At 59.6% G+C, this 57,671-nt stretch carries 46 protein-coding genes and 8 pseudogenes (1 of these 54 running past the window's edge); 14 read left to right on the forward strand and 40 right to left on the reverse strand.

The window, feature by feature from the left end; all coding sequences use genetic code 11:
• The coding region (locus EN818_RS28635; RefSeq protein ID WP_135906561.1) for an acetyl-CoA carboxylase biotin carboxylase subunit family protein at positions 1–1,206 on the forward strand (1,206 nt) is incomplete at its 5' end.
• 65 nt (positions 1,207–1,271) lie between these two features.
• On the opposite strand, the gene EN818_RS33895 is transcribed toward EN818_RS28635, so the two are convergent.
• From EN818_RS33895 to EN818_RS28680, 9 genes and pseudogenes are all read right to left on the reverse strand, one after another.
• The gene (locus EN818_RS33895) at positions 1,272–1,511 is read right to left on the reverse strand and encodes an acyl-homoserine-lactone synthase (protein WP_245518886.1); all 240 of its coding nucleotides are present in this window, start codon (positions 1,509–1,511) and stop codon (positions 1,272–1,274) included.
• A 608-nt stretch (positions 1,512–2,119) separates the two neighbouring features.
• Complete coding sequence (locus tag EN818_RS28645; RefSeq protein WP_236379399.1) at positions 2,120–2,890, reverse strand: LuxR family transcriptional regulator; 771 nt, start codon at positions 2,888–2,890, stop codon at positions 2,120–2,122.
• Between the two features lie 642 nt (positions 2,891–3,532).
• Positions 3,533–4,888: a Glu/Leu/Phe/Val dehydrogenase gene (locus tag EN818_RS28650; protein ID WP_095521210.1), complete on the reverse strand. Its 1,356-nt coding sequence runs from the start codon at positions 4,886–4,888 to the stop codon at positions 3,533–3,535.
• Positions 4,889–5,092: 204 nt separating this feature from the next.
• Positions 5,093–6,496 (reverse strand): aspartate aminotransferase family protein, encoded by a 1,404-nt coding sequence (locus EN818_RS28655; RefSeq protein WP_128362397.1) that lies wholly within the window; start codon positions 6,494–6,496, stop codon positions 5,093–5,095.
• A 14-nt stretch (positions 6,497–6,510) separates the two neighbouring features.
• Positions 6,511–7,989 (reverse strand): NAD-dependent succinate-semialdehyde dehydrogenase, encoded by a 1,479-nt coding sequence (locus EN818_RS28660; RefSeq protein ID WP_095521208.1) that lies wholly within the window; start codon positions 7,987–7,989, stop codon positions 6,511–6,513.
• Between the two features lie 306 nt (positions 7,990–8,295).
• Positions 8,296–8,475, reverse strand: a pseudogene (locus EN818_RS28665) (acyl-homoserine-lactone synthase); the annotation flags it as partial.
• A gap of 29 nt (positions 8,476–8,504) precedes the next feature.
• A complete protein-coding gene (locus EN818_RS28670; protein WP_095521207.1) occupies positions 8,505–9,935 on the reverse strand; it encodes an amidohydrolase family protein in 1,431 nt (476 codons plus the stop codon).
• A gap of 102 nt (positions 9,936–10,037) precedes the next feature.
• On the reverse strand, positions 10,038–10,223 hold the full coding sequence (locus tag EN818_RS28675; protein ID WP_128362396.1) for a hypothetical protein: 186 nt from the start codon (positions 10,221–10,223) through the stop codon (positions 10,038–10,040).
• A 237-nt stretch (positions 10,224–10,460) separates the two neighbouring features.
• Positions 10,461–11,627 carry a M20 aminoacylase family protein gene (locus EN818_RS28680; protein ID WP_095521205.1) on the reverse strand — a complete coding sequence of 389 codons (1,167 nt, stop codon included), beginning with the start codon at positions 11,625–11,627 and terminating at the stop codon, positions 10,461–10,463.
• 1,286 nt (positions 11,628–12,913) lie between these two features.
• Here EN818_RS28680 and EN818_RS28685 point away from each other — a divergent pair.
• A complete protein-coding gene (locus EN818_RS28685; RefSeq protein WP_095521203.1) occupies positions 12,914–14,572 on the forward strand; it encodes an MFS transporter in 1,659 nt (552 codons plus the stop codon).
• A gap of 100 nt (positions 14,573–14,672) precedes the next feature.
• Positions 14,673–15,447 (forward strand): annotated as a pseudogene (locus EN818_RS28690) (transposase); the annotation flags it as partial.
• Positions 15,448–15,633: 186 nt separating this feature from the next.
• Here EN818_RS28690 and EN818_RS28695 read toward each other — a convergent pair.
• Complete coding sequence (locus EN818_RS28695; RefSeq protein ID WP_095521201.1) at positions 15,634–15,951, reverse strand: hypothetical protein; 318 nt, start codon at positions 15,949–15,951, stop codon at positions 15,634–15,636.
• Between EN818_RS28695 and EN818_RS33900 the strand changes: the two are divergent.
• Positions 15,944–16,226: pseudogene (locus EN818_RS33900) on the forward strand (integrase core domain-containing protein); the annotation flags it as partial. The gene EN818_RS28695 and the pseudogene EN818_RS33900 overlap by 8 nt on opposite strands.
• A gap of 105 nt (positions 16,227–16,331) precedes the next feature.
• Entirely contained in the window at positions 16,332–17,441 is a 1,110-nt protein-coding gene (locus EN818_RS28700) for an IS110 family transposase (protein WP_095521200.1), read from the forward strand.
• 408 nt (positions 17,442–17,849) lie between these two features.
• Here EN818_RS28700 and EN818_RS33905 read toward each other — a convergent pair.
• The 3 genes and pseudogenes from EN818_RS33905 to EN818_RS28720 all read right to left on the reverse strand — a co-directional run.
• Positions 17,850–18,555, reverse strand: a pseudogene (locus EN818_RS33905) (DDE-type integrase/transposase/recombinase); the annotation flags it as partial.
• Positions 18,556–18,579: 24 nt separating this feature from the next.
• Positions 18,580–19,917: a CapA family protein gene (locus EN818_RS28715; protein ID WP_128362394.1), complete on the reverse strand. Its 1,338-nt coding sequence runs from the start codon at positions 19,915–19,917 to the stop codon at positions 18,580–18,582.
• A gap of 35 nt (positions 19,918–19,952) precedes the next feature.
• Positions 19,953–20,525: pseudogene (locus tag EN818_RS28720) on the reverse strand (aminotransferase class III-fold pyridoxal phosphate-dependent enzyme); the annotation flags it as partial.
• Positions 20,526–20,543: 18 nt separating this feature from the next.
• On the opposite strand from EN818_RS28720, the gene EN818_RS28725 reads away from it, so the two are divergent.
• The 7 genes and pseudogenes from EN818_RS28725 to EN818_RS28755 all read left to right on the forward strand — a co-directional run bounded on the left by EN818_RS28725 (position 20,544) and on the right by EN818_RS28755 (position 27,729).
• The gene (locus EN818_RS28725) at positions 20,544–20,813 is read left to right on the forward strand and encodes a hypothetical protein (RefSeq protein WP_095521197.1); all 270 of its coding nucleotides are present in this window, start codon (positions 20,544–20,546) and stop codon (positions 20,811–20,813) included.
• An 872-nt stretch (positions 20,814–21,685) separates the two neighbouring features.
• Positions 21,686–21,996, forward strand: a pseudogene (locus EN818_RS28730) (transposase); the annotation flags it as partial.
• Between the two features lie 246 nt (positions 21,997–22,242).
• Positions 22,243–23,826 (forward strand): ABC transporter substrate-binding protein, encoded by a 1,584-nt coding sequence (locus EN818_RS28735; protein ID WP_095521274.1) that lies wholly within the window; start codon positions 22,243–22,245, stop codon positions 23,824–23,826.
• A gap of 19 nt (positions 23,827–23,845) precedes the next feature.
• A complete protein-coding gene (locus tag EN818_RS28740; RefSeq protein WP_095521196.1) occupies positions 23,846–24,784 on the forward strand; it encodes an ABC transporter permease in 939 nt (312 codons plus the stop codon).
• Position 24,785: 1 nt separating this feature from the next.
• Positions 24,786–25,679: an ABC transporter permease gene (locus EN818_RS28745; RefSeq protein WP_095521195.1), complete on the forward strand. Its 894-nt coding sequence runs from the start codon at positions 24,786–24,788 to the stop codon at positions 25,677–25,679.
• On the forward strand, positions 25,676–26,695 hold the full coding sequence (locus EN818_RS28750; protein WP_095521194.1) for an ABC transporter ATP-binding protein: 1,020 nt from the start codon (positions 25,676–25,678) through the stop codon (positions 26,693–26,695). The genes EN818_RS28745 and EN818_RS28750 overlap by 4 nt, the downstream gene beginning before the upstream one ends.
• A complete protein-coding gene (locus tag EN818_RS28755) occupies positions 26,692–27,729 on the forward strand; it encodes an ABC transporter ATP-binding protein (RefSeq protein WP_095521193.1) in 1,038 nt (345 codons plus the stop codon). Before EN818_RS28750 ends, EN818_RS28755 begins: the two co-directional genes overlap by 4 nt.
• 49 nt (positions 27,730–27,778) lie before the next feature.
• Here EN818_RS28755 and EN818_RS32925 read toward each other — a convergent pair whose 3' ends face one another.
• The 18 genes and pseudogenes from EN818_RS32925 to EN818_RS28830 form a co-directional block, all read right to left on the reverse strand.
• On the reverse strand, positions 27,779–27,937 hold the full coding sequence (locus tag EN818_RS32925) for a hypothetical protein (protein ID WP_165778572.1): 159 nt from the start codon (positions 27,935–27,937) through the stop codon (positions 27,779–27,781).
• Between the two features lie 616 nt (positions 27,938–28,553).
• Complete coding sequence (locus EN818_RS28760) at positions 28,554–29,051, reverse strand: Lrp/AsnC family transcriptional regulator (protein WP_095521191.1); 498 nt, start codon at positions 29,049–29,051, stop codon at positions 28,554–28,556.
• Positions 29,052–29,228: 177 nt separating this feature from the next.
• Positions 29,229–30,617, reverse strand: a complete 1,389-nt coding sequence (locus tag EN818_RS28765; protein WP_128362393.1) for a CapA family protein — start codon at positions 30,615–30,617, stop codon at positions 29,229–29,231.
• A 111-nt stretch (positions 30,618–30,728) separates the two neighbouring features.
• The gene (locus EN818_RS28770) at positions 30,729–31,745 is read right to left on the reverse strand and encodes a dipeptide ABC transporter ATP-binding protein (RefSeq protein ID WP_095521189.1); all 1,017 of its coding nucleotides are present in this window, start codon (positions 31,743–31,745) and stop codon (positions 30,729–30,731) included.
• Positions 31,742–32,749 (reverse strand): ABC transporter ATP-binding protein, encoded by a 1,008-nt coding sequence (locus EN818_RS28775; RefSeq protein ID WP_095521188.1) that lies wholly within the window; start codon positions 32,747–32,749, stop codon positions 31,742–31,744. The genes EN818_RS28770 and EN818_RS28775 overlap by 4 nt, the downstream gene beginning before the upstream one ends.
• Position 32,750: 1 nt before the next feature.
• Positions 32,751–33,632: an ABC transporter permease gene (locus EN818_RS28780; protein ID WP_095521187.1), complete on the reverse strand. Its 882-nt coding sequence runs from the start codon at positions 33,630–33,632 to the stop codon at positions 32,751–32,753.
• A gap of 1 nt (position 33,633) precedes the next feature.
• The gene (locus tag EN818_RS28785) at positions 33,634–34,575 is read right to left on the reverse strand and encodes an ABC transporter permease (RefSeq protein WP_095521186.1); all 942 of its coding nucleotides are present in this window, start codon (positions 34,573–34,575) and stop codon (positions 33,634–33,636) included.
• A 6-nt stretch (positions 34,576–34,581) separates the two neighbouring features.
• On the reverse strand, positions 34,582–36,183 hold the full coding sequence (locus EN818_RS28790) for an ABC transporter substrate-binding protein (RefSeq protein ID WP_095521185.1): 1,602 nt from the start codon (positions 36,181–36,183) through the stop codon (positions 34,582–34,584).
• A gap of 1,186 nt (positions 36,184–37,369) precedes the next feature.
• Positions 37,370–37,519, reverse strand: a complete 150-nt coding sequence (locus EN818_RS32930; RefSeq protein WP_165778570.1) for a hypothetical protein — start codon at positions 37,517–37,519, stop codon at positions 37,370–37,372.
• A 58-nt stretch (positions 37,520–37,577) separates the two neighbouring features.
• Positions 37,578–40,580, reverse strand: coding sequence for a sialidase family protein (locus EN818_RS28795; RefSeq protein ID WP_210237131.1), 3,003 nt, complete (start codon positions 40,578–40,580; stop codon positions 37,578–37,580).
• Between the two features lie 268 nt (positions 40,581–40,848).
• Positions 40,849–41,835, reverse strand: a complete 987-nt coding sequence (locus EN818_RS28800; RefSeq protein WP_095521183.1) for an ABC transporter permease — start codon at positions 41,833–41,835, stop codon at positions 40,849–40,851.
• Complete coding sequence (locus EN818_RS28805) at positions 41,828–42,835, reverse strand: ABC transporter permease (protein WP_095521182.1); 1,008 nt, start codon at positions 42,833–42,835, stop codon at positions 41,828–41,830. Before EN818_RS28805 ends, EN818_RS28800 begins: the two co-directional genes overlap by 8 nt.
• A 92-nt stretch (positions 42,836–42,927) precedes the next feature.
• Entirely contained in the window at positions 42,928–44,622 is a 1,695-nt protein-coding gene (locus EN818_RS28810; protein WP_095521273.1) for a peptide ABC transporter substrate-binding protein, read from the reverse strand.
• A 136-nt stretch (positions 44,623–44,758) separates the two neighbouring features.
• The gene (locus EN818_RS28815) at positions 44,759–45,778 is read right to left on the reverse strand and encodes an ABC transporter ATP-binding protein (protein WP_280950416.1); all 1,020 of its coding nucleotides are present in this window, start codon (positions 45,776–45,778) and stop codon (positions 44,759–44,761) included.
• The gene (locus tag EN818_RS28820; protein WP_236379412.1) at positions 45,768–46,850 is read right to left on the reverse strand and encodes an ABC transporter ATP-binding protein; all 1,083 of its coding nucleotides are present in this window, start codon (positions 46,848–46,850) and stop codon (positions 45,768–45,770) included. The genes EN818_RS28815 and EN818_RS28820 overlap by 11 nt, the downstream gene beginning before the upstream one ends.
• A gap of 144 nt (positions 46,851–46,994) precedes the next feature.
• Complete coding sequence (locus tag EN818_RS33910) at positions 46,995–47,303, reverse strand: acyl-homoserine-lactone synthase (RefSeq protein WP_245491215.1); 309 nt, start codon at positions 47,301–47,303, stop codon at positions 46,995–46,997.
• Between the two features lie 2 nt (positions 47,304–47,305).
• Entirely contained in the window at positions 47,306–47,464 is a 159-nt protein-coding gene (locus tag EN818_RS33915; RefSeq protein ID WP_245521428.1) for a hypothetical protein, read from the reverse strand.
• A 118-nt stretch (positions 47,465–47,582) separates the two neighbouring features.
• Positions 47,583–47,812, reverse strand: a pseudogene (locus EN818_RS28830) (helix-turn-helix transcriptional regulator); the annotation flags it as partial.
• A 79-nt stretch (positions 47,813–47,891) separates the two neighbouring features.
• Between EN818_RS28830 and EN818_RS33920 the strand changes: the two are divergent.
• A pseudogene (locus EN818_RS33920) lies at positions 47,892–48,591 on the forward strand (transposase); the annotation flags it as partial.
• Here the strand turns inward: EN818_RS33920 and EN818_RS28840 are convergent.
• The 7 genes from EN818_RS28840 to EN818_RS28870 all read right to left on the reverse strand — a co-directional run bounded on the left by EN818_RS28840 (position 48,560) and on the right by EN818_RS28870 (position 55,716).
• Positions 48,560–48,745 (reverse strand): hypothetical protein, encoded by a 186-nt coding sequence (locus EN818_RS28840; RefSeq protein ID WP_236379422.1) that lies wholly within the window; start codon positions 48,743–48,745, stop codon positions 48,560–48,562. The pseudogene EN818_RS33920 and the gene EN818_RS28840 overlap by 32 nt on opposite strands.
• 89 nt (positions 48,746–48,834) lie before the next feature.
• A complete protein-coding gene (gene purU / locus EN818_RS28845) occupies positions 48,835–49,719 on the reverse strand; it encodes a formyltetrahydrofolate deformylase (protein ID WP_095521180.1) in 885 nt (294 codons plus the stop codon).
• A gap of 71 nt (positions 49,720–49,790) precedes the next feature.
• Positions 49,791–50,681 carry a bifunctional methylenetetrahydrofolate dehydrogenase/methenyltetrahydrofolate cyclohydrolase FolD gene (gene folD, locus EN818_RS28850; protein WP_095521179.1) on the reverse strand — a complete coding sequence of 297 codons (891 nt, stop codon included), beginning with the start codon at positions 50,679–50,681 and terminating at the stop codon, positions 49,791–49,793.
• Between the two features lies 1 nt (position 50,682).
• Complete coding sequence (locus EN818_RS28855) at positions 50,683–51,270, reverse strand: sarcosine oxidase subunit gamma (protein WP_245316486.1); 588 nt, start codon at positions 51,268–51,270, stop codon at positions 50,683–50,685.
• Positions 51,236–54,169 (reverse strand): sarcosine oxidase subunit alpha family protein, encoded by a 2,934-nt coding sequence (locus EN818_RS28860; protein WP_095521177.1) that lies wholly within the window; start codon positions 54,167–54,169, stop codon positions 51,236–51,238. The genes EN818_RS28855 and EN818_RS28860 overlap by 35 nt, the downstream gene beginning before the upstream one ends.
• Positions 54,166–54,456 carry a sarcosine oxidase subunit delta gene (locus EN818_RS28865; protein ID WP_095521176.1) on the reverse strand — a complete coding sequence of 97 codons (291 nt, stop codon included), beginning with the start codon at positions 54,454–54,456 and terminating at the stop codon, positions 54,166–54,168. Before EN818_RS28865 ends, EN818_RS28860 begins: the two co-directional genes overlap by 4 nt.
• Before the next feature lie 9 nt (positions 54,457–54,465).
• A complete protein-coding gene (locus EN818_RS28870) occupies positions 54,466–55,716 on the reverse strand; it encodes a sarcosine oxidase subunit beta family protein (RefSeq protein WP_095521175.1) in 1,251 nt (416 codons plus the stop codon).
• Positions 55,717–55,841: 125 nt separating this feature from the next.
• Here EN818_RS28870 and EN818_RS28875 point away from each other — a divergent pair, with 125 nt between their 5' ends.
• Positions 55,842–56,855, forward strand: a complete 1,014-nt coding sequence (locus tag EN818_RS28875; RefSeq protein WP_206073422.1) for a GlxA family transcriptional regulator — start codon at positions 55,842–55,844, stop codon at positions 56,853–56,855.
• A gap of 34 nt (positions 56,856–56,889) precedes the next feature.
• Here EN818_RS28875 and EN818_RS28880 read toward each other — a convergent pair whose 3' ends face one another.
• On the reverse strand, positions 56,890–57,318 hold the full coding sequence (locus EN818_RS28880; RefSeq protein ID WP_095521174.1) for a thioesterase family protein: 429 nt from the start codon (positions 57,316–57,318) through the stop codon (positions 56,890–56,892).
• Between the two features lie 147 nt (positions 57,319–57,465).
• On the reverse strand, positions 57,466–57,671 hold the end of the coding sequence (locus EN818_RS28885) for an enoyl-CoA hydratase-related protein (protein WP_095521173.1). The gene runs 604 nt beyond the window's last position; only the last 206 of its 810 coding nucleotides appear in the window; the start codon falls outside the window, past its right edge; it ends in the stop codon at positions 57,466–57,468.

Here is a 57,671-nt window from a genome sequence, read left to right on the forward strand (position 1 = left end):
CAGCGTCTTGGTCTTCATCCAATTACCCTGTCGGTTGATCCAGCTCAGTACGACTATCTTGCGGCGGAAGGAAGTGAGGCAATCCGTGTCGATACAGGCAATCTCGATGCGCTGATCGGCGAATGTTCCTGGCTGCGTGCTACCTATGACATTACTGGCATTACATCCTCCGACAACTCGGTTTATGCGACAGTTGGCAAGCTCTGCCGGCACTTCGGTCTGCCGGGACCGGACCCCGCATCGATTGAAGGATGCTGCGATAAATTCACTCAACGTCAGCTTCTCGCGGAGGCTGGCGTTCCAATGCCCGCTTATCGCGGAGCAGCGAATGCGACGGAGGTAGAAAGCTTTGCCGCTGAGATCGGCCTGCCGGTGGTTGTTAAGCCAGCCGTGGGCGTCGGCAGCAGCGGTGTCCGATTGTGCCGCAATGTCGATGAGTTAGCCGAACATACGACCTATTTGTTGGACGGGAGGCACATATGGCGGTCCTCGCCAAGGATGCTGGTCGAGGAATTCGCACAAGGCCCGCAGTATAGCGCCGCAATAATGGGAAATGAGGTCATTTGCATCTCCACCTGTGAATTCGCGCCCCCGCCGCATTTTGTTTATCTTGGGGGAACCGATCCAGCCCCACTGACTGATGACGAGCATGGGCGTATTGCCGACGTTTCGCTGAGCTGTTTGCGAGCTCTCGGGCTTGGCTGGGGGCCAACGAACGTAGAACTGCGGTGGACCAAGCGTGGCCCAGTCGTCATAGAGGTCAATCCGCGTCTTGGTGGCGGTGCTCAAACGATTGAGGCGGCTCACGGTATCGATCTTGTCACCGAACATATCAAGCTCGTGATCGGCGAGCAATGGAACTTGCACCAAAGGCATTCGCATGTTGCGACCGAGCGGCTCCTGATTCCTGATCGCGATGGTATCCTCGATTGGATCGATGGCGACAATCGGGCGGCTGCCATACCAGGCGTCGCCGAGGTGAAATTGTATGTCAAACCCAAGACGCCGATCGTCAGGAAAGGGGATTACCGAGACTGCATCGGATATGTCCTCGCCGCTTCACCTAGCCGTGCTCAAACAGAGGCAATACTCCAGCGTGCCGTTGACTCAATCAGTTGGTCGATCACACCGTTTCCTACCGAACAGGAACAATCAGCGGCCTCTCATGTCTCCACACCTGCGCAGGCGCCCTCGGGTGAAGGGTGATCATCGCCGAACATTGGTGCAATCGGGCGGGAAAGCGAAGGCTCGGTGATGAGACATAAGCTCCCTCAGGAGGCGCGGGTGCTGCCGATTGTGTGCGGTTCGCCGATCCGCGGAAGCGGCCGGCCGGCGCGGCGAGGGATGTGTTCCATGCCCAGGTCAGTCAGGGTGGCAATTCGGCAGAGACAGCGCGACAGGCCGAACTTGATCATGCCGGCGAAGGGCTCGTAAGTGCCTTCGGAACTTTCGACGGCACCCTTCGGCGCAGATGGCGGAAGATCAGTGGAAACGGCCGCTTTCCCGGCCATATTCCGTCCGGAGGAAGACGAAGACTGGTGCTGCAACGCCTTCCAACTTCGTCCTGCACCCATTCTGGCCTCCCGACTAGAGCACGTCCCCGTGATCGATGAATCGATTGTGATGTGACGACGGCGTTTGGGGTAATTCAACATTCATCTCGATGGAGGTGCATTATGGGAAGTCTAGGCGCTGTTACACCGTTAGGTGCTCCCTTGTGTCTTCGCTATTGCGATGCCACATTGGGGAGCCCTATTGTGGCATGCAGTCCCCTTTCCTGCAGGGCCAACAATTCGCAGATATCGCCGCCCAATGAGGATTATTTGCCGAAATTTGTCGGAACGTGCAGAGCGCCGCAGAGGCGGAGATGGTCCATTCCTGCCGATCAAGTAGTTTCACTGTATCTCCGCTCCGCCAAATTCACAACGATCAGCGTGCTATTCTGCCTTTCCCACGCGAGCTCCGTCCGGTGAGATTAGCCCGCGTTATCAGGATCGCGTTGACAGGTTTGGCCGCTGCCCAATGAGGCGCCGACTGGTCGACCAGCGGCCGCCCTATGGTATCGGCGTATCACGCCTTGCTCAACCGCGAACTGCGACTCGGCGGTCAGCGGGGCATCTCAAGCGGGCGATCCGAAGAAGGGCTTGTCAGTTGATCCCAGACTGGAGTTGGCTAGCCTAAAACCTAAGCCTAGTCGCACGGCCGCCTGGGTGATGGTGCGTACGCCGAGCTTCTTCTTGGCATTGTCCAGATGGAAGGCGGCGGTCCGCGGCTTGATGCCCAATATGCAGGCGATCTCCCAGGCGGACTTGCCGCGCGCCGCCCATTGCAGGCACTCATATTCACGGGGCGTCAGCAAAACGCCGTCCACCGTCCTATTGCCGGATAGCTTATGGCGAACGTGAATGTGAAAACAGGTGGCCATGAGCTGAAGAGCTTGTTCATACCGTTCAGCGACCCGGAGAAACGCTGGATTGGGTTCATCAGCGGCAAAAGTAACTGCGGCAAAGCAGCCGCGGCGGTCAACAATCGGGATCGTCAAACCACAGCGGATGCTGAACTCGGCCGCTTCTTCGAACAGCGTCTGCTGAACCTGTGATGTCGCAAAGCCTCGCATATCCGATCCCCACCGAAACGGGCATCCGCCACACCGTGCACGAATAATGACCGGATCCACTTTCTGATACCGGTTTTGCAGGTAGTGCGCGGTCCAGCGACATGGATAGTTCGAGATCAGCCTGGGCTCGCCCGAACGTTGCGGCGGCAATGCCAAATAGGCGAAGGCGAGAAGCTCAAGTCCTGCGACCGCCCCAGCCATGGCTTCGCGAAAATCCGCCTCGTAGACGCTTTCCGACAGCTTTTCCAGGAACGTCTCAAATACAATTTGCATGTCCTTCGATATGCCTCGAAAACTCAATGCCTCAATTTCTCACTGCGCAAGGTCCGGACGTGTGGACGCGAGGGGCAGTCTCCCGACATGAGCGCAGCCGATCTCGCGGGATCGGCCAGCCTGCGACGAGCTCTGTACAAGACGCCGCGAGGTTCGCACGAACTTCGCGCCAATCGTCTTCGCGCCACTGCTGGACTCTTCGAACCGTGAACTCCGAGCCGCTTACTACTTGATGCGATGCACTTCGGCCGCGCGCCGGAAGATACCATGGGGGCAGCAGTGGCGTGGCAGAGATGTCGAAGCTCGATGTGCTATCCCGCGGGTCATCTCCTCAAGCCTTCAATCATAGATGCGCTGCAAGCACTCCTATCCAGCGCCTTGAACAACCTGCGCCCTACCGGTGGGAGGACACCGACAGGGCGCGCCGCGCTTAGGTCCTGGTCGCGTGATGATCTGCCGACGTCCGTGAGCGCTCGGAGTTGCCGCTGTTTGAGCCAACAGCCGCAGCATACAGAAGGGCGCCGTGCCAACGCGAGTGACGTGGACAGTCGCCTGCTGGGCCGACTGAAAGCCTCTCCCTGTGGATCGTCAAATTCCGACATCGCTCGCCTGCGCTTTGTGTTGGTTCTGAAACTAGGGGCTTCAGATGCCTATTGCCTCATAAGCGCCGGCGATCTGGCCAATCGACGCGACATATGCGGCCGTTCTGTAGTCGTTGAGTTCAGGCTGCTCCTCGAGGAGGTTTGCGATACGTGCCCACGTGCTGCGCATGACGTCCTCGAGGCCGGACCGAACTAGATCGATCTCGGCGCCCCCTTCAAGAAAGTCGTCGCGCATGTCGGCGGGAAACGTCTTGCCGGTCATTCGCTCAAGCGCCGTGGCAATTGTCTGGTTGCGTCGCTCCCGCCGCCGCCTCTCCATTAAGCCGAATGGAATGTGGGTCAGGTTCTTCACCCATTCGAAATAACTTACGACCACGCCGCCGGCATTGACATAGAGATCGGGAAGGATCGTGATCCCTTGGGAGCGAAGCATCTTGTCAGCTTCATAGGTGATCGGGCCGTTGGCCGCCTCGACGATGAGTTGCGTCTGGATGCGCTCAGCGTTGCCGACATGGATGGCTTCTTCCATGGCGGCAGGTATGAGAATATCGCACGGCCGTTCCAGGCCAGTCATATCGCCATCGAATGACTCTGCATCGGGAAAGCCGAGGATGCTGCCCGTCCGGAGCTGATGTCGCTTGAGCGCCTCGATGGGAAGGCCTTCCGGATGGGCGACGTAGCCATCGCGTTCGGAAACGACCGTGATCAATGCGCCATCATCCTCGGAAAGGAACTTGGCGGCATGATAGCCGACATTGCCAAAGCCCTGCACCGCCACAGATATCCACTTCAGGTCCCGGCCCTGCTTCAACCCGGCTGTGCGCGGATCCTGTAGATAGCTGCGAATGGCGAACTGCACACCTCTGCCAGTCGCTTCTGTGCGCCCGGCGATACCGCCCTTGGAGAGTGGCTTGCCGGTAACGCAGGCCCGCGCATTGATCACATCCATCGGATTGGCCCGGCGGAACTCGTCGACCATCCAGGCCATTTCCCTCTCGCTTGTGCCCACATCAGGAGCTGGCACGTTGAGCCCAGGACCGATTAGGCCGCGCTTGCTGAGCTCCTGGGTGAAACGGCGGGTAATGCGCTCGAGCTCCTGAGGAGTCCACTCACGCGGGTCGATCCTGAGTGCTCCTTTTGAGCCGCCAAACGGGACGTCGACCAGCGCGCATTTGAGGGTCATCAGCGCTGCGAGCGCCTCAACCTCCTCAGCATCCGCATCGGGCGTGAACCGGATGCCCCCTTTGACAGGCTCGCAATGCTCGCTGTGAACGGAGCGCCAGCCGACGAAGCTGTACATCCGGCCGCGCAGCCTGACACCAAACCGCACTGTGTATGTCGAGTTGCACTGAATGATCCGCTCGGCCAATCCCTCAGGCAGATCGAGGAACTCCATCGCATGGCGGAAATTCTGGTCAACGCTGTGCAGAAAGCTGGTGGGCGAGGAATGCAGCTGAACAGCAGCCCCCGGCCCCATCGCCACTTGCCCTTCGCTGGACCGGAGCTCTGGTACTGTCACCGAACCCAATTGAGAACTCCCTTACTTGGATCACTCGCCTTACCAAGTGCTCGCGGATGAGCGATTCCTGCGGTCGATGTCTCAGATTCTTTGGCCATCGCGGGTGAGTTCATCCATGACAACACGGACAGCGCTTTCGGCGATGGCGACGATCTCTTCGACCTCGGCTTTCGTTACTACGAGGGGCGGGGCAAAACCCAGAATGTCTCCGTGCGGCATCGCGCGAGCAATAAGACCACGGTCACGGGCTGCCTTGGATATTCGCGCGCCAACCTTGAGCATCGGATCGAAGCGCTTCCTATTGTTGCGATCGGCCACGAATTCGATCGCGCCCATAAGCCCGACCCCGCGCACTTCGCCAACGATCGGCAATTGCGAGAATTTCTCCTTCAGCTGGGCTTGGAAAAACGCGCCGACCTCGCTTGCGTTTCCCGCAAGGTCTTCCCTTTCGACGATATCGAGAACCGCATTTGCCGCCGCCGCGCCAATAGGGTGGCCGGAATAGGTGTAGCCGTGAGAGAATGCGCCGACGCGGTCCGCTCCGGCTTCAAGCACCTCATAGACCTTCTCTCCCACCATGGCGGCGGACAGCGGGAAATATGCGGATGTCAGCCCCTTCGCGATCGTGATGAGGTCAGGCTCGATGCCATAGTGCTGTGAACCGAACATGGAGCCGGTACGGCCGAAGCCAGTAATCACTTCGTCTGCAATCAAGAGGACATCATGCTTCCTGAGGACAGGTTGGATCGCCTCCCAATAGCCCGCAGGGGGCGGGGTAATGCCGCCCGTGCCCAAGACCGGCTCTCCAATGAATGCACCCACTGTATCTGGACCCTCGCGCTGGATGAGGTCATCCAGTTCGGCCGCGCGACGCTTGGAGAATTCCTGTTCCGTCTCCCCCGGCTGCGCTCCCCAGTAGAAGTGGGGAACCCCAGTATGGAGAATCCGCGGCAGGGGAAGGTCCATATGGTCATGATAAAAGCTCATGCCGGTCATTGAGCCGGAGATGACGCTACAGCCGTGGTAGCCGCGCTCGCGCGAGATGATCTTCTTCTTGTTTGGCTTGCCCCGAAGGTTGTTGTAGTACCAGACGAGCTTGGCCTGTGTCTCGTTGGCGTCCGAGCCGGACATCCCGTAGAAGATCTTGCTCATCTTGTTTGGCGCCATCTTCACGAGGCGGTCGGACAGAATCGCGAGTTCGTCCGTCGTGTGCGCGGCGTAGGAATGGTAATAGGCGAGACGATAAGCTTGACGAGAGATCGCCTCGGCGACTTCGGTCCGGCCATAGCCGACGTTCACGCAATAGAGACCGGCGAAGCCGTCGATCAGTTGGTTGCCATTCGCATCCTGGATGCGAATCCCTTTGCCTGTCTCGACGATGGTCGGATCGCCAAGCTTACCGGTGGCAAAATCCTTAAGTTGCGTGAATGGATGCAGGACGCTGTTCCTGTCCTTTTCGCCGATTTCCCCGATGTTGATCGTCATTGGACGCAATCCTCTCACGCTACAAGATTCCCGAAGCAGGTGTATTTGGGTTCCAGATACTCGGCGATGCCATGTTTGGAGCCTTCCCGGCCAAGACCGGACTGTTTCCACCCGCCAAACGGGATCGGCGCACCAGTGAATTTCGGCGTGTTGACCGCGACCATGCCGTATTCGAGCCGATCGGTGAGCCGCATCGCACGGTTGAGGTCTCGGGTGTAGACATAGGCCGCGAGGCCCATCTCGGAATTATTCGCGCGCTCGAGCACCTCCCCTTCGTCGTCAAAGGGCAAGATAGCAGCCACAGGCCCGAAGGTTTCTTCCCTGGCCACCCGCATGTCGTCAGTCACGTCGGCGAGCACCGTCGGTGTGACAAAGTTCCCGCCGAGAAAGTTGTCTTGTGCGCCGGTCACCATTCTGGCCCCCTCTGAGAGAGCCTCGGAGATCTGCTGCCTGCACTTTTCGGCACCAGACGCCTTGGTCATTGGACCGATGTCGACCCCCGGCTCCAACCCGTGCCCAACTTTCAGATCTCTGGTGGCCTGTGCGAATTTCTCCACAAACTGTTCATAGACTCTCCTCTGCACGTAGATTCTGTTCGCCGCCAGGCAGTCCTGGCCGGATGTGGCGAATTTGGCAGCCATGCAACCGGCGACCGCAGCTTCGATAGGTGCGTCGTCAAACAGGATGAAGGGAGCATTGCCTCCGAGTTCCAGCGAAGCCTTTTTTACGGTTTTCGCCGACTCCTGGAGCAGGAGGCGACCAACCTCGGTCGAGCCGGTAAAGGAGAACGCCCGCACCACGGTATGCTCCAACAAACGCCTGGCCAGCGGCGGCGCCTCACCAGTTACCACCTGGAACACGCCAACGGGGATGCCGGCTTCCTCGGCAAGGCGGGCGAGCGCCAGCGCCGATAAGGGCGTTTCTGGGGCCGGCTTGACGATCATGGGGCAGCCAGCGGCCAGCGCGGCTCCAGCTTTTCTGGTAATCATTGCCGAGGGAAAGTTCCATGGGGTGATAGCGACAGTCACTCCGATCGGCTGCATCTGCACGGCCAGCCGGCTCCCGGCGAGATGGCTGGGGATGGTTTCGCCGTAGGCCCGCTCACCCTCTGCGGCAAACCAGTCCAGAAAGCCAGCCGCATACGCAATCTCACCTCGAGCTTCCGCGATGGGCTTGCCTTGTTCGGCAGTCATGATCACGGCTAGATCTTCCGCGTTTTGACGCATACCGGTTGCCCACTTCCGCAGATATGCGCCACGTTCTGGGGGAAGCATGTCGCGCCACCGGAGGAACGCGGCTCTCGCGAAAAGAACCGCATCGTCCACATCCGACGCTTTGCAGGCGGCTACCTGGGCCAAGGCTTCGCCAGTTGCAGGATCCACTATCGCGAGGCTTTCAGATTTTGAGGCCCAAGTCCCATTGATATATGCACATTCTTGCAAAAGGTCCGGCCGTCTGAGCCTCTGCAGTGCAGTGGTTGCGGTGCCCCTCATCAATGACTCCAAGTGGATGATTTGATGCCTTCAAACTAGCTTTCCCAGAGCGTCGATTGACGGCAGAATTGCAGCGCTCAAGGCCGGTTTCCTGCAAACATCGCCTCAACGCTGCAGGATTGGGGAGTGACCGAACTATCTTATAGACGTTGCGCTTCTCTGCGCAGTCACGTCGACCGTGCGAACTGGACGGTGATGAACGGCTACAGCCGAGTCCGCTTGAGCCCGGAAAAGAGAAGCGGGCTCGGTTCACGAGCACCCGGCGCCCTTCACGACCACAGCACTGGACATGAAGAACGTCCTCCTGTCGCTGGAGGCTCGGGGATATCCGGCCACCGCACCGGTGGCGCCGATTGTGTGCGGCTCGCCGATCCGAGCAAGCGGCCAGCCGGCTCGGCGAAGGATGCGCTCCATGCGCAGATCGGTGACGGTGACAATTCGGCTGAGGCGGCGAGGCAGGTCGAACCCGATCATGCCGGCGAAGATGGCCACCGGGGTCTGAATACCATTTTTGATCAGACGTCGCTCAAATTGTAGACTGCACGATTATTCTTATGGAGGACCATGCGCGCCGCCTCTATCGCCTCGTCGAAGGCGAGACTTCCGCCTACGACATAGTCGGTCAACGCTTTCGCGAGATATCGCTTACCCCACCGTCCGGCGAGCCAGAACAATTCGGGAACGTGGTAGTTGTCGCTCGCAAACAGGATCTTTGAGAGCGGAACCGCCTCCATGACCTGCTTATACCTCTCGTAGAGGCTCTGGTGGACGAACGGGGTCATGATCGACAGCTCGAAATAGCAGTTCGGATACAGGTGGCTCAGCCATGCCGCCTTGCCGACCGAGGGATAGCCGGCGTGCAGCGGGATGATCTTCGGCATCCGCATCATGTTGTCCTTGTCGAACCGGACCACTTCCTCCAGGTAGAATGGGTCCTGATTGCGCAGGATCACCTCTGGCGCTTCGCCGTCGCCGGTGTGGATTTGCATCGGCATGTCCCGCTTAAGGCATTCCTCCAGCGTCATCGTGAACGTGTACCGCCGCAGGTCCTTCGAGACATTGAACGCCGCCTGCCGTTCCATGAACGGCAATTCCGCGTAGGATTTCCGCATCGCATTCCACGACTTTGCCGCAAGAGTCCGATCGTAAAGCGGTTCGATTAGGCCGATATACGGCAGCAGGTAAGACTTCATACCGACGGACTTCTTGCCGAGATTGCCCGTGCCATCCATGATGTCGAGAAGGCGTTCGAAGTAGAGACCCTCGAATTCGTCGAAAGAAATCTCCATGCTAAATAATTCGCGCTGGATCTCCTCGATGCGGGCAATCCTGTGGGTCCGGCAGGGAAGGATTGCCTCTTCGAATTTCTCGATGGCCGGCCGGCCGCAGCTTTCGTGGTAGCCGGTATCGAGCATGATGTTTTCCAGGTTGACGTCGCGGAAAAGGGCGTTGACGTAGGACCAATAATCCCGGCCACGGTCATTCCGTGCCTCGATGACGGCTTCGAATGTTGGTTCGCAATTCAGGAACTGTGCCAGCTCCTTTGTCAGGAATTTGATGAAAATGCTTTGGGACAGATGGTACGTCATCTCATCGACCTTGGCCTGGATTCCGTATGTCTTGTCAAGGTCGTGCCGGGTTGCCTCGTCACCGGTGAGCCAACGGTTATAGATCCCTGCGGGGAAGTAGTTAGGAAAAGGGTATCCGGCCAGCGAAATGCGCTCAAGATAGCGCTGGGGGGTAGTAATCGCATCGCGGTCGGTAACGAGGTGACAATGCGCGTCATCAAGCGGGAGCGCGTTGACCACATCGAAGATCTTGAAGAATTCAGGATCCTGCCTTCCACGGAACAGGGGTAGGTGACGCAGGTAAAGAGAAGTCGACGACGTCGTCTTCGCGGGACTTGCGGCCAGATCGCTCGACATCTCGGCGACAGGGTTGTTCATTTGATGTCATCTCCCTCTGTCAAGTTTACGGCCGCGTCGCGTACACATGCAGCCTCCAAATTTCGGCCAGAACATCCTGAGATGCATCTGGAAGGCGGCGGTTCAGTCCACCGACACTCGTCTCTGTGCCGCCCTCAGTTCCAAGGCCTCGTCGAGGGATGGCGCAGCGGCGAGAAGCTTGCGGGTGTAGTGTTCGCGGGGATGCTTCAGAACATCGCGCGGGAAACCCGCTTCGATGATCCTCCCCGCCCGCATAACCAAAACGCGGTCGGCAATGGCTGCCGCCAAGTAAATTTCATGTATGATTGAGAACATACGCCAACCCCCGCGATGCTCGAAGTTCCAGCATCAGCTATGATGATTTGGATATCAACTGATACGTCCAGCATGCTGACTGGCTCGTCGGCGACTTCCAATTCGGGCTCCATAGCGAGTGGATGAAAACTCTGCGGTTTTATGGATATGCTCGTTATTTGTTCTCCCTCATTGTTCCGGCAACTAGACTGGATGGGTTTGCACCAACCTTCACGCCGCCAGCATCGACGTCTCGACCAGCTTTACCCAGTAGCCGATGCCGTAAGGTATGGCTTCATCGTTGAAGTCAAAGGCAGGGTTATGTACGTCGGCAGTTGAGCCATTCCCAATATAAATGTAAGCTCCTGGCCTCGCCTCCAGCATATACGCGAAATCTTCCGCTCCCATTGTAGGTTTGAGCCGGTCTGTCACTGCATCGTGGCCCACAATGTCGCGCGCGGCCTTAATCGCCAGACTAGTTTCTTCCGGATGATTGACGGTGACGGGCTCCAGACGGTGGTACTTGAAGTCGATACCGCCGCCGAAGGCGCGCGCAATTCCGTTCGCGGACTCGGAGATCTGTCGTTGGGCAAAATCGCGCAGTGTGGGTGAGAGAGCTCTAACAGTCCCAGATATCTGAGCGTGTTCTGGAATGCTGTTATAGCCCTCCCCAGCGCGCAACTGGGTAACGGAGACGACGAGCGACTCGAGCGGGTCCGTGTTGCGCGAAACGACACATTGCAGCCCAACGATGATCTGCGCTGCAATAACGATGGGATCGATTATCCTTTGGGGATACGCCGCATGGCCGCCGCGGCCCTTCACAAAAATGTCGAACTCGTCAACCGAGGCCAACGCGAGGCCGGGGCAAATCCCGAATTTGCCTATCTCCATTCCCGGCGTGCAATGCATGCCATAAACCTTTGAGATGCTGAACCGGTCCATGATACCTTCCTGGACCATTCTGTGGCCGCCTATGCCCGCTTCTTCCGCGGGCTGAAAGATCAAGGCAACGGACCCCTTGAAGTTGCGAGTCTTCGCAAGGTATTTGGCGGCGCCCAGCAGCATCGCCGTATGACCATCGTGGCCGCATCCGTGCATCTTGCCGGGTATGGTCGACGACCAGGGTTTGTTCGAGTTTTCAAGTATTGGCAGGGCGTCCATGTCCGCCCTCAACCCAATCGTAGGTCCGTCTCCGCCTTCGCCCTGGATTAGCGCAACAATACCGGTCTCAGCGATCCCCGTCTCGATATGGTTGATACCGAAAGAGGCCAGCTTCTCGGCCACGAACCTAGCCGTGTTGTGTTCCTCATAGCCGAGTTCGGGGTTTTCGTGCAGGTAACGACGCCACTCGGTTACTTCATTCTGCAGTTCCCGGAAGGCCTTAATGCTGCTCATGTGAACGTGTCTCTGTTGGGATCGTCGTACTGTTTCATTGGCCGATGTTGCTAAAAAGCGACCTGCCAAGGGCGGCGCTCGCGAAACAAATTTACGCGAACTCCATTCAGGTGAGACTAGCTTGCGCGATTAGATTTGTATTGACACGTTCGGTCAGTTTCTTGACATATGCCGCCATATCGGCACTGAATGACCAATTGGCCGTGTTGGGTGAAGACGACCACAGTTTCGCTTAATTCACTTCCGCGAAAGCGTGGTAAGCGCTCAGGCAACGTCTGCCGCGAGCAATGCGCGACGCCGTCATCTCATTGCCATGCACCCGCTCCGTGGCAAGCACTTGGGCCTCGATCAGCGCACAAGCGAGCACCAACGTGCAGGCCTGCCTGGTCGGCCAGCGTCGACACGCCAGGTAAGGGCGGCCGGCGAAACCCCGCTCCCCCACTGACTAACTAGGCCCCAGAGGTAGTCCGCTCTCCCCTCCCCACCACTTGGCCTAACTGCCTGGACCGAGCCTCGCGACTTGCTGCTCCGGACTTGCCACTGCGAACTTCTTCCCGGGCTACTACGGTCATCATCACGAAACAACGTGCCGCACGTTGTCGTACTGACGTCTGTCGCGATCTTTTCCGTCGACGGACGTTTCGTGGCTCCCCGTTCTGTCGTCGACCATCGTCGCGATTTGGCCGCCACATCACCTCCGCACCGACCTGCTCGGCTGCGATACTCATTGGACGCCGGATCACTGCAAACTTTCGGCCCTTTTTGCAGGAATGGGGACTGGCTCCCGCGCTACGCTCTCCAATGCGGAATCAGCGAACAGCGAAGAAGTACCTAACGGCTGGAGGCCACAGGGTGCATGACCAAGTTGTTTGCAGCACAAACCAAAAACCGAACTCGTGGTTCGACGTGCCCGAAGCGCGAACCGGGGGAAAGGTCATCATGGTACCGGAGCTCACTTCATCGGCCGCAGGGTTAAGAGCAACGCTTTGCATGTATGCTAGCCAAATAGAGGCTTTGCGCCGTCTTAAGAGCAACTCGAGTAAGCAACACAGGCCTGTCAGGCGGCTGAAGCTGCTCATCAGAATGGGACTGCGGTAGTCAGTTCAGGTGGAAGATGATGATCGGCGCACCAGCGTTACATCGTGCCGAGGTATGCTGAGGACGTACAGCTGTAAGCCGAAGGGATTTGGCGATTGCAGGGCCCCTTCAATTCCTTGAGTTGACTTTGCGTGGCAGGACTGGTCGAGCACTCGATCTCACAGATAAAAGCCAAAGGCTAAGAGGAAATGAAAAAGACGGCAGGCGCAGATGCGAATTTAAGCTCGCCGCCAGCGCCACTTGCGCCCCTCAGAAACCGGACCTTTCGTTCGATCTGGCTGGCCACGCAGGTCTCCAGCCTTGGATGGCTTATGCAGACGGTTGCCATCAGCTGGCTGATGGCGACAATCTCGACTTCCGATCTGATGGTCGCGCTGGTACCGGCGTCATCGACGCTTCCCGCATTCCTTCTATCTGTCTTTGTCGGGGCCATCGCCGACAATTTCAACCGTCGCCGGGTCATGTTCGCCGGCCGGTGCATTATGGTCATAGCATCTGCAATGCTCACTGCGGCTGTGGCGCTGGGCTTTGTCGACCCTTGGATGATCCTCGGCTTCAGCTTCTTGATCGCATGCGGCGGCGCTCTCAACGATCCGGCCTGGCAAGCCTCGGTCGGCGATATCGTGGAGCGACGCGATGTTCCCGCTGCCGTTACCCTGCTTTCAGTCGGCTTCAACACTGTCCGGACAGTGGGCCCGGCGCTCGGCGGCATCGTGGTTGCCTCGTTCGGGCTGCTGACGGCCCTCGCCGTGACCACACTCACATACCTGGTACCTCTGGGGACCATATGGCGCTGCAAATGGAAGGTTCGCTCTTCGCCTCTGCCGCGCGAGCCGATGAGGACGGCGATCTACGACGGGGTGCGCTTCACGGCGATGTCTTCGGAAATCAAGGCGGCGATCGCGCGCGGAACTCTCTTTGGCCTGGCGAGTATCGCCATACTAGCGCTGCTGCCCCTGGTTGTCCGCGATCAGCTGGGAGGAGGACCGGTCGCCTTTGGCGCCCTCATGGCCGGCTTTGGGACAGGCGCTGTCATCGCCGGCATCTCCAATGGCATGTTAAGACGGATCTTGTCTCAAGAACGACTGATGACGCTCGCATGCGTCGCTTGCGCTGCATGCTCCCTTTCCCTTGCACTGACCTCCTCGATTGCCGTGGCCGCAATTGCGCTCGCCTTGGGCGGCGCGGGTTGGGTCACCGCCTGGTCCGGGGTTGGCGTAAGCGTGCAGTTGGCGAGCCCGCGCTGGGTCGTGGGTCGCACCATCTCGATCTATTATGCATTGATAGATGGCGGCATCGCGGCGGGCAGTTGGGTGTGGGGCACGGTGGCGCAGAACCACTCTCTGACCTGGGCGCTGGGGGGCTCTAGTGGTGCTCTGTTGCTCGTCGCTGCGGCCGGCGTACTGTTTCCTCTTCGCGAACGCCACGAATCCGAGCCCGATCCTTTGGAGCAATTCAACGCCCCGGCAGTCGCCCTCAATCTCAAGCCTAGAAGCGGTCCCATCGTCGTCAAGGTCGATTATCTGATCCCTGAGAAGAACGTTGAATTTTTCCTGGAACTCATGCGCGAACGCCGGCATGTACACACCCGCGTCGGGGCTCGGCACTGGACGCTCCAGCGCAACCTTCAGAAGCCTATGCAGTGGACGGAAACATTCCGCACGCCGACCTGGACCGACTACCTTCGCCTGAACCATCGTCTCACGGAAGCAGACAAGGAACTGGACAAACGTGTGCTCCAACTGCATGCGGGAGAGCTCCCACCTCAAATCACGCTTTGTATCGGCCGACCAACAACCCCCACTCGCAAGCCCGAGCAATCAGCAGCTTACTTTCTCCACCGTTGACTCTAGTCCTAGTCGTGAACGAAACGCCAATCTCCTCTGTGGAGCGCACCCCATTTTGACCGGACAGGCGGCATAGCCGATAAGGCATAGGCATGCGCCTATGAGGACGACTATGTCCAAGAGTTCCGATGAGCCGTTTCGGCGGGTCGAAGATATCACCTCGGTGCAGCGCCGCCGGCGCTCGTCCGTCGCCGAGAAGGTTCGGCTGGTGGAGGAAGCCATGCAGCCGGGCATAAGCGTTTCCTACGTGGCACGACCCGCCGGTATTTCCCCCTCCCAGCTCTTCGCCTGGAAACGCCGCATGCTCGAGGGCGGCCATGCCGCCGTTCAGGCCGACGAAGATGTTGTGGGCTCTTCCAGGTCCGCGAACTGGAGAAGCGGGTGCGCGATCTCGAGCGCATGCAGGGCAAAAAGACCATGGAAGCCGAGATTCTCAAGGAAGCCCTTGACCTCGCTCGCCCAAAAAAACGGTCGTCGCCGTTGCTGTCGTGGAGCGATCCCGAGGGCGATTTCCAACGAGCGCGATTGCCAGAACCTGGGCGTCTCCCGGTCGAATCTGATTGAGCGCAGCAGCAAGCCCTCCAAGCCGCGTGGGCCCTATCGCAAGCCCGAAGACGTCGCCCTGCTCGCCGAACTGCGCGATCATCGACCAGCGGCCCACCTATGGTTATCGCCGGTGCGGCATTGCTGAATCGGCAAAGGCGCAAAGATGGCAGGCCCATGGTCAATGCCAAGCGTGTCTCAGGGTCATGCAGCAGAACGGACTGACCCTTCAAAAGCATACAGCTCTGCGGCCCACCCGCACCCACGACGGTGTCGTTGTTGCCCTGCGTTCCAACATCCGCTGGTGCTCAGATCATCTGGGAATCCTGTGTGTTTGTTTTGCTGTAAGGTGGGCGCGGGAAGAAGGCCGTGGGAATCCTGGTCGTCGGGTCTTGCCCGACAGGCCGCGGCATGGCTCGGCTCCCTTCCCGCTTCGAAACCATCAACCTGAACAGTTGCACGAGGCTGCTGCACAGACCTCGCACCACAGGAAGAGGCACGGTGATGATACAGCATAACTACATCGGTTGCGACATCTCCAAGGACATGCTCGACATGTTCGATCCGTCGAGCCGCAGCTTCCGGCGGCTCGCCAACCAGGCCGGGCCGATCGCGGCGTTCGTGGCCGGGCTGGCGCCGGGCGCGATTTCGTCGTCTTCGAGGCGACCGGCGTCCACGACCGGCTGTTGCGCCACGCTCTGGCCGAGGCCGGCATCGACAGCGCCAGTCGCAACCCCGTCCGGATCCGCTGCTTCGCCGAGGCCGGCGGGCTTCTGGCCAAGACCGACAAGCTCGACGCCCGCCAGGACTGCACAGGTGGCCACGGCCCTCGGCATCGACCTACTCTACACCCCGGTTCGAAGCCCACAGAGCAACGGCATGTCCGAGGCCTTCGTCGAAAACCCTAAAAAGGGACTATGCCTCGATCGTCATCCTCCCAGACGCCGACACCATCCTGGCCTTGCTGCCCAAATGGATCGACGATTATTGTGAGGTCACCTCGCGAGTTCTTGCGCCTCAGTGCCTAAACCCAACCGCCGCATGTCCGGTGAAAATGGGGTCCACTCCACTCTGCTTTCTCCGCTTTCTCGCTGCGTCGACGGATGGCTAGACGTCATGTTCCAGGGCTGAGATCGGTGGCCCGCCCTTTCGTGCGATTAAGAGACGAGGGTTGCTCGGATGGGCCGAGCCGATCCTCACGCACGGAGGGCGAGCCATGGGAGAGTATAGCGAAGCGTTTGTCGCGTTTGATGTAGCCAAGAAGAAGCACGCGGTGGCGATCGCGGAGGGCGGCCGCACCGGCGAGGTCCGGTTTGTCGGCGAGGTCGAAAATAGTCCTGCAGCGATAGAGCGGACGATCAAGAAGCTGGGAAAGAAGTATGATCGACTGCACGTCTGCTTCGAGGCCGGGCCGACGGGTTACGGGTTGTGCCGGCAGGTTCGCGATCTTGGTCACGACTGCATGGTGGTTGCGCCGGCCCTGATCCCGAAGCGGTCGGGCGAGCGGATCAAGACGAACCGACGGGACGCGGTCACGCTGGCGCGGCTGCATCGGGCGGGCGAGCTGACTGGAGTGTGGGTGCCGGACGTCGTCCATGAGGCTGTCCGCGATCTGGTTCGGGCCCGGGAAACTGCAGGCGACGATCTGCGCCGTAAACGCCAGCAACTGCTCTCCTTCCTTCTGCGCCATGGCCGGATCTACGAGGGCGGCGGTCATTGGACATTGGCGCACCGGCGCTGGCTTGCCCGCCCGAGCTTCGAGCATATGGCGCAGCAGATTGTCTTCCAGGAGAAGATCGACGCGATCGAGGACGCCGCTCAGCGGCTACGCCGCCTGGACGAGCAGTTACGCACCATCGTGCCGACCTGGTCCATGGCACGGGTCGTCGAGGCCTATCAGGCGATGCGCGGCGCCTCGTTCCTGGTCGCAGTGATCTTCGCGGCCGAGATCGGCGATGTGCGCCGCTTCGATACGCCGCCGCAGTTGATGGCCTTCCTCGGCCTGGTTCCGGGAGAGCGCTCGACTGGCGATACGGTCCGCCGGTCGAGCCTTACGCTCGCCGGCAATCGACGCGCCCGCCGCGCCTTGGTCGAAGCGGCTTGGACTTACCGCTACCCCGCCAGGGTCAGCGAAGCGCTGAGGCTCCGGCTCGAGGGTCTGCCGAAGGCTGTCCGCGACATCGCCTGGAAGGCGCAAATCAGGCTCTGCACTCGCTATCGCCGCCTGTACGCCGCCGGCAAGAAGCCACCAGTGGTCGTGGCCGCGATCGCACGCGAGATGGCCGCCTTCTTGTGGGCTATCGGTCGGGAGGTCGCACCGTCATAGACAGGTCTCGACCCGACCCGCTGCACAGCGTTGGGGGTGGGGCCACGGTGGGGAACTCCCGTCGCTAGTTATGTGGCCGAGCCAACCCGCTCGACGCCCGCCCTCTAGACAGAGGACAGCCCCGAGACGAAGACACGGAAGGCGGTATCCAACCCGCGGATGAGAGTCTGATCAACCGTCGTCTCAGAGCTCCACCCCCAGCCCTGTGCAGCTTCAGCCGATCCGACTGCTTCGCCCACGCCGAGCAGACCATCCGTCTTGCGCTCAGCCTTGACAGGGAACATGAGAGACTAGGCGCTGGCGAAGTCGGTACTCCACCCGACAATCAGGCACCCGAGGACCAGCGCCGCCAAAACTGTCCGCGACTTAGTGAAACGACCGTCCGCGACTTAGCAGGATCTCTGTCCGGCTTTTGCGAAATTCGCACTGGATGGGCTTGCCGGGCGCGATGTAGTGCCACTCGACACGGTGATCGTGCTGCCACTGCAGGATCGCCCACGACGTCAGCTCGGTGCCGTTGTCGGAGACGATCATCAGGGGCGGGCCGCGCACCTCGACGCGGAGCATCGATTTCCCGCGCCACGCGCATTCCTGAGAGCGGCGTGTCGACCACGAAGGGCCAGGCTCTCGCGAGTGAAGTCGTCGACCACCGGCAGGACCCCGGAACCGCCGCCGGTCGGCCTGAATGTCCGATACCAAGCCGAGGCTCCAGCGCTGGTTCGGTCCCTGCGGCAGTGTCATGGGCGCTCGCTGCCCAGCGCCCGCTTGCGGCCGCCGCGCTTCTTCACCGTCAGCCGTTCCTCCCAATAGAGACGGAACAGCTTCTTGTGATTCAGCTCGGTTCCCTTTCGCCGCAGCAGGACATGCTGCCGCCGGTAGCCGAACCGGCGCCGCTCGAGTGCCAGTTCCTCAGCCGCATCCGCACGGCGGTGCCGTCCGGCCGTCGCGACGCGTAGCGGAAGGTCTTCGGATCGAGCCCGTCTAGGCCGTAGGCACGCCGCTGCGCGTAGCACTTCTTTTCGATCGCCCAAGTCAGTTTCCTGGTCCTGGGCGTCAGAACTTTCCCCCCCAACGCTTCCATCAGCGTCGCGACGTTTGGCATCGACCCCGCCAGGCCCCATGGGAGTCCTACGATTCACTACTCAGGCACGACGCTCGAGCGGGCCCAACCCTGCCCTAAAACCAGATCGCAATAATCTTTCATCTTGATTAGGTCACCACCCGTAGCGTTGCCGATCTCGTCAAGACGGTCGCCCAGCTTTTCGAGCTGCATCGTCCTCTTGCCTTTGTCTAAGGATATGTTCCGAATAATGGGAATTGGTTGAGCGCTCTTTAAATAAGTTCGCTGTTCACCAGCAATTGTCCTGCCCTTTGAAATATTTAAGTTCAATACAAGGCTTAATATGAGGTGCGGTGCCGTAAACCAGTCCCATGTGAGGCTGCCAAGGGAATAGGCTATAATCGCGGTACGGTGCGGATCCCCCTTGGGGCGATAATACTCAACAGGTTGAATGACGTGCGGATGAGTGCCTAAAATCAGATCAACACCCTCTTCTACCAGGGCGTGAGCCGCTTCGATCTGTCCAAGCAGAGGAAAAAACTCGAATTCCACTCCCCAATGGATGGACGCGATTATAAAATCACAATCCTGTTCTTTACAATCAGCGATCTGAGCTCGCAGCAAATCTAACTCTGTAGGTACATGTCGAGACATGAGTCTAGACACGTGAATTCGGAATTCATGCCCTGGAGGCAATGCAAATCCGTTAAGGCTGTATGTAGCGGAAACAAAACCAATTTTGATCCCATTTTTTGTGAGGGTCTTGCATTTGCCATACTCGGCTTTATTCCGCGGGGCGCCAATGGTAAGTATTCCATCGCTTTCTGCGATGTCCTGCGTGCGAGTAAGCTCGTCAACACCAAGGTCATTTGCGTGATTATTCGCCATATTAAGGACGTCGAAACGCGCAGTGTTATGAGACGTCAATGTACGGTACTGCTCAATTGTGCAGCACATGCGAAACGAAGTTATATCAGGCATTACTTCATTGACTTTGTGAGCATCGGCAACCACGGATTCATAGTTTGCAAAGGACACGTCTTTATCGAAGACGACATCTTTAATTTGCGAGAAAAGCTGATTGTTTGATGCTTCCAGGTCCGCGGCCTGAATAAGATCGCCACACGCAGCTAGACTGACGGCGGTCTCTTCAACCCAGCCAGTCGGCAATGATATGTCGCCAGCTTTCAACGACGATAACGCGTCTGAGACCTCTCGCGAGGTTTTCGTAATGGGATACCTACTAGTGTAAAACCAGTACTCAAGGCCGTTGCCCGTCCCCTCTGGCGTGCCGTTTGCCACCTGGTGTAAAGGAAACTCCCACGATCCGCGGACTTCAGCCCTACGTATAGCTTCGAGCGCCTGTTCGTTGGGCTGGAAGACCTCAATTGGATCAATTGGAAGCCGGATTGTCATGGTGGTTGCTCCGATTTGGGGGGTAATAATCGATCTCAGAGATTGGCAAACACACTCCTGCCCGCGTACGCTGTCTTCGAAGCGATGCCGGCTTGCTCGCGGGTCAGGCAGAGCGGCGGGGCAAGACCAAGAATGTCGCCCTGCGGCATGGCGCGGCCGATGACGCCGTTTGCGGCAAGTGCCGTTGCCACCTGCGGCCCGATCTTCTGCGAGGCGTCGAAGAACACCCGGTCGTCCCCGTCGGCGACGAACTCGACCGCCGCCAGCATGCCGTCACCGCGAACCTCGCCGACATTTTTGTGGCCACCGACGGCGTTGGCAAGCTCCACACGGGAATAAGCGCTGGTCTCGCGGGCATTTGTCACCAGTTCCATCTCGTCGATCAGTTCGAGATTGGCCACGTCCGCAGCGACGCAGATCGGATGCGCCGAATAGGTCCAGCCATGGCCGAGCGAGCCTAACTTGTCGGAGCCCTCAACCAGCACCTGCCGCATCTTATCGGCGACGATGACGCCCGGCAGCGGCGCATAGGCCGAGGTCAAGCCCTTGGCGATGGTGATCAGATCAGGCTTGATGCCGTAATGGTCGGAGCCGAACATGGTGCCCATTCACACAAAGGATGCGTCGTGAAGCGGTTGGTGCACCATGTAGTCGACCTCGCCGTTTGCGACAGCCAGATGAATTGTGGGATGATGCGCTATCTGAATCTTTTTAACCGGATAGCCGAGTGCCTCTCGGCCACGCTGTACAACCAGATGTTGGAACACGGAGTTCTCATCTTCGCCTTTTATCGGTCGGACGACTATGCCCTTTCCAGGGAGATCTTGAGCCGACGCGCTGGGTGCGCGGGCAAAGGTGAACAAAGCAACGGCGGTTGCCAACTTTTTCAGAACTGACGGGATCAATCGCAACTTACTCAACGATCTACTGTTTTTGCTCGGTTCGCCTCGCGGAACGAAGGGAGTGAGGATCGCGAGGGGCCGCGAATCCCCGTCCTGCGCCGCTAACACGTTGCGCGGCGCAAAACCATCATCGAAAGGGCAAGCATGATTGTCTGATTAGAGCCAGTCATCACGCCAAGACCTTCCAATCATTGCTCGGAACGCACGAGCGGCCTCATCGGTGCTCAACACAAAACATTCTTCAGAGAAGCGATCTGCGAAGGGCGCCGCTCGCAAGCCATTCCATGCGAACTCCGCCCATACTAGATCGCTCAATTAGGATCGCATTGACACATTAGGCCATTTTTTTGACATACGCCGCCATATCAGCACTTGATGATCTTGAGTTCCCACCTGGCGGTTGCCTTGCTTTGTGGGCAATGCTCCGTCGCTATCCAGCTCGCAAGCGCGGCTCGATCGGCCCGCTTCAACCGGCGAAAACCAAAGATGGCGCAAAATCTCGGCGCATGGCGCCGCCCTGGTAAAATCATATTGGCAGAAATCTACCTTGCTGACGCCAAACTCCTCGGCCAGATACGAAACCGGCTCGTCGGGAGCCTCAGCCCCCGCGGTTGCGAAATATCCTTACGCGGCGAAAAACTTCAGTTGAACCGCCAGTCCAAGCCTCGATCCGGCCGCCCTGACGGTCAAAAGTCGATGTCGGCAAAAGGGAGGCTCCACTCCTGTCGATCGCCTCGAGCGAAACACGCTAACCAATACATCCACTCCGTCTGCCAAGAGTGAATTCTCAAGAAGCCGCCATGCCAGTCAATCCGTGCCGCCAACGTTCCACAACTTGGCCAAAATCGCAGTTTCGGGCCGATCAGGCCTACCTAACTGCCATCAAGGAACCCGCGAACTTCAAGCGATTGCGCTCAGTAGGCGCGTGGCTCGGGTTGATGACGCGGCGCTATCAGTCAGGCGAAGTAGATTAATAACGGCTATATCTTTCGACGCGGAGACACCCATGTGCGTTCGCTTCTCTATAAAGCCGCGGTAGTGATCCTAACCCGCAGCCGGACCAACAGCGACTTGCGCAATTGGGGTATAAAGCTGCGCGAAAAGATCGGATTCAAACGCTCCGCGTTCGCTCACCCGCAAGCTCGCCGTCATCATGCATGCGATGCTCCGCTTCGGTGGGCCGATGTGGCGGCAATTGTCAAAAGAGTGGCCGAATATGTCAATGCGATCCCCATTGCGCGATCTAATATCTCCCCGATGGAGCTCGCGTGAAACTGGCTTCTGCATTCGTCCTCTCAATGCGATTGAGAGCAGCTGCGCTTGGCTAGGAGAGCACACGGTGTGGGATGCCCTCTGGCGCGGCTCGCGCGATAGCAGGCCCACTCCATCTGCAAGCTTTTCGATTAAATCAAGGGGAACAACTATGAACTATTATCAAGATGGTGTTAGCCGCAGAACCTTCCTTAAGACCACTTCAGTGTTCGGAGGGGGGATCGTCGCGGCTGGAATGCCCCTATCCAGCGCGATCTGGGCTGCGGAAGGAAAGGTCCTCACAGCTGCTTCAACCAACGATATTTCCAAGATGGATCCCCAATTCTACACTGCGGTCTCTGAAGTGAGCGTGATGGAGTGTCTCTATTCGAAGCTCACGCGATTCAAGCCGGGCTCCGAATGGGGCTGGGAGTTAGAAGCGGCCGAAAAACTGGAGCAGGTCGATCCAACCCATATCCGCTTTCGCCTAAAAAAAGGAATCAAATTCACTGGCGATTACGGCGAACTTACCGCCGGGGACGTAAAATTTTCCTTTGAGCGGGGGATCAAGCACAAATCGCCGGTCAAAGATAATTGGGGCTCGCTCGATCACGTCGAGATAGAAGATGACTATACTGGCGTAATCGTACTCAAGACCCCGTTCATGCCACTCTTTAACATCGCATTCCCTTATGCGGTAGGCCATATCGTATCCGAAGATGCGGTGATGAAGGCAACCAAGGACGGCGGCGATTTCGGCATGAATCCACCATCGTTCTCGGGACCGTATGTGCTTGCCGAATATAAGCCAAATCAGCATTTGCTATTGACCCGCAATCCGGATTGGGCGGGTTCGAAGCCAGGCTTTGACGAAATCCGCGTGGTCCTGATCGGCGACACCAAGACGGCAGAACGCGCCTATCAGGCAGGCGACATCGACTTCACTGGTATCACTCTGGATTCTCTGGCAAAGTTCAAGAGCAATCCGCCGGCCGACACCAAGATTGAGGAACATCCCTCACTGAACTACCACTGGATTGGCATGAATGTGGATCATCCAAAACTGAAGGACATCAACGTCCGCAAGGCGATTCAGTGGGCGATCAATGTGCCGCAGATCCTGGAAGCCGCATTTGCGGGACAGGCGGAGGTCGCAACGGGGACAATTCCTCCAGGTCTTCTGGGGCATCGTGACAAAGCGCTTGTCCCGCCGGAAGGCGATCTCGCGAAGGCCAAGGAGTTCTTAGAAAAGGCCGGTGTGAGCGAGCTGAACCTGACCATCGATTGCCTGAACGAGAGCCTTTTTTCGACTATAGCCCAGACTGTGCAAGCTCAATTGTCGCAGATTGGCATCACGGTCGAGATCAATGCTCAGGATGCCGGCTCGTTCTGGACGCTCGGCATGGAATCCGAAGGCGATCGCTGGAAGGACATGCAGCTCACTGTCATGTGGTTCAGCAATTTGCCGGACCCCTACTATGCGACGTCATCCTTCCTACAAAGTCGAGTGGGGGTCTGGAACTGGGAGCGATTCCGCAGCGAGCGCTTCGACGAGCTGAGCGCCAAGGGGGCCACGATGAGCGATCCGAACGAGCGGGCGAAGGTCTATCAAGAGATGCAGGATCTCATGGAGGAATCCGGTGCCTACCGGTTCCTTACTCATGGGGGCAACCCGGTCATGTATCGCACCACGCATACGCAGGCCGTAACTCGTCCTGACGGCTACCCGCTGTATGTAGATTTCAAGGCAGTTTAGCTCCAGGCAACGTAGCAATATGTGGCTGTATTTTGCCAAACGTACCATCCTCGCGGTCGCAATCATTGCGATCGCGGTGACGCTATTGTTCCTGATGATCATGGCAGTCCCCGGCGATCCTGCCGTGGTTATGCTCGGCCCGCGAGCGACGCTCGAAATGAAGGAGCAGCTTCATCAGCAGATGGGACTCGACAAGCCGCTCGTTGTGCAGATCGGTACGTTCTTCGGCGGGCTTCTCCGCGGCGATCTCGGCTTCGACGTATTCAGCCGTAGACCTGTTGCCGACATCGTCTTTGAGCAATTGCCATATACAATAGAACTGATCTTGGTATCGATCTTATGGGCGGTCGTGATAGCCGTGCCGCTCGGCTGCTTCTCGGCGATGCGGCGCAACACCCTGGTCGACCATGTGGTCGGCGTCGTGACAGTGGCCACGATCGCGATTCCTTCCTTCGTGATGGCAGTCTATGCGGTGCTGATTTTTGCCGTGAGCCTGCGCTGGTTGCCCGCGATCGGTGTCGGCAATGGATTCTGGGACGGACTCACTTATCTTGTCCTGCCAGCTTTTGCGATAGGGATTGGCTGGGTGGGCTACATCTCGCGACTAGTACGGGCATCCATGCTTGAGATTCTGGGGGAAAACCACGTGCGCACGGCTCGCTCCTTCGGGATCTCTGAATGGCGCATTGTTGCGCGCTATGCGCTGCCCCTCGCGATCTTGCCGACCGTAACCATCCTCGGGATAGGCGTCGCGTGGCTACTTTCGTCCGCTGTCTTTATCGAGGTTGTCTTTGCGAGACCTGGCATCGGGGCTTTGATTGTGAACGCCGTAAATACCCGCAACTATCCGGTTGTGATGGGCGTCGTGCTCGTTAGCACTGTAATTATTGTTACCGCCACGACGCTCTCAGATCTTGTCAACGCATTTCTCGATCCGAGAACCCGGGAAAAGCTCTGACATGGTAAGCTTTGAAGCCGACACTCCAGAAATCAACGACGCCATCGACACCGGCGCATTTGGCGCCTTCCTTCGACAATTATGCAAGAACCGTCTGGGCACGCTCGGAGGAGTGCTTGTCGTACTCATCGCCGCAATTGCGGTGTTAGCTCCGCTGATTGTCACTCATGATCCGATCCAGATCATGGTAGGGCCGCGTCTGGCCGCACCTTCGCTGGATTTTCTGCTAGGCACGGACCAACTGGGCCGTGATACATTCTCGCGCGTCATCATGGGAGGCCGCATCCCGCTCCTTGTCGCCTTCGCCTCTCTCGGCGGTGCGCTGGCGGTCGGGGTCGTGCTCGGTCTCATCGCAGGCTTCGGGCCGCGTTGGCTGGACAATTTGCTCCTGCTCATCTTCGATACCATACGCTCCTTTCCCAGCATCATCTTTGCGTTGGCAATCATCGCTCTTCTGGGACCAAGCCTAGTCAACATCATTTTAGTGATAGCGATAACGTGTATGCCGGGCTATGCGCGCGTGGCGCGTACCCAGGCCCAAGCGCTGCAGAGCAGTGAATACATCGCAGCAGAGCGCAGCATGGGGGCGGGCACGACACGCATCCTCGCCGTGCACGTCTTGCCCAACGTCATCGGTCCCCTTGTCATTCTCGTGAGCATGGACGTGCCGGCCGTCATTGCCACTTCGGCCGGTCTCAGTTTTCTAGGTATGGGTGTGCGGCCTCCGACACCTGACTGGGGAGCAATCCTCAACGATGGCTATAGCTACATCAACCAGACTCCCTGGATCGTGATCGCTGGCGGCATCCCGATTATCCTCGCAACCCTAGGCTTCACGTTCTTGGGCGAAGCGTTGCGCGATATGTTCGATCCCAAGCTACGGAAAGACTTATGACGCACGACGATCCGACACCGCCGCCGTCGTCCAGTCGCCCGCTTCTTGAGATATGCGACCTGAATCTCGATTTCGGTACACCGCGGGGACGCATCCATGCCCTGCGCAACGTTTCGCTCGATGTTCCTGCCGCACAGGTGGTTGGCATTGTCGGCGAAAGTGGATCCGGAAAATCCACCCTCGCTTATACAGTGATGGGCCTGCTGGCCGAAAATGCAGATGTGACAGCCGGCAGCATTCTGTTCGAAGGACGAGACCTGCTCACTATGACGGCTCAGGGGCGTCGGAGCCTGCTCGGTGATCGTCTGTCAATGATTTTTCAGGATCCGATGACCGCACTCAACCCGGTGCGGACCATCGAGAGCCAGATGATCGATATCCAGCACCACGAACAAGGAAGCCGCAGCGAAAAGCGCGCTCGTGCCGTCGACATGCTTCACCGGGTCGGTATTCCCGATCCCAAAAATCGGCTAGGTGCCTATCCGCATCAGTTCTCCGGTGGCATGCGCCAGCGCGTTTGTATCGCCATGGCGCTTCTAGTGAAACCGGCGCTACTCGTCGCCGACGAGCCAACCACTGCGCTTGATGCAACGCTGGAAGTGCAGATCATTCATTTGCTCAAGGATCTGCAAAAAGAAATCGGTTGCTCGATTCTCTTCGTTTCCCACCATCTCGGCGCGGTGGCTGAGTTGTGCGACCGGGTCGCCGTCATGTACGCCGGCGAAGTGGTGGAGCAGGGTGCTGTTCGGGACATCTTCCGCAATCCTGCTCATCCCTACACGCGCGCGCTGCTTGAGTGCGACCCGGGGCGGATCAGAAAAAGCACGCGCACTTTGCCAACTATTCCCGGTGAGGTGCCCAGTCTCCTCGGCGCCAAGGTAGGATGCATCTTCCGCACACGTTGCCAACATGCGTTCGACCGCTGTGTGCAAGAGAACCCGGTCGAGTACCGCATCGGCGTGGACCAAGTCGCCCGATGCCACCTCCTCGGTCAAGAGCGGTTGGTTTCGGCATGAGCGCGCTGCTTCGGGTTGAGGACCTCCGGGTCCGCTTCCGCACCATGGGTCCACTGAAGGCGCTCGCGACGGGGACGAACGCCCCCTTCCTTGACGCGGTATGTGGTGTGTCCTTTGAAATCAGCAAGGGTGAGACGCTGGCCCTCGTCGGCGAAAGCGGCTCGGGCAAATCAACCATCGCACGCACGATAATCGGCTTGCAGCGGGCTTTGAGCGGCAGCATCAGCTTCGACGGACAGGAGATTGAGGAACTCACCGGGGCGGAACGCAAACCCTACTTGCGGCGCATGGCGATGATGTTCCAGGATCCAATTGGCTCCCTCTCGCCGAGGCTGACCGTTCGGTCGCTCCTCACAGAACCTTTTCGTATACATGGGCTGAAGGAGCGCGATGCCGGAGTGGAAGCAGCGCGCCTGCTTCGATTGGTCGGGTTGCCGGCGGATTTTGCTCGCCGTTATCCCCATCAGCTTTCCGGAGGTCAGGCCAGGCGCGTGGGCATCGCGCGAGCCCTTGCGCTCGAACCCGATTTGATCATCGCCGATGAGCCAACTGCAGGGCTCGATGTCTCGGTGCAGGGCGAGGTGCTCAACCTTCTCGCGCGGCTTCAGGACGAACTCGGCATGGCGATCCTGATTATCACGCACAATCTTAACGTGGTGCGCCACATGACCGATCGCATGGCGATCATGTATCTCGGCCGGTTTATTGAACTCGGCTCGACCGAACATATCTTTGATCAGCCCCGCCATCCCTACACCGAGGCGCTGCTTGCGGCCAATCCCGAGCCTGACCCGGATGCGGTGTTCAATAGGATCGAGCTCAAGGGTGAGGTGCCGAGCCCGATGAGGCGGCCATCCGGCTGCGAGTTCCACACCCGCTGCCGTTACGCGCAGGATATCTGCAGCCGCGTCTTCCCCGAATCTTCAACCAGCCCGGATGACCCGGAGCACAGCTTCCGATGCCATTTCCCACTCGCGCGTGAAGTCATCTCTGGCTTCGGGCGGCCACACCATACCCTAGTAGGAACCAAGTGATGGTGACTAAGGAAGTCTCGGCTCAGGAACCATTGATCAGAGCCACAAGCTACGATGGGCTGCGATGCAGATAGCCGAGACGAAGGTGTGGACGCATGTAGCGGGTGACGATGCGCCAACAGTCCTTGAGCTTGGCGAACAGGTTCACAGGTTCGCGACCTTGTGGCGTGATGATAAAAGCGGTGTCGTAGGTTGCGAGCCGGGACAAGCCGTTTCGCTCCGAGATCCGAAGGGCCCGCACGGAAGCGCTCGAAGACCTGGCGGTGGAATATCTGGCACGCGGTCTTTCGGCGCGCGACATCGAGGATGAGCGGTGCCGGAGATCGATCGAGGCATGTTCTTGCAGCCGAAGGCGGGAACGCGATGTCGCGCTGCTTCGTCTTCCCCTCCCCGTCGTCCTTGGCCTTCGCCTTGGCCTTGGAGAACTTCACAGTAGAGCGCGCGTCCCGGTCCATCTGGCGCAACTTGGCTGCTTATTCTGCCGCTGGTCCGGCACGTTTCCTGCCTTGATTTCGGCCTTTTTCAGTATCGCTGTTGCGCTGTTTCGGCGCCGCCACGATCGTGGCATCCACGATCTGGCAATCCATCGCCAGCTAGCCGGCCTTGCCGAGGTGCTTGTCAGCTTGTCGAACCGGGCAACAGGTTCTCCACCGCCCCGGCCTGCGTGAGGTACTCCCTAACCAACCAGATCGTTTTGGCGTCGGGAACGCAAGAAGCAAAGCCGGTCATGGATATGAAACTCGGCCTCATCGTCCGAGAGGCTGAAAGCGATGGCTGACTACCGCGGCGCCATGGAAATGGGCAACTGTCGCCTTGGACGACAATCACTTCCCCGGTGTTTGCGCTAGATGCTGACTCACTTCGAGGGGCACGGCGAAGCTGGCCTTGACGCGATCCATTACAACCATGGTCTTGAATCCCTTGATGTCATGGTTTTCGTAAAAGAAGCGACGCGTGAACTCTTCATAGTCCTCCATGTCCTTGGCGGTTACGATAAGAATGAAGTCCGCATCCCCTGTAACATAGAAGCCAATCATTACCTCATGCGTGTTGCGAATTGCCGCTTTGAATCGATCGACGATGTCCGCCCTTTCCCGTTCGAGGGATACCAAAACGATCATGGTGATATGGCGGCCCACTGCCTTGGGTGAGACAATGGCAACATCCGCTTCTATCACCCTTTCAGCGCGTAACCGTTTCAAGCGCCGTTGGCATGCCGTTGGGGACAGATTCACGATTTCAGCTAGTTCTTCTGACGTAAGCCGGTTGTTCTTCTGGACAGCTCCAAGAAGCGCGACATCTATACGATCCAGCTCGGTCATTCCGCGATCCTGCGCAATCCAGCAAACGGTCGCCGGAACCTTTGCATTGACATCAAGTATAGCTCCGCTATTAAGGGAGCTTTCTTCGGGAGCGCGGTTCTTTTCGCTGCATTTCTTTTCCCGTTATACCTAACAGAACTTGCCTGATTTAAAGTGTGTTGCGATTATTGATCCGCGTCATCCGCAGCTGGACCGAGGTCTGATCATACCTATATTGTTCTCGACCGCGATTTCGGTACCGAAAGGGTTCGAAAGCTTCTGGAGACGCTCTAGAATTCTGTTTGCTTGCTGGCCGAGCGCGAGTCGGGGGATGCCCCGGTTGGCAAACCTCTTCGAGTGACCAAGTTCAATTGGATAGAGGCGCAATTCGGTAAGTTGATTGTGCTCAAATCGGCTGACGGCGATAATGCTTTCGTAAAAGACCGGGTCCGCGAATCCCGGGTCGGTCTTGTAGCCTCTCGCCATCTCATCGACTGTCACCTCGGCATCAGTGTCGCTCCGCAAATCCTTGCCATGAGCGGTGAACATGTCGGCGCCAACGGGCGTCCGCAAGTCGTCCATGATGAAGTTCCCAACGCTGTAGAGAATCGGCCTGCCCTTGTAGATCTCAATGCCTCTAAGCTGGTGCGGTCCATGCACGATATATGCATCGGCCCCGGCATCGATCATTTTGTGCGCAAAGGATCGTTCGTAGTCGGGCAACTGCTGGCTCCAATTCCCGGGCTCATGCCCATGGTTGGTGACGATGCAGAAGTCAGCGAACTGCTTGCCCCGGCGAACGTTTCGTAGGATGTCGGCGACATCGCTTTGATCGGGTTCGTAGCTGAAGCCGACCTGCTCGCCCGCCTTGTACCTCGCTCCAGCGAGCGCGAGGCCGTTTTGATCGTTACGGCCAGGCCTGTAGGTGGGCAGCGCATCGCGGACTTGCCTCAAGTTCTCGAGCATCGCCGGAGGGACTACGATGCTTTCTTCCAGACGAAGGGCAGAGAGGCCGGGTCTGCCCGGCGCCTCGCCGGCAGGATCGCACGCGCGAGACATGGGAGTAAACGTCGTGGCAAATGAAACGAGCGCGACCCGACCGCGTGGGGTCTCCAAGAACCGAGCGGCGCCGGCTTGTGCAAGGTTTTCGCCAACACCTGCGTAAACGATTCCGTTCTGATCCAGTGCTCGGCACGTCTCGCGCATGCCTTCAACACCCCAGTCGAAGGTATGATTGTTGGCGTAGCTCACCAGGTTGAAGCCCATGGCCTTCAGATCGGGCCCGAGTTCTGGCAGGCTGACGTGATATGCGCCCCCATACTCGGCCTGCGGACTTCCGGTGAACGATCGGATGTCAAAGATGTTGGTTTCCATATTGCCGAACGTGACATCGGCGTCACGAAGGATCTTTACGATGTCGTCAAAGCCGGCATGCTGACCCTTCGTCAGTGGCCGAGTCACGATCAGGTCGCCCACCGCGACCATCGTGAAACCGTCCGCAACATTCGTTGCGATTGAGCCGGTCGGATCATAGCTCCCGGTCTGCTGGGCGAGAGAAGAACCCTTCTCGTGTGGATCTTTTTCCATAAGCTTCGCTTTATTTGTTTTCTTGCTGCACTTGGCGTGATGTTCACGTCAGCGCCGCACTCGAGATCTTCGATCGGGTGAGAGGGGCTGGGGCTATGCCACATCGGTGAGCTAAGGAGGATTGGCCGCCGCAGCCGGTTGGGCCGGGATGTCGGTGGCCGGAGCACGCACATGACAGGCCACGACGCGCCCGTCTGCCATCGGCACCAAAGGTGGCACGTCGATGCGGCACCGCTCGACAGCGAGCGGGCAGCGCGGGTGAAACGCGCATCCGCTCGGCGGGTTGATCGGGCTCGGCACCTCGCCTTCCACCGGTGCCTCCAGCCGAGCCCGCGTCGGATCCGGAACCGGAGCTGCCGCGATCAGCGCTTCGGTGTAGGGATGGATCGGCTTGGCGAAAAGCGCCTCGCAGGGCGCAAGCTCCACGATCCGCCCCAAATACATGACTGCCACGCGATGCCCGATATGCTCCACCACGCCAAGGTCATGCGAGATGAAGACGAAAGCGATGCCCATCTGCTGTTGCAGATCCAGAAGCAGATTCAGGATCTGCGCCTGCACCGAGACGTCAAGGGCTGACACCGCCTCGTCGGCGATGATGAGCGAGGGGTTGAGCGACAGGGCTCGTGCAATGCCGAGCCGCTGGCGCTGACCGCCCGACAACTCGGACGGCAGCCTGTGCATCATCTCCGGCGACATTCCGACTTTTCGGAGAAGCTCCGCGGCGAATGCCTGACGCTGCTTCCGGCTGAGCCGCTCGAAATTCTCGACGGGTTCCGTGATGATCTGTCCAGCGGTGAGGCGCGGGTTCAGCGACGAGTAAGGATCCTGAAAGACCATCTGCATCCGACGGCGCCAGGCGTGAAGCGCGGCTTTCTTGAGGCCCGCAATATCGGTCCCGTCGATCAGCACGCGCCCGCCCGTCGGTTCCACGAGCCGCATCAGGAGCCGTGCCACGGTGGACTTGCCGCAGCCGGATTCGCCTACGATGCAGAGCGTCTCGCCTGCCTCGACGCAAAAGGATACACCCTCCACCGCCCGGATCACCGGAATGCTTTTCTTGAAGATTCCCGAGCCGAGCGCATAATGCTTGGTCAGATTCTCCACTTTCAGCAGCGGACCGTTCATGCGCCCATTACCTCTTCGGCGCGCCAGCAAGCCGCGGCGTGGCTCGACCCGACATCAAGGAAGGGGGGCCTCTTCTCGCGGCAAATATCGATAGCGAACGGGCAGCGCGGCGCAAAGCTGCACCCGACAATGGGCTCGCGAAGACTTGGGACAATGCCGGGAATTTCCGGAAGGCGGCGCTGTCGGCCGCGCCGCCGATCCGGCACCGATCGCATGAGGCCCTGAGTGTAGGGATGCGCCGGACGCGCAAACAGATCTATCACGTTCGCTTGTTCTACGATCCGGCCGGCATACATCACGATCACGCGTTGGCATGTCTCGGCGACAACGCCCAGGTCATGCGTGATGAACATGACGGCCGTTCCCGTGCGCTCTTTCAGGTCGACGATGAGCCGCAGGATCTGCGCCTGGATTGTGACATCTAGCGCAGTCGTCGGCTCATCGGCAATCAACAGTTCCGGGGAGCAGGCGAGAGCCATGGCGATCATGGCGCGCTGGCGCATGCCGCCGGACATTTCGTGCGGATAGTTGTTGACGCGCCGCTCGGGGTCCGCGATGCGGACGAGCCGCAGCATCTCTTCTGCTTTCTTCATAGCCGCCGAGCGGGAGGCTTTCGTGTGGATCTGCACCGCCTCTGCGATCTGGCGGCCGACCGTATAGACCGGGTTCAGGCTCGTCATCGGCTCCTGGAAGATCATGGCGATCTGGTCGCCGCGGATCTTTCGCATCTCCCGATCCGACAGATCAAGCAGGTCGCGTCCGTGGAAGCGGACCTCGCCGCCGACGGTCCTGGCGCTCACCTTCGGCAGCAGGCGAAGGATCGACAGAGCGGTGACACTCTTCCCGCATCCCGATTCGCCGACAACGCCGAGCGTCTCGCCTTTTTTGACCTGGAAGCTGATGCCGCCCAAGGCACGGGTGACGCTGTCTTCGCCAAAGAAATGCGTTTCGAGGTTTCGCACGTCGAGAAGCAAGTCGTTCCGTGCGGTTTGATGCATCTGCATGTCAGCGTCTCCGCTTTGAGCGGGGATCGAACATATCGCGCAGTCCGTCCCCGAGCAGGTTGACGGCAAGGACCGTGACGGCAAGACAGATACCGGGGGCGAAGATCGTCATTGGCGCGATGGCGAGATACAGTCGTGAACTGGCAATCATATTGCCCCAGCTCGGAATCTCGGGCGGCACGCCCACGCCGAGGAAGCTCAGCCCCGCCTCCGTCAGGATCGCGCTTGCGCAGACGCCGGCGCTCTGGACCATCAGCGACGGAATGGTGCTCGGCAGGATGTGCCGCCAAAGGACCTTGGGCAGGCGCGCGCCGCCGCAGAGCGCGGCCTCCACGTAGGGACGCTCGCGAACCCCCAGAACCACCGAGCGAACCAGCCGTGCGATGCTTGGCGTCTCGGGGATTGCGATGGCGACGATGAGGATGCCGATGCCGGGGCCGGTCAGAGAAATGAGCGCAATCGCCAGCAGAATCGTCGGGATCGACATCAGGCCGTCCATGACCCGCATGGCGATATTATCGAAGCCGCGGACATAGCCGGCGATGACACCGATTAGAAGGCCGCCCAGAGCTGCACCAGCCGCCGCCGCCAACCCCACCAAAAGTGAGATCCGGGCACCGTAGATCGTTCGCGTAAACACATCCCGGCCCAGATTATCGGTTCCGAACCACATTTCGGCGGAAGGCGGCTGAAGGCGTTTGAATGGATCCATGTTCAATGGATCGCCGGCGTAAAGCGGGGCAGCGAGTGCCAGAATGATCAACAGAGCCAAGAGGCCGCCGCCTATCACGACCAGCGGATGACGCATTGCCAGGCGGGGAGCGTCAGAGATTCGCAGGCGAGCCGTCGGGACGTATTCAACTGATGCGGACGAAATCGTCATATCAGTACCGTATACGGGGGTCGATCAGCGTGTAGGCCAGATCGATCGCGAGATTGACAAGGACATACAGACCCGAGGTCAGGATGAGCACGCTCTGGATGATGGGATAGTCGCGATTGTTGATCGCATCGACGACCAGACGACCGATACCGGGTATGTTGAATACTGTCTCCGTGAGGACGACTCCGCCGATCAAATAAGCGAAGCTTATGCCGATGACGGTCAGGATCGGGACGCCGGCATTCTTCAAGGCATGGTGGAAAAGCATGGCATAGGACGAAGCGCCCTTGGCGGCGGCCGTTCGCATATAGTCTTCCGTCAGAACCTCGAGCATGCTCGCCCGGGTAACTCGGGCAATGAATGCAATGTAGCCAAGACTTAACGCCACGGTGGGCAGGACCAGATGCACGAACCAACGTCCGATACCCAGCTCGATTGGCACGTATCCCTGTACGGGCAGCCAGTGTGCCCTGATAGCGAAGAAGTAGATGAGGAAAAAGCCTATGACAAAGACGGGGATGGAATAACCAAACGCTGAAAAGGCCGTGAGGAGCCGATCCACCAGACCGCCGGTTCGCCACGCGGCAAGGATGCCGAAGGAGACTCCAATCGTCACCGAAAGAATCATCGTCAGGATCGACAGCGAAATGGTCGGTTCAAGCCGCTGCGAGATGAGCTCGAGAACCGGTCGGCCGGCAAAGATCGAGGTGCCGAAATCGCCGCCGAGCATGTCCCGCACCCAACGTATGAACTGAACCGGCATAGGATCGTTCAGTCCCAACTGCTCGCGGATGCCGGCGATCATCTCCTCCGTCGCCGACCTGCCGGCGATGATCGCCGCCGGATCGCCGGGCGCCAGCCTGAGAAGCAGGAACACGAAAACTCCGACCATCGCCATGACGGCGATGGCCGAAACCATCCTGCGAAGGATGTAGGCAGCCATTCGGGCTCAGGCCTTCTGCATGTTCCACATCGGCACGATTTGGGGCATGCCAATGAGGCCGGTGAGCGTCTTGCGTCGCGCGATTGGCGAGACGTATTTTCCCAATCTTACATCGCCGACGAAATCCCACCATACTTTTTGCATTTTGCGGGCCAGTGCTTTGCGCTCTTCAAGCGATTCAACATCCGCCCATTTGACCCGCAGCGCCTCATATTCGTCGTTCTTCGGCCAGCCGTACCAAGCCTTGTCGCCATTCGCGAGGAGGAATGGTGAGGCGAGCGGATTGCCGAGGGAATAATCGGGTTCCGATGTGATGAACATGCTCCAGCCTCCGTTCTCGACAGGGTCTTTGCTTGCCCGACGCGTGGAAAGCTCACCCCAGGTCATAGACGAGAGCTCGGCATTGACTCCAATCTTCCGCAGCGACGCGGCTAAAAGCTGGGAGGCATTATCGCCCGCGCTCCAGTCCGTCGCAGTTAGAATGACGACCTTCTCGCCGGCGTATCCGGCTTCCTTCAGGAGCCGCTTGGCTTTGTCCGGGTCGCCGCCCTTCTTGTACCATCCCGTGTTTTCGTCGTTGGACACCGGCGTCGTGTCTCCAAAGATCGAAGTGACCGTGTTGAAGTACTTTGGGTTGCCGAACGCGCCGCGCAACATCACCTCCTGATCGATTAGGTGAAGCACCGCCTGGCGCGCCTTGACGTTGTTGAATGGCGGCTGCAGGAAATTCATTCGCACCATCATGTCCCACCCTCCTCTGTCTAGAACCTGGAGTTCAAGGTTGGGATCGCTCTCGATCACCGGGAAAAGATCGACTGGCGGGCTCTGCAGGTAATCAATCTCACCAGCTTGTAAGGCCGCGAGAGCAGTCTGCTGATCGGCAATGTTGTCCCAGATGACACGATCGACGTTGACGATCTTCCCGCCGGCCAATCCATCGGACGGCTCTTTGCGCGGCACGTATTTGTCGTTGCGGCCGTAGGTGACGCTCGCACCCGGCTTGGCGAGAGCTTCATTGAACCTGAACGGTCCCGAGCCGATATTTGTGGTCACCTGTTCGGTTGCGGGGCGATTCGCGTCCTTTTCGCGCATGATGAACAGGCACGGGGGAGTCAGGTCCGCTAGGATATCGATCAGCACCCCAAGCGGATCCTTGAGCGAGATCGTGAACGTCTCGTCGTCCTTCGTCGAAATGTCGCTGGCCCTGGCCATGATAAGTTGCCCGCCGGGATGGACCTGTCCCCAGCGACGGATCGAGGCGACACAGTCCGCCGCGGTGACGGGAGTGCCGTCATGCCAGCCCAGACCGTCCCGGAGCTCGAATGTATAGGTCTTCTTGTCGTCGGAAACGCCCCACTTCGCCACCATTTGCGGCTGCGGCATGAACTTGGAGTCGAGCGAGAACAGGGTGTCGTAAATCGCCGCGCCGTGATCAGCGGTAATGTTAGTCGCCGTCCAGATCGGATCGAAAACGCGGAGGTCACCCTTCACCATTCGAACGGTCTGCCCCACCGTCGGTGTCGTCTGCGCCCGCAGAACCGACGGGATCGACACAGCCAATCCGGCGGCAATTCCCATCTTAAAGACGTGGCGTCGAGAGATCGTCATGTTTGTCCCCTTTTGAGTTTGTGGTGCACCTATTCCAATTTCGTCATGCACCAGCGGCCTTCCTACCGGGCGCTACCAGTTAGACAGTACAGCCAGTGTGCTTCCCGTATGCTTCCCTGGTGCTTCGCTTCGCTGATGCCACATTGGCGAGCATCGGTCCCGTTTCCCGCAATTTGGGTCAAGAATTCGCAGATATCCGCGCCCAGTCACGGCGAACCTCCGAAAATTCTCGCGAGGTGTGGAGCGTCGCAGAGGCAGAGTTGGTTCGTTCCTACCGACCAGTACCTGCACTTTCTTTGTTCGCTCTCCGCCCAGATTGCACAGGGATCGTCTGCCATTTTGCCTCTCTCATGGGAGTTCCACGATTGAGATTAGCTCGCAATATTTGGATCGCGTTGACACTTTCGGCCATTGTTTTGACATGTGCTGCCATATCCACGTAACGACGCCGAATCTGCTGAAGGCCTAGATCGAGCACGTCTTCGCGAAGAACTTCGACGGATTGGTGGGCGCAAGGTCGGCAACTTATCCGAGAGCACATCGCGGTGGCACGCTGCACCCTCAAGCGGATGATGGCCGGCCGCCACGGCAACGCTCGCCGAGACGATCAATGGCCCCTCAGAAGCCCTAAGTCATCATCGGCGCGGACCATGGCACAGGCTACGCTGACCTGAGTCACTTGTTCAACAATCGACGGCTGCCGGAACCCTAGGGGCAATATCCCTCCGCCGAAGCCGGATAACGCACCACGCCATACTGCGGACCCAGCCATTGCGACGTGACTCAATCCAAATGGTTCGGGCAAATGGGCTTCCAATCCCGGGCTCGGAGCAAAATAGGCGCTGCCCGCATCAACGTCAGCTGCGGCCCCGACCAACCAACCTGTCGGAAAAAGTAGCTCAGCAATATCAAGTGGCGAGGAATGCCAAGCATTCGAAGGCGAAGCTACCAAGCTTGTAGAACATCTCAGCGATTACGAAGGCGATCGTGAAGGGCACCAACTCGCGCTTCGCTACGCCGCTTATTCCGATCGCCTGGGTTAGTGAAAACATTTTCTATCAAATCACAATTGGGGGCCTCCATCATCGTCCGTCCGGGTCCGCCTGGCTCTGGCGCGGACCTCAGCAGCTCGCGGTCGGGAGTTCCTAGCCGGCACGCCGCACGCGATCTGGACCTAGAGAGAAGCCTAGCGGCGCCGGACAGCGGCGCGTCGGCGGAGCCAAACGCCGGCGATCACCATCGCAAGGACGGCAAGCACGGCCGCGATATAGAGTATCTCGGTCGTGCCGTCGCCCCCATCAGGAGCCACGCCGAATATTCGCTCGATAAAGTCCATCTCTGTCTTCTCCTTGGGATGAATGCTCACTCAGCTATATGTGTCCCCTCACGGGCGCCTAGGCCTTCCCAGTCCCGAGCACCTCGAAGCCACCGCTCTTGAGTGCGGCATTGAGCGCAGTGACCTCGTCATTCACGACCTCGTCCAGCTTTTTAATCTCGCTGTCGACCCTCGACATGATCTCATCGGAAACATGACGGGCCTGCACGGTCGGCGCCGCGTCGCCGATTTCGACCACGGTGACGAGGTCGATCAGCTTATCATGCCAGCCAGCAGGATTACGGTCGTCGCTGTCGCGCGGCGTCTCCCGCTTGATGTCGACCAGCGTTCCCTCGATCGCCTCGAGCCGCCCGAACAGTGCCTGCGTGCGCTCGCCAAGCGATTTGTCACTGCCGCCGAGCCGCTTCTGCAGATCCGCGAGTTGACGCTTTAGGAGCCGGATCCGATTGACCGCCTGATTGAGCGATGAGACCTTGCCGAACAGCTCTTGTAAGAGCACGAACTGCTCGGCGAAGTCCTTGTCAGTCGTCGCTACGCGGGGGTCCTTGACGACGGTGAGGCCGGCCATCTGACTCTTTCCGTCCGCCTGCAGCTCAACCTTATAGCTGCCGGGTACCACCGCCGGGCCGCTCGGATCCTCGTCCTCCATCGCGAGAGGCTCGTACTTCCGGGTTATCAGCGATTTGTCGAGTTTGGATGGTCCCCGATGCTTGAGGTCCCAAACGAAACGGTTGAGGCCGGCCTTAGTGCCCGGCTTCTTATCGAAGGACGCTTCTTGGTCGTCGCTCGTGAAAGCGATGATGGTCTTTCCCGTGGCGTCCTGGAAAGTGAGCTTGACCGGGCCCTCCGCATCCTCGGGCAGCCAGTAATAGACGATCGCTCCGATCGGCGGGTTTTCGCCGCAGTCGAGATAGTGGCGATGGCTCCGTCCACCCTCCAGCTCCACGCCCTCTGTGCCGGCGCCGATGCCGAAAGCCGGGCTGTAGCTCATGCCGGCCTTGGAACCTTTCCGGGCCCCGTACCGGAGCTTGGTCCGGACCGTGGGGCGCGGGCTCATCAGCCTCGCGTCGTTCTGATCCACGGCCAGCTCGCGCAAGGCCGTAATGTCGTCGAGGATCCAGAAGGACCGGCCATGAGTGCCGGCGACCAGATCGCTTCCCTTGATCTTGAGATCGTAGACCGGCACCACGGGCAAGCCGCCGGCCAGACGCGACCAGTGCGCGCCCTCGTCGAGACTGAAGAAGACCGCCGTCTCGGTGCCGACGAAGAGTAGTCCCGGCCGCACCGGGTCGGCTCGCACCACGCGCGTGATTTCGCCGTTCGGCAAGTTGCCATTGATCGGCTGCCAACTCTTGCCGCCATCCCTGGTGCGGAAGAGATAAGGTTGATAGTCGGCGAGCTTGTAGCGTGTCGCCGCTACATAGACGGTATCGGCGTCATGCGACGAGATCTCGACGCAGCCGACATAGGCGAGTTCGGGCATGGCGTCGGGCGTGACGTTCCTCCAGTCGATCCCGTCGTTCCGCGTCACATGGACGAGGCCGTCATCGGTAGACGCCCAGATCTCCCCCTTGCGATGCCGGGATTCGACGACCGATGCGCACGTCGCATGCACCTCCGCGCCGGAGTTGTCGTGGGTCAAGACGCCGCCCGAGTAATCCTGCCGAGCCGGGTCGCTGAGGCTGAGATCGGGCGAGATCGCGGTCCAGCTCGATCCTTCATCGCGGCTGCGGAAGACGTGATTGCCCCCGGCATACAGCGTCTTCGGATCATGCGGCGAGAAGGTGATCGGGAAAGTCCAGGCGAAGCGGTACCGCATGTTCTTCGGCGCCATGCCACTCGTTTTTTCTGGCCAGACACTGACGACGCGAATCTGCCGGGTACGGTGGTCGTAGCGTTGCAGAGCTCCACAGCCGCCTGGGCTCGAGCCGGTCGCGCCGCAATAGACGATGTCGGGGTCCTCAGGATCGACGGCGATGAAGCCGCTCTCGCCGGTCCCCGGATAAGTGCAATCACCCAAGGTGATGACGCCCGTTTCCGAGGCGCTCGGGACTGAGATCGCGGTGTTGTCCTGCTGGGTGGCGTAGACCCGATAAGGGTGCCGATCGTCAACGTCGATGCGATAGAACTGCGCCGTCATCTGATTGTAGATCGACGACCAGGTTCTGCCACCGTTGAAGGTGACGCAGGCGCCGCCGTCGTTGCCTTGGATCATCCGCTTGGGATTGGCAGGATCGATCCATAGATCGTGGTTGTCGCTGTAAGGCGTCGTCAAGTTGGTGAAGCTCGCCCCGCCATCGGTCGACTTCCACATTTGCAAGTTGTTCACGTAGACGGTATCGGCATGTACGGTGTCGGCGAAGACGTGGGTGTAGTACCAGGGGCGATGGATCAGATCGCGATTTTGCGAGACATGGACCCAGCGGTCTCCGTAATCGTCAGTGCGGTAGAGCCCGATCTTGTCGCCCTCCGCCTCGATGAGCGCGTAGACGCGCCCGCGCTGCGCCTGCGAGACGGAGACGCCAAGCTTGCCGAGCACCCCGCCCGGTAGGCCGTTGCGACCGGACAGCTCCTCCCAGGTGTCGCCGCCGTCAAGCGACCGGAAGAGTCCGCTCCCCGGCCCACCGCTGTTCAGGTTCCAGAAACTACGCCGCGTCTCCCAAGTCGTGGCAAAAAGGATGCGCGGATTGCTGGGATCCATCGAAATATCGACGGCGCCGGCGTCGGGATTGCGGTAGAGGACCTTCTGCCAGGTCTTGCCGCCGTCCTTGGAGCGGAACACGCCCCTTTCCTCATTGGAACCGAACGCGTCGCCCAGAGCCGCGACAAAGACGATGTCCGGATCGAGCGGGTGAATGCAGATCTTGCCAATGTGGCGGGTCTCTCTCAGCCCCAGATGAACCCAACTGCGGCCGGCATCGGTCGACCTATAGACGCCATCGCCGTAAGAGACGTCGACGCGGATCGTCGTCTCGCCCGTACCGGCATAGATGACATTCGAGTTGGAGCGGGCAACCGCGAGCGCGCCGACGCTGGCGCTCGTGAAGAAACCGTCGGACACGCAGCGCCAATAAACTCCGCCGTCGATTGTCTTCCAAACCCCGCCCGCGCAGGCGCCAAAATAGAACACCATTGGATCATTCGGATCCCCAGCGACGGCCACAACGCGGCCGCCTCTGGCGGGTCCGATGCAGCGCCATTTGAGGGCCTCGAGACACTTAGGGTCAGTTACATGGGTTTGCTTCAACATTTCAACTCGCTGATAGTTGGCATTGGATTGTTACTGCTTCACTTCTTCTCGTCGTATGCTTTCAGGTATCGAAGGTGCATCATCGCCGCAGTCGCGGATCGAGCGCATCTCTGAAGCCGTCACCGATATAGTTGACGCTGAGGACGGTCAGCGAAATCGCAATGCCCGGCCACAGCACTAGTTGCGGGGAGACCTGCATGTATTCGATCCCGTCATAGAGCAGTCGTCCCCAAGTCGGAAAATCCGGCGGAAAGCCCAGGCCAAGAAACGAAAGCACGCTTTCCGCGATAATGGCATCGGCGATGCCGAGAGTAGCCGAGACAATGATCGGCGACATGACGTTGGGCAGCACATGCCGAATAATGATCCGGTGCGGCGGGGTGCCGATGCTGCGCGACGCCATTACGAATTCGCGCTGCTTGACGGCCAACACTTCGCCGCGCACGATGCGTGCCATGCCCATCCAGCTCATCACGCCGATGATCGACACGATGAGGGTGAAACTCCCTAGATCGTTTCCGAGAATTTTTGCCACCGCATCGCGGAACAGCATCACTGCGACCAATAGCAGTGGGAGCACCGGTAATGACAGAAAGAGATCGGTGAGCCGCATCAGCGGCCCATCAAGGGATTTGAAGTAGCCGGTAAGGACACCGATAAGCGTTCCAAGAAAAATAGAGATGATCATCGCCGCCAGGCCGACGGCGATCGCAACGCGCCCACCTGTCATCATCCGCGCGAGAAGATCGCGCCCAAGCTGGTCGGTGCCGAACGGATGGGCCCAACTTGGTCCCGCATTCATGGCTGTGAAGTCGATATAGGCGGGGCTTACGCGCCAAACGAAGGGGCCGAAGACGACAGCGACGACAATTACGAAGAAGACGCCCGCCCCGGCCACCGCGCCTTTGTGGGTCTTGAACTGGTCCCAGACGTCCCAACACTGATTGCGCGGCGGAACCTTAAGCACCACAAGGTCCACGCCGGCGATGGGATCGGTAGTTGCCGTTTCCGAAACAGGCGCCTCGGCAACGTTTTTCGGTTCGTTGTAGCTAACCAGCTCAGTCATAGCGAATCCTGGGATCAAGTACGCCGTAGAGCAGATCGGCGATCAGGTTGAAGACGACGATCAGCACAGCGAAGATGAAGGCCAATGTCTGCACCGTCGGCACGTCGTTGGCGTAGATGGCGGTGATCAGGAGTTGGCCGATCCCGTTAACCCTGAAGATCTGCTCGGTGACGATGGCACCGCCGAAGACGCTCGGCAGTCCCAGCGTGATGACAGTGACCACCGGGATCATCGAATTGCGCAGGACGTGGATGAAAACGACGACATTCTCGCCCATGCCCTTGGCCCGAGCCGTGCGGACATAGTCCTGCTCGAGATTGTCGAGCATTGACGAGCGCAGATAGCGGCTGATGGAAGCGATAGTCTGAACTGCAAGAACCATCACCGGCATGGCCATCTGCAGAAATTGCTCGGTGAAGTTGCTCCAGCTGTTGACGATAAGATTGGTGTTATAGATTGTCGGAAGCCAGTCGAGGTAGACGGCGAAGATCAGGATCGCCAGAACGCCCGAGAAGAAGGGCGGCACGGCAAGGCCGAGCATCGACAGGAAGGTGCCGATCTGATCGAATACTGAATATTGCTTGTAGGCTGAGACAATTCCGATCGGCACAGCAATCAGCACGCCGACGATGTAGGCCAGGCCGACAACCAACAGCGTCTGCGGAAGGCGCTCGGCGATCATGCTGAAAACCGGACCGCGTGTTTGCCAGGAGATGATCCGCTGCATACCGTCCGAAAGATGCGTCCCGAACAGAATGTCGAAACCACGCAGCGGCTCGATTACGAAGAACTGCTTCAGCCACAGCAGATATTGCACGATCAGCGGCTCGTCGACGCCAAGGGCAGCACGCATCTTTTCGCGCACTTCGGGCGGAATGGTCAGCGGCAACTGCGATAGCGGATCGCCTGGCGCGAGTTTGAGCAGCGAGAAGATCATGAGGCTGATCAAGAATAAGGTCGGGACCGCCATAAGCAGTCGCCGGATGGCATAGTTGAGCATGCGCGGCACCTATTGCTGGCGGCCGGGGCAACGCCCGCGGCCGGCATGGAGATGGAAAGCGGCGCGCCCTCTCCAAGGAGGCGCAGGCAATCTCACTTCCTGCGATACCAGTCCTGAGCGTTCCAAAACCTGGAATCCCCGCTGCCGACATACCCGCCTAGTGTCTTAGAGGTCGCCGAGACGCTGCTGCGCCAGACCAGCGGCATGATCGCGTAACTGTCACTCAGAATGGTGTTGAGCTTTTTGACAATCTCGGCGCGCTTCTCGATGGCGGCGGTCTTGCCGAGTTCCTTCACCAGCGCGTCGTAATTCGTGTCGCAGTAGCGCGGAACATTACTGCCTTGCCACTGCTTGTCCGGCAGCGGAGCCTTGTTACAGGTGTAGGTTGCGACATATTCGCCGGGGTCGGGAGCGTCAGAGTAATTGGTCCACATCTGGACATCGGCATAGAACTTCTGGTATGTATCCGGGCTGCTCGGGTCGCTGCTGAAGAAGACCGAGGCGTCGAGGCTCCTCAGTTCCACATCGACCCCTATCTCGTGCCACCACTGCTTGATGATCGCTTGGAACTGGTTGCGCGTGGCGTTGGTCGTAGTTACGAAGGTGAGCTTCAGCTTTTTGCTATCCTTCTCCCGGATCCCATCGGGACCCGGCTTCCAGCCCGCTTCATCAAGAAGCTTCACGGCACCCGGAATATCCTGCTTCAAGCACTCCGTGTTGCCGGCGGCGAAGATCGGCGGCGCCGGAACGAAGTCGCATGTGGGCTTGCCCATGGAGCCGTAGCCGATCTCACTCAACCTCGCGCGGTCCAGCGCCATCGACAGAGCCTGGCGCACGCGAACGTCGCTGAGTATCGGGTGTGGATGCTTGTCCGTCGAACGCTCCTCCGGCGGTAGACTGGCCGAGGGATCGGTCAAGTTCATAAAAAGAGTTTCGACATTCGTTCCGAAAACCGAGAGGAGTTTGCCCTTGCCCCCTTTCTCCATTTTGCTCAGCACGTCCGGAGCAACCTGCAACATCCCGGCGTAGTCATATTCGCTGGTCTGCAGCACGGCACGAGCCGCCCCGAGCGCATCGCCGCCGCCCTTGAAGTTGACCCCCGCGAAAGCGGGCTTGTTCGGATCGCGGTAGTTCGGGTTGGCCTTGAGCTGGACCGCGTCATTCGGCTTGAAGTTGGCGACGACAAACGGCCCGGTGCCGACCGGATAGAAATTGGCTTCCGTGCAGGTTGGTGCTTTTGTGCCCAGGCAGTCGGCGAACTGTTTGGCCTGGATGATCGGAGACCACATGGCGACAAAGAGAGTGTAGGGGACGACCGTCAGCTCCTTGAAGGTTACCTTCACGGTCAGGTCATCCAGCGCCTCGACCTTGTCGACACCCTGGAACCTAGCAAGTGCTGCGCAGCCACCCTTTGGGTCCATGCAGTAGTTGGCAGTGAAGACCACGTCCTTCGCCGTGACCGTCGTGCCATCAGACCATTTGAGACCAGGCTTCAGCTTCCAGGTGATCGACTTCAGATCCTTGGCGACGCCACCGTTCTCGACGGTTGGGATTTCCGCCGCAAGCCGCGGGAAAAGCTCGCCATTCTCGTCGTAGCTGGCTAGCGGCTCGAGCACAAGAGAGGCGGCGTCGGTGTCCTTTTCCCCGCCCGAGAGATAGGGATTCATGATCGATGGCGCCTGCCAAGACAGGATGTTGACGACGCCGTCTGTACCGCGTTCGGCCAATGCCGGTGTCGCGACGAGGCTTGCCACGCCCGCCCCCGCTAGCAATGAAACCATTCTCAACATCTACTACTTCCTCCCTTGCTGAATGACGGCCCAGCTGCCGCCGGCCTTGTGATGTCAGTCCTCATCTCCTTCCCATCGGGAAAGGTGGATGGTTTGGCAGGATTGCCTCGATCGAGCTTCCCGCCATTTCCTGTTACTCGGCTCGGTGGCAAGCGACCCACCGGTTGCCGGCCACCTTTCGCCAAGCCGGTTGCTCTGCCGCGCACCGGTCGAACGCGACCGGGCAGCGGGTGCGAAATCGACACCCCGAAGGCGGATTGGCCGGGCTCGGTAAATCGCCCTTCAGGATGATGCGCTGCCGCGCGCGCTCGACCCTCGGATCCGGCACCGGGACCGCAGAGAGCAACGCCTTCGTGTAGGGATGCATTGGGTCTTTGTAGATGAGGTCGCGTGGGCCGAGTTCCATCACCTTGCCCAGGTACATCACCGCGACGTCCTCACACAGATGACGAACCATTGAAAGATCATGGCTGATGAAGAGGTATGTCAGCGAGAATTGCTCCTGCAGGTCTTTAAGAAGATTGACCACCTGGGCTTGGATGGAGACATCCAGGGCGGCGATCGGCTCATCGCAGACGATGAAATCCGGATTGAGCGCGAGCGCCCGGGCGATGCCAATGCGTTGGCGCTGACCGCCGGAGAATTCGTGCGGGTAGCGGTTGGCGAATTTCGGATTAAGGCCAACGGCATCGAGCAACTCGCGGGTCCGCTTCTCCTTTTCCTTGCCTTTCAGCGCTCGGTGTTCGTTGAGCGGTTCGGCGATGATTGAACCGACCGTCATGCGCGGATTAAGACAGGCCTGCGGATCTTGGAAAATCATTTGCATGCGCGCGCGCATGCGGCGCAGCTTTTTGCCTTGGATGTGCGTGATGTCTTCGCCATCAAATTCGATGCGGCCGCCGGTGGGGTCGTAAAGGCGCAGGATGACCCGCCCCGTCGTCGTCTTGCCGCAGCCGCTCTCGCCGACCAAGCCCAGCGTCCGGCCTCGCCTGACTTCCAAATTCACGCCATCCACCGCTCTGATGCCGCCCACCTGGCGCCCGAGGACACCCCGATAGGTCGGGAAATGCAAGGTTAGATCAATGATACGGAGCAGGACGTCGTCCGGGCCGGCCTGTGGTTTTATGGTGAGGACGCCCGGCTCAGACATCATCGCGCGGACTTCCCTCGATAACGTCCCACCAGCATGCCGCATCATGGCCTTCGCCCACAGGCATTAGCGGTGGCCTTTCGCTGCGACACCGGTCAAAAGCATGCGGACATCGTGGCGCGAAGGGACAGCTCGTCGGAAAGACAGTGAGATGCGGCGGCTGGCCCCCAACGCTCTTCAGTCGCTCCTGCCCAGCCATATCGGCCCGCGGCACGGTTTCCAGAAGCGCGCGCGTATAGGGATGACGGGGATTTGCGTAGAGATCGTCGGCAGCGGCGCACTCGACAACGAGTCCGCCGTACATGACCATCACCCGGTCGGCGATCCCGGCTACCACACCGAGATCATGCGTGATCCAGATAACGCTCATGCCCATTTCCTGGCGCAGCTTCTGGACGAGCTCCAGGATCTGGGCTTGGATCGTCACGTCGAGGGCGGTCGTCGGCTCATCGGCGATAAGCACCTTTGGGTCGCAGGCGAGCGCAATGGCGATCATCACCCGCTGGCACATCCCTCCGGAGAACTGGTGCGGATAGTCGTTTATCCTGTCCTGTGGCGAGGGAATGCCGACCCGGGAGAGAAGCTCGATCGCACGTTTGCGCGCCTCGCTGCGGCCTAGACCGAGATGCTTGCGTAACGGCTCCATCAGCTGGTAGCCGACCGTGAAGACCGGGTTGAGCGATGTCATCGGGTCCTGGAAGATGAACCCAACCTCGCCGCCGCGGACCTTTCGCATTTCGCTCGGGTCGAGCGACAAAAGATCCCTGTCCCCAAGACGCACCCTTCCAGACACGATTTCGGCAGGTGGCGACGGCAGGAGCCTCAAGAGCGACATCATCGTGACGCTCTTGCCCGACCCGCTTTCACCAACCACCCCCAGAAGCTCACCGCGATTGAGGTGGAAACTCACGCCGTTGGCCGCATAGATTCTAGTTCTGCGAGACCAGAAGACCGTCTGAAGATCAGATACCTCCAAAACAGGCCTCGAAGTTCCATCTTGAATTAAGTCGCGCGCCTCCCAATCCAAGGTGGTTCCGCAGCGTTTCAATAGATCAGGCCGCTTCAGTTCGGGCACGGTGGATGCTCTTTTCTAAGATTTTATCTCATTGACCAAGTCGAGCGGCTCGTTGCTTCCGCAAATCGCATGCCGCCTTGGCCAAGGAAATGCCCGTAGAGGCGACGCTCGCGGAGCCAATTCACGCGGTCCATCGGGTGATGATTAGGTTGCGCAATTAGAATCGCATTGACATTTCCGGTCATTCTTTTGACATCTGCCGCCATATCGGCGCTTGGTGATGCTGAATCGCATCTTACGGTTGCGGCTAGAGCGGCGCCCGAGCTGATTGAATGGTTGGCGATCCCAAATTGGCGATTGATAGTTCAAACTGTCTGCCGGGGATGGAGCCGGCCTCGCTTTGGACGCCGTCTTCCCCTCCAACAGCACCGGAAAAGTATCACGAAGCATGGTCGGCCTGTTCGACTGAAGCAGCCGGACGCAACCATCGACCCGACCGTCGAAACCTCGCAAGATCAGATAATGCGCTTGAGCGCATGGAAGGAATCGATCTCGTACCCACCATTCGTCCGCACGTCCCAGTCCAAGCCGCTCCTTGAATATCGCAGACGGTGTATTTCGTGCAGTTCGTCGGCGAAGTCGCCATAGCAGTCGGGTGCGACAAGTTTCATCATGAGCCCTCTGGGCAGAAAATGACCTGCCATTGGAGGCAAATGCGCCCGACGAACAGCCTGGGCACCTGCACAGGGGCCAAGACGGATCTGTTCTCAGAGAATTGAAGATCGTGAGGACCAGCAGCGCGACCGCCTCGTTTTTGGTGCGCATGCCGAGCTTCTTCTTGGCATTGTCCCGATGGAAGGCGGCGGTGCGCCGCGTGATCCCCAAGATGCAGGCGATATCCCAGGCGGACTTGCCGCGTGCCGCCTACTGCAGGCACTCATATTCGGCTTGCGGCGAACGTAAATGTGAAAGCAGGTCGCCATGAGTTGAAGAGCTTGTTGATATCGCTCGGCGATGCGCAGTGCCCTGCCTTCGGGTTTTCGGACCGTTCTGAGCTGGAATTTCCACTTATAATCCCGGTATCGGGCGAAGGAGGATTGCGTGAAGAGGTCGAAGTTTCCGGAGGCGCAGATCGCCTTCATTCTGCAGGAGGCGGAAGAAGGGACTGCGGTCGCTGAGGTCCGCCGAAAGGCGGCCATCTTGGATGGAACGTTCTACACCTGGAAGAAGCGCTACCGCGGACTGACGCCGTCCGAGGTCAAGCGCATGCGACAGCTTGAAGACGAGAACAATCGCTGAAAAAAGATCGTCGCCGCGCTCGACGAGGCGATGCTGCAGGATGTCGTTCGCCGAAAGCCATGAGGCCTGCCCATCGGCGGCTTGTTGATGAGGTACGGGCGGATTGGAAGGTGTCGATCCGCCGGGCCTGCGCTACGTTTCTCATCGACACGTCGCTCTATCGCTACAAGTCGAAGCGCGGCGAGCAGGCCGACCTCAAAGTCCGGATCAGGGAGATTGCCGAGACACGGGCGCGCTATGATTACCGGCGCGTCCTGTGCTGTTGCGCCGTGAGGGCCGGGTTGTCAATTCGAAGCGGATCTATCGTCCTTACAAGGAGATGGGCCTTCGGCTCCGGACCAAGACATCGGGTGAAAGCGAAGCTGCGAGAGGACAGAACCGATGCGACACACAGTCACCAGATCTGGGCATGGGACTTCGTTCATGACCAACTGGCGACCGGCCGCAAGATCCGTGTTCTCACAGCCTCGCTACCTTCTCGCGCCTCTCGCCGGTGGTGGATCCACTGGTTGCGACGGCAAGGACAAATAGGCGAAGGTGATCAGCTCGAGTCCTGCGGCCGCACCAGCCATGGCCTCGCGGAAATCCGCCTCATCGACGCTTTCCGACAGCTTCTCCAGGAATGTCTCAAAGACAATTTGCATGTCCTTCGTCATGCCTTGAACCCAATCTCTCAAATCTGACTGCGGCGCGCCGCTGTCCGACGGTCAGCTTTCACATTGGCAGGCATGCGTTTGGTACGCTCTCATCCCATCCGTTCCGAAGCGTGCGAGCCCGGTGAAGCTGGGAAGACCACCGTCTTGTTCCCGTTGAGGAAGACACGGCGGTGGATGTGCGCATGGATCGCGCGTGCGAGAACCTGGCTTTCGACGTCGCGCCCGAGCGATACATAGTCGGACGGGTTCTGGGCGTGGGTGACGCGAACCGTGTCCTGTTCGATGATCGGCCCCTCGTCGAGATCCGCGGTCACATAATGCGAGGTTGCGCCGATCAGCTTCACCCCGCGTTCAAAGGCCTGCTTGTAGGGGTTCGCTCCTTTGAATGACGGCAGAAAGGAGTGATGGATGTTGATGATGCGGCCGGACATCTTCTCGGACATCTCATTCGACAGCACCTGCATGTATCGGGCGAGCACGATCAGCTCCGCGCCGGTCTCCTCGACGATACGCATCTGCTGCGCCTCGGCTTCGCGCTTATTCTCCTTCGTAACTTTGACGTAGTGGAACGGAATGTCATGGTTCACGACCAGCTTTTGGTAGTCCAGATGGTTGGAGATCACCGACACGATATTGACTGGCAGCGCTCCGATGCGCCAGCGATACAGAAGGTCATTGAGACAGTGGCCGAAGCGCGAGACCATGATGATCACCCTCATCTTCTGGCTCTCGTCATGGAAGGCGAAGTCCATTTCGAACGTCTCGGCGGTGTCAGCAAAGCCGTTGCGCAGCGCGTCGAGGCCAGCGCCATCTTCAGAGATAAAGCTCACACGCATGAAGAAGTTGCCGGTCTGCGTATCGTCGAACTGCGAGCTGTCGGTGATGTTACAGCCGCTTTCGGCGAGGTAGCCTGCGATGGCGGCGACGATCCCGCGCTTGGACTTGCAGGTGACGGTCAGGTAGTATTTGTCCATAGCGAGCTTGCTCGTGTGTGCGGAAGAGATCGATTCGGGCGTGTCAGGTAGAGCGCCGGATTGCACGGGGCTCATAAGGTGAGCCCCTCAGGCTCGGACAGCCTATGAGCACGGCAGCAGGCGGTAACCGTGTTGGCGAGAAGACAGGCGATGGTCATGGGACCGACGCCTCCCGGCACTGGCGTTATCGCTCCCGCTACCTCCGCCGCGCTTCTAAAATCCACGTCACCCACCAAGTGCTGCTTGCCGTCTCGTGCGATCCGATTGATGCCCACATCGATTACCGTCGCGCCTGCCTTGACCCAGTCGCCGGGGATCATCTCGGGGCGGCCGACGGCAGCGACAAGGATGTCGGCCCGACGGCAGATTGATGCCAGATCCCGTGTACGCGAATGAGCGATGGTTACGGTGCAGTTGTCGCCGAGCAGGAGTTGCGCCATCGGTTTTCCGACGATGTTCGAGCGCCCCACGACCACGGCTTCGAGCCCGGACAGATCGCCGAGATGGCTTCGCAGCAACATCAGGCAACCCAATGGGGTACATGGCACCATCGCATTTTGTCCCGTGCCCAGAAGCCCGACATTCGAAATGTGAAACCCATCGACATCTTTTGCCGGGTCGATCGCATTGAGCACGAGATCGCCGTTCAGATGACTGGGTAGAGGGAGCTGGACAAGGACACCATGAATATCCGGATCGGAATTCAGCTGCTCGATTAGAGCAAGCAGATCGGCCTGAGACGTTTCAGTGGGGAGCTTGTGTTCAAGGCTGTTCATGCCAGCCTCGATAGTCTGCCGTCCTTTGTTGCGCACATAGACTTCCGACGCCGGATCATCGCCTACTAGAACCACAGCCAGGCCCGGCGTAATGCCGTGCTCCTGCTTGAGCCAGGCCACATGCCCAGCAACCCTCGACCGTAGCTGCGCCGCGGACGCTTTGCCGTCGATGATCTGAGCGGTCATGTTACCTTTCCTCTAGCCGCTTCGCCGCCGTTTCCAGGGCGTGCCAGAGCGATCCGGCGGACGAGCGCGCGCCCAGCACGGCAATATGAGCGTCGCCGCGGCGGATGACGAAACAGGTCATATGCTCAAGGCCGGTCCGCGTCGCGCGGCCCGGGCCAAAGTCCGCGAGATCGACGTTAACAAGCTTCGACAGCAATGCGTTGAGAGGCCTTGAGCCGGCCCGCGATACAATCTCGAAAGCGACCCAGCCATCGGTCTGCTCGGTCACCGAGCAGCCGGGGGCGAGTTGCTTGAGCTCGGCGGCAAAATCCAGCTCGGCGCGGCCTTCCGCCTCGATCATCCACTGATCCAGCCCGGTCCACACCGCGGCAACCCCCTGCCCTGCAACGCAACGGCCGGGTCCGGGAAGAGTGAGGCCGAACGGCGTCGGCTCAACAGTTCCGCGGCGCAGCACCAGAGAGGCAAGCGCCAGACCCCCGTTCTCACGGATCTCCAACGCCCCGAACGATGCGAGGCGTGGTAGCGCGGCACCGAGCGCGGTGATGGGCCTCAGGTCACTCACGAAGACGTGCTCCTTCAGGATCGACAAAATGCGCCGGCACGACCCGCAGGCGCGCGCTTTCGCCTTCGAGCGGGTTCGCGGCCACGATCACCTCGCCCAGCCGTTCATCGCCGTTCTCTAGGAAACCGAGCCCGATCATCGAGCCGACATGCGGACTGTAGCAAGCCGACGTGATCCAACCCTGGTCGGTATCGAATTTCCTCGGTGCGTCTTCCGCAAAAAGATGTGAGCCGCTGACCACCTTCCCGGCAGGATCGACGGCCCGCAGCCCGACCAGGCGTCGCCTGTCGCCCGCAAGGCCCTCGCGCCGCGACATCACGGCGCCGACGGAATCCTTCTTCTGCGACACCATACTGCCAAGTCCGACCATGGCGGCCGTCGCCTGTCCGTTCAATTCGGGGCCGGCGGCGTGTCCCTTCTCAATCCGCAGCACGCCCAGAGCCTCGGTGCCATAGGGCGTCGCTCCAAGATCGGCTCCCAATTCCATCAGCCGCTCGATCAATGCGTGGCCGTATCGGGCGGGAACCGCAACTTCATAGGCGAGTTCGCCCGAGAAGGAGATGCGGAAGAGCCGCGCGCGCAGGCCGTCGCAGACGGTGAGCTCCGCGCAGGCCATAAAGGGGAAGGCCTCGTTCGACAGGTCGAACCCGTCGACGATGCGGGCGAGCAGAGCGCGCGACTTCGGCCCGGCGACTGCGATCTGCGCCCAGGCATCGGTCGTGGAGATGAGCTGGACGTCGAGTTCCGGCCACAGGCATTGCCGCGCGAATTCCATGTTGCGATAGACCAGACCGGCGTTGGCGGTCGTCGTGGTGACCACACAATGATCCTCGGCCAGCCGCGCGCAGGTGCCGTCGTCATAGGCAAATCCGTCTTCGCGCAGCATAAGCCCGTAGCGGACTCGGCCGACTTTCAGCGTGGCCATCATGTTGCAGTAGAGACGGTTGAGAAACTCGCCCACGTCGGCGCCCTGCACATCGATCTTGCCAAGCGTCGTCACATCACACAGGCCCACTGCGCCGCGCACGGCCCTGGCCTCGCGGTCCACGCTCTGGCGCCAGTGCGTTTCACCCGCACGCGCGAAATATTGCGCGCGCATCCACTGGCCGACCTCGACGAACACCGCGCCCTGCGCCTTGGCCCAGTGATGGGTGGGTGTGAGGCGGCGTGGTCGGAAATGCCGCCCTACATCGCCGCCGCCCAGGACAGAGAGCGTCACTGGAGTGTAAGGTGGGCGGAAAATCGTTGTTCCAGTTTCCGGGATCGACCTCCCGGTCAGCTCCGCCATCACGGCAAGACCGGTCACATTTGAGGTTTTGCCTTGGTCCGTCGCCATGCCCAGAGTCGTGTAGCGTTTCAAATGCTCTACCGGCCCCATGTTCTCGGCATGGGCGAGCTTGATGTCCTTCACCGTCACGTCATTCTGGAAATCGACCCAGGCGCGCTTCTTGCCCGGTACATGGAAGACGTGCGCAACCGTGTAGTCTGCCTCCTCGGCGCGCGGCAAATCGGGCAACGATGCCGCGATTCCAAGTTCGTCCATCGCACGCTGTGCGGCTTGCGCGCCGGAACGCAAGGCGTCGGCGGTGGAAAAATGGCCCGCCGCCGCACCTGCCGGAATTAGTCCTAGGGCCCCCTCCTCCCCAGGCAGGAACGCCTGCAGCGGTTCATTCCAAACAGGCCGACCGCGATGATGCGAAAAGAGATGCACATTCGGGTTCCAGCCGCCAGAGACCCCAAGCGCGCCGCACTCGATCCATTCGGACCTGCCGTTTTCCTGAACCTTTATCGACTTCAGGCCAAGCCGGCCGCGTGAGCCAGTCACCATGCCCCCCGCGATCAGTCGGTAGTCACCGCGAGCCTTCGCCTCGGGGCGCGCGTCGATGACGGCGGCGATCTGGACACCCTTAGCGGCCAGATCGCGCGCGGTGTGATGACCGTCATCGTTATTGGTAAAGACGGCGACCGTCTCGGACGGGCATGCCGCCCAGCGATTGGCGTAAGCCCGCATCGCGCCGGCCAGCATGATTCCCGGACGGTCATTGTCGGCGAAGGCGATGGGCCGCTCTGTCGCGCCCGCCGCCAATATCGCGCGCTTCGCCGTGATACGCCAGAGTGTCTGGCGCACACACCCGTTCGCCTCTGGGAAATGATCGGACACGCTTTCCACCGCGCCATAGATGCCGTGATCATAGACCCCGAAAACCGTGGTGCGACGCATCACGCGAATATTCGGCAGGCTCTCGAATTCAGCCTCCAACGCTGAGATCCAGTTGGTAGCTTGCCCTCCGTCCAGCGTTCCCGTCTCGGACAGAAGCTGCCCGCCCAGGCGGAAATCCTCGTCGGCCAAAATCACACGCGCGCCCCCGCGCGCCGCCGTCAGCGCCGCCGCAAGCCCGGCCGCCCCCCCGCCGATGACCAAGAGATCGCAATGCAGGAAGCCCTTGTCATAGATATCGGGATCAGCCTGCATTGAAAGGCGCCCGAGGCCTGCCGCCCTGCGGATCGCCGGCTCGTAAAGCTTTTCCCAGAAGCCCTTCGGCCACATGAAAGTCTTGTAGTAGAAACCGGCCGTCAAGAAGGGCGACAACAAGTCGTTTATCGCCAGTGCGTCGAATCCGAGCGAAGGCCAGCGGTTCTGGCTTCGCGCCTGCAGCCCTTCGAACAGCTCCACCACCGTGGCTCGCGTGTTCGGCTCCTGCCGCGCGCCCGAGCGGAGTTCGACGATAGCGTTCGGTTCCTCCGAACCGGCCGAGAGAACCCCGCGCGGGCGGTGATATTTGAAACTGCGGCCCACAAGACGCACGCCATTGGCCAGAAGCGCCGAGGCGAGCGTGTCTCCGGGATGGCCCTGGTAGCGCTTGCCGTCGAAACTGAAGTTCAAGGTCCGCGAGCGGTCGATCAGCCCTCCGGCTAGCCGTGTCATTTGCCGCACCTCGTCCGCGAAAGGGGGACATTGCGGGCCAGTTCCGCACCGAGGACTTCATGGGTGACCGTGTCGCGCGTGACCACCAGCCATGACCGGTCGCCCTGCTCGTGGAACCACAGTTCGCGGTGCACGCCCGCCGGGTTGTCGCGCAGGAAGACGTAGTCGCAAAAGGCGGCCTCGGCATCGGGCGCGGAGGAGTCTGGACGGTCGATGAGCCGCGCGTCGCCCAGATAGGTGAATTCCTGCGCATCACGCGGGCCTAGAAGTGGATGTGGGATCAGCATTGGACCGCCTTAGTGGAGATTGGGCTGGGCACCGGCGCCGCGCTCGTCGACCACATGGCCGCGTGCGAAACGGTCGATGCGGTAGGCGCGCGCGGTCTCGTGGGGTGCGCCGGTGGCAAGAAGATGGGCGAAGGCATAGCCGCTGGCTGGCGTCGCCTTGAAGCCGCCATAGCACCAGCCGCCGTTGAAATAGAGGCCATCGATTTGCGTGCGGTCGATGATCGGCGAACCGTCCATCGACATGTCCACCACGCCCCCCCACATGCGCAAGAGCCGCGCCCGCCCAATCATGGGCATCAGCGCCATGCCGCCTTCGGCGACGTCCTCCACCACCGGCAGGTTGCCGCGTTGGGCATAGGAATTGTAGCCGTCGATATCGCCGCCGAAGACAAGTCCGCCCTTGTCGGACTGGCTGATGTAGAAATGGCCTGCCCCGAACGTGATCACACCAGGAATGGTGGGTTTGAGCCCCTCCGTGACAAAGGCCTGCAAAACATGGCTTTCGATCGGAAGCCGCATTCCAGCCATTGCCATGACGCGGCCCGAGGACCCCGCCACCGCCACCCCGACCCTGTCGGCGGCGATATAGCCGCGCGATGTCTCCACGCCACGCACCTTGCCGCGATCGAGCCGGACACCGGTCACCTCGCAATTCTGGATCAGGTCCACGCCGTGGCTGTCGGCGCCGCGCGCATAGCCCCAGGCCACGCCGTCGTGCCGCGCGGTGCCCGCCCGCGGCTGCACCAGGCCACCTTTGATCGGGAAGCGCGCGTTGTCGTAGTTCAGGAACGGAACCATGGCGCGCAGTTCCTCTCGACCTAGCAGCCGGGCGCCCGCCCCCGCCAGCATCATGGCGTTGCCGCGGCGGCGGAAGGCATCACGCTGCGCATCCGTATGATAAAGGTTGATGATGCCGCGCTGGGAAACCATCGCGTTGAAGTTGAGCTCCTGTTCCAGTCCTTCCCAGAGCTTCATCGAGAACTCATAGAAGGGCTCGTTGCCGGCAAGCAGGTAGTTCGAACGGATGATCGTCGTGTTTCGCCCGACATTCCCGGATCCGAGCCAACCCTTCTCCAGCACGGCGATACGGGATCGCCCGAAACTCTTGGCCAGATAATACGCTGTCGCCAAGCCGTGACCGCCCCCGCCGACGATCACGTAGTCATAGGCGGGCTTGGGCTCAGGGTTGCGCCAGAGCGGCCGCCACCCGGTATGCCCCTTGAGCGCTTCAGCAAAGACGCGGAAGCCCGAAAACTTCATATCAAGAACTCCTTGGACTGCCGAGACTATGTCACGGCAAGGGCAGTGAGGTGTTTTCAAAATTGACTCATGTGTGCTTTTGCCGGACATGTTCGAACGATGTGGACGATAGGATTTTCAACGGGATGATTGACGGGAATCACGGCAGCGCGCGGCGATACGGTTTCCTGCTGATCGAAGGCTATGCCCTGATGTCCGCGGCCTCCGCGGTCGAGCCGCTGCGCGCCGCCAACCTGCTTAGCGGGCGGACCCTTTACGATCTGAACTTCATCTCGGCCAAGGGCGGGTGGATGCGCAGTTCCGTCTCGGGCGCGTTCGAGACCGAACCTGTTTCAGAGGCAGGCACTAATTTCGACATTCTGTTTGTCGTGGCGGGCGGCAATCCGCTGACCTATCGCGACGACAGGATTCTGGGCTGGCTGCGCCGTCTTGCCCGGTCGGGAGTGCCTTTGGGCGGAATCTCAGGCGGGGCGGCAATCCTGGCCGCGGCGGGTGTGATGTCGTCACGCCGGTTTACGATCCACTGGCAACACATCGATGCAATGCGCGAGATCTATCCTGAGGCGCTGATTGAACGCCGCCTCTTCGTCATCGATCGCGACCGCTTTACCTGCGCCGGCGGCATGGCTCCCCTGGACATGGCCCACGCCCTGATCGCTTCAGATCACGGTGTGGAATTGGCCCGCGCGGTCAGCGATTGGTTCATCCATACCGGCATCCGGCAGGCCGAGGCCCCGCAGCAATTGGACCCGGTGCGCAGGTATGATCTGCACCATCCCGCTCTGGTCGCCATGGTGCAACTGATGACGAGTCATATCGCGGACCCGCTAAAGCTAGAGGATTTGGCTCATCTGAGCGGTATCGGGGCGCGGCAATTGGAGCGGCTGACAAAGAACCAGCTTGGACAGAGCGTGATGCAGTTCTATCGGTCTCTGCGGTTGGAGAAGGCCGATGAGATTCTGCAGCAGTCGAACCTTCCGCTCGTCGAGGTGGCGCTTGCCACGGGCTTTTCCAACCGTAGTCATTTCTCACGCGCCTTTCAGGCCCACTTTGGCATTGGCCCCGCCACTCGACGCAAACGGCGCGGCCGCGAAGAGGCTCCGGATCAGTCTGACCGAAGAATCCTGGGGAGAAACTAAGCAGCGGGCCCAGTAGAGCGTTCCAAGCAGGCTCTTAGCCTTCGGCACACACCGGTCCCAGTGATCTCAACTTATGGAGGAAGGGTTCGGGAAGCGGCGTGCTGCGACCATTTTTTCGATCGACAAGCACGTGAGTGACTTCAGCTGTAGCCATTGGCTTACCTTCGATCCATAAACCTTGGCCCACAAGAAATGATGATCTGCCAGTCCGGAGTAACAATGATCCCACAACGATCTTGTTTGGATACTTTATCTCTGCGCGCAGGTCCATGGCGATCCGCGCAATCGGCAGTATGTAGTCGTCGGAAGCCAGCATCGTGTCGAATATTGCCCTGCCAGCGGCAAAATAGGACGAGTATACACCGACGTTCACATGACCGAGAGCGTCGGTATCACAGAACCGGACATGCTCGTCAGCAAAATGCTGGAAAAGCTCAATATCTAGCAGTCGTGCGTCGTTCATCTTGTCACCAACGAAGTCAGTTGGATACGCAAGCTGCGCCCGTCATCTCGAGAAGCGTCCATCGGCTGTGTCCCCACTCACCAACCCGCATTTCAAACGCCAGTCACTGTACCTGGGAGGTTGTGCCGCTGAATATATCTCTAGTGATTACCTGCCCCTCCACTGGGGCTTACGCTTTTCCATGAAAGCCCGTGGTCCTTCGAGGCTATCTTCAGAGTTCGCTATAGCTTTGTACTTTTTCAATTCACTTGGAGGGTTTCTAACCGCTGCGAAACCGTCCCTTGCAGAGAGGTGCGATGTATAGCGCATAACTTCCTTGAGACCTTCAATGGCGAGCGGGGCAGATTCGCAGA

The organism is Mesorhizobium sp. M3A.F.Ca.ET.175.01.1.1, assembly GCF_004791945.1.
In the GTDB taxonomy this organism is placed as follows: Bacteria; Pseudomonadota; Alphaproteobacteria; order Rhizobiales; family Rhizobiaceae; genus Mesorhizobium.

Bases quoted from the DNA above. Each gene is read 5' to 3' on its own strand.
- EN818_RS28875 (WP_206073422.1), top strand. From the start codon at position 55,842: ATGATTGACGGGAATCACGGCAGCGCGCGGCGATACGGTTTCCTGCTG.
- EN818_RS28735 (WP_095521274.1), top strand. From the start codon at position 22,243: ATGAACTATTATCAAGATGGTGTTAGCCGCAGAACCTTCCTTAAGACC.
- EN818_RS28870 (WP_095521175.1), bottom strand. From the start codon at position 55,716: ATGAAGTTTTCGGGCTTCCGCGTCTTTGCTGAAGCGCTCAAGGGGCAT.
- folD (WP_095521179.1), bottom strand. From the start codon at position 50,681: ATGACCGCTCAGATCATCGACGGCAAAGCGTCCGCGGCGCAGCTACGG.
- EN818_RS28700 (WP_095521200.1), top strand. From the start codon at position 16,332: ATGGGAGAGTATAGCGAAGCGTTTGTCGCGTTTGATGTAGCCAAGAAG.
- EN818_RS28815 (WP_280950416.1), bottom strand. From the start codon at position 45,778: ATGATGTCTGAGCCGGGCGTCCTCACCATAAAACCACAGGCCGGCCCG.
- EN818_RS28775 (WP_095521188.1), bottom strand. From the start codon at position 32,749: ATGCAGATGCATCAAACCGCACGGAACGACTTGCTTCTCGACGTGCGA.
- EN818_RS28770 (WP_095521189.1), bottom strand. From the start codon at position 31,745: ATGAACGGTCCGCTGCTGAAAGTGGAGAATCTGACCAAGCATTATGCG.
- EN818_RS28790 (WP_095521185.1), bottom strand. From the start codon at position 36,183: ATGACGATCTCTCGACGCCACGTCTTTAAGATGGGAATTGCCGCCGGA.
- EN818_RS28755 (WP_095521193.1), top strand. From the start codon at position 26,692: ATGAGCGCGCTGCTTCGGGTTGAGGACCTCCGGGTCCGCTTCCGCACC.
- EN818_RS28765 (WP_128362393.1), bottom strand. From the start codon at position 30,617: ATGGAAAAAGATCCACACGAGAAGGGTTCTTCTCTCGCCCAGCAGACC.
- EN818_RS28715 (WP_128362394.1), bottom strand. From the start codon at position 19,917: ATGACAATCCGGCTTCCAATTGATCCAATTGAGGTCTTCCAGCCCAAC.
- EN818_RS28655 (WP_128362397.1), bottom strand. From the start codon at position 6,496: ATGACGATCAACATCGGGGAAATCGGCGAAAAGGACAGGAACAGCGTC.
- EN818_RS28785 (WP_095521186.1), bottom strand. From the start codon at position 34,575: ATGGCTGCCTACATCCTTCGCAGGATGGTTTCGGCCATCGCCGTCATG.
- EN818_RS28760 (WP_095521191.1), bottom strand. From the start codon at position 29,051: ATGACCGAGCTGGATCGTATAGATGTCGCGCTTCTTGGAGCTGTCCAG.
- EN818_RS28750 (WP_095521194.1), top strand. From the start codon at position 25,676: ATGACGCACGACGATCCGACACCGCCGCCGTCGTCCAGTCGCCCGCTT.
- EN818_RS33895 (WP_245518886.1), bottom strand. From the start codon at position 1,511: ATGGCCGGGAAAGCGGCCGTTTCCACTGATCTTCCGCCATCTGCGCCG.
- EN818_RS28740 (WP_095521196.1), top strand. From the start codon at position 23,846: ATGTGGCTGTATTTTGCCAAACGTACCATCCTCGCGGTCGCAATCATT.
- EN818_RS28660 (WP_095521208.1), bottom strand. From the start codon at position 7,989: ATGAGGGGCACCGCAACCACTGCACTGCAGAGGCTCAGACGGCCGGAC.
- EN818_RS28880 (WP_095521174.1), bottom strand. From the start codon at position 57,318: ATGAACGACGCACGACTGCTAGATATTGAGCTTTTCCAGCATTTTGCT.
- EN818_RS28650 (WP_095521210.1), bottom strand. From the start codon at position 4,888: ATGGAGTTCCTCGATCTGCCTGAGGGATTGGCCGAGCGGATCATTCAG.
- EN818_RS28840 (WP_236379422.1), bottom strand. From the start codon at position 48,745: ATGACGAAGGACATGCAAATTGTCTTTGAGACATTCCTGGAGAAGCTG.
- EN818_RS28800 (WP_095521183.1), bottom strand. From the start codon at position 41,835: ATGACTGAGCTGGTTAGCTACAACGAACCGAAAAACGTTGCCGAGGCG.
- EN818_RS28670 (WP_095521207.1), bottom strand. From the start codon at position 9,935: ATGAACAACCCTGTCGCCGAGATGTCGAGCGATCTGGCCGCAAGTCCC.
- EN818_RS28680 (WP_095521205.1), bottom strand. From the start codon at position 11,627: ATGAGCAGCATTAAGGCCTTCCGGGAACTGCAGAATGAAGTAACCGAG.
- EN818_RS33915 (WP_245521428.1), bottom strand. From the start codon at position 47,464: ATGATGAAACTTGTCGCACCCGACTGCTATGGCGACTTCGCCGACGAA.
- EN818_RS28865 (WP_095521176.1), bottom strand. From the start codon at position 54,456: ATGCTGATCCCACATCCACTTCTAGGCCCGCGTGATGCGCAGGAATTC.
- EN818_RS28685 (WP_095521203.1), top strand. From the start codon at position 12,914: ATGAAAAAGACGGCAGGCGCAGATGCGAATTTAAGCTCGCCGCCAGCG.
- EN818_RS28860 (WP_095521177.1), bottom strand. From the start codon at position 54,169: ATGACACGGCTAGCCGGAGGGCTGATCGACCGCTCGCGGACCTTGAAC.
- purU (WP_095521180.1), bottom strand. From the start codon at position 49,719: ATGGACAAATACTACCTGACCGTCACCTGCAAGTCCAAGCGCGGGATC.
- EN818_RS28695 (WP_095521201.1), bottom strand. From the start codon at position 15,951: ATGCCGAGGGCCGTGGCCACCTGTGCAGTCCTGGCGGGCGTCGAGCTT.
- EN818_RS28645 (WP_236379399.1), bottom strand. From the start codon at position 2,890: ATGCAAATTGTATTTGAGACGTTCCTGGAAAAGCTGTCGGAAAGCGTC.
- EN818_RS28780 (WP_095521187.1), bottom strand. From the start codon at position 33,632: ATGACGATTTCGTCCGCATCAGTTGAATACGTCCCGACGGCTCGCCTG.
- EN818_RS28805 (WP_095521182.1), bottom strand. From the start codon at position 42,835: ATGCTCAACTATGCCATCCGGCGACTGCTTATGGCGGTCCCGACCTTA.
- EN818_RS32930 (WP_165778570.1), bottom strand. From the start codon at position 37,519: ATGGACTTTATCGAGCGAATATTCGGCGTGGCTCCTGATGGGGGCGAC.
- EN818_RS28745 (WP_095521195.1), top strand. From the start codon at position 24,786: ATGGTAAGCTTTGAAGCCGACACTCCAGAAATCAACGACGCCATCGAC.